A 57,671-nucleotide genomic window follows, 5' to 3' on the forward strand; every position below is an offset into this window, starting at 1 on the left:
CGCGTGACCGATTCGGACGGAGACAATTTACCAGATCGCGCCGAACTGCTGTCGGAGTATTCCGGGAAGGGTGAACATGGCAATCATGCCCTGATTGACACGGAGGACGGCGATCAGATTTATGCGGTTTCCGGAAACCAAACTCCATTGCCGTCTGCGGACAGCATCGTTCGTCGACGCAATCCATCGCGTCAGGAAGACTTGTTGCTGCCGCGACAGTGGGATCCGCGAGGCCACGCAGCCGGCGTGATGGCACCGGGTGGATGGATTACGCGATTTGATCCCGCACGCAAGACACACGATCTGTTCTGTGCGGGGTTTCGCAACGAATACGATGCCGCATTGAATGCCCACGGTGACTTGTTTACCTACGATGCCGACATGGAATGGGACCTTGGCCTGCCGTGGTATCGGCCGACTCGCATCTGCCACGCGGTCAGCGGAGGAGACTTCGGATGGCGAAGCGGTTCGGGCAAGTGGAAGGAATACTACGAAGACAGCCTACCACCACTGGTCAACATAGGACCGGGGTCGCCTACCGGAGTCGTCAGTGGTCGCGGAGCGAAGTTTCCTGCGAAGTACCAGCACGCCATCTTTGCGCTGGATTGGACATATGGTCGCATTCTGGCGATTCACTTAACTCCTGATGGAGCAAGCTACAACGCGGAGGCCGAAGATTTCGTCGCCGGACCAGCGTTGCCCGTAACGGATGCGGTCATGGGCGCCGATGGTGCACTTTACTTCGCAACGGGTGGTCGAGGAACAAAGTCGGAACTGATGCGAGTGGTCTACACGGGAAAGGCTTCGACGGCTCCGGCAATGCCCGCCGAGTTACCCGAAGCTGCGAAGACGCGCCGAGCATTGGAAACATTTCATGGCATCAGGAATTCTGAAGCCATCGAAACCGCATGGCCGCACCTTTCCAGCGACGATCGTTTTCTGCGTCATGCCGCGCGAGTCGCGATCGAATCACAGCCCGTCAATGAGTGGGCTGCGAAGGTGTTCTCCGAATCCAATCCGCAGGCACGCATCACGTCCGCAGTGGCGCTGGCTCGCATGGGCAATGAAGACCATCGCGAACGGTTGCTCGAATGCGCGAACGAACTTCCGTTTAGCGATCTCTCTGTTTCACAACAACTCGGTTTGCTGCGAGCCTACGCTCTGATACTGGAGCGACTGGGCAGCCCATCCAAAGCCCAGCGTGAGCAACTGATCGCAAAGCTCGATCCGCTCTTGCCATCATCGGACGCGGACGTCAATCACGAACTGCTGCGGCTACTGGTGTTCCTGCGGGCTCCCACTGCAGCCGCCAAGGGCATGCAGTTGATTGCTGATCGAGGCCCCGGCCAACCGGTTTCGTGGAGTGGCGTGGAAAAGCTGAATGCGCGCTACGGCAACACGTTGAAGCAAATCACAAAAAATCCGCCACCGACCGCTGCCATCGACATCGCTTTGACACTTCGCAGTCTTCGCAATGGATGGACGCCCGGACTTCGACGGCAGTACTTCGCGTTCCTCAACACGGCGGCGAAAGCCAGCGGCGGGGCCAGTTATCCCAGTTACCTGACCAACATTCGCGACGAAGCGCTCTCGACATGCAGCGACTCAGAACGTATCGCTCTGACCGATCTGACGGGCGAAAACTTCAACCCGGTTCCCGACTTTCCGATCGTTCCACCAACCGGCCCCGGTCAGGAATGGACTCTCGAAACTGCGATGGCTGCGGTCGACTCGGCGAACCCCAAGAAGCTGAATTTCAATCGGGGTCGCAGCCTGTTCCATGCCGTTAGTTGCGGAGCCTGCCATCGTTTCAGTGGTCTCGGCGGTGGTGTCGGGCCAGATCTGACAAGCGTGCCCAACAAATTCACAAGCAAATATCTGTTGGAGGCCATCATTGATCCCAGTAAGAACATCTCCGACCAGTATCAATCGTCGATGGTGTTGCTCGACAGTGGCAAAGTGGCGAACGGGTTGGTTGTCGACAAGGACGACGAAACAATCCTGGTCTATTCGTCCGATCCCAAATCAGAACCGACCATTGTGAAACGAGATGAGATCGAAGAAATCAGCGTGTCACAGACATCACAAATGCCCAAAGGTTTATTAAACCAGATGAGCCCTGATGAACTCCGAAACCTTGTTGCGTACATCATGTCCGGAGGCAACGAGAGCCACAAAGTTTATCGCGGCCGAGGCGGAAAGAAATAGCCACACCTTTCGGGTGTTTTGGTTCAGCGTGAAATGGAGTCGAGCGTGGTCTTTGCTAATTGGAAACGTGGAACTTAAGAGTCGGAAATGGTTGGAAGTACTTGGGGGACCAGTCCCCCAAACCCCCTGAGATTTTTCGCATTTTGCCAAAATCGAAGCGGACAAACGGGGACAGAGCACTTTGTCGGGGAATTCAGTAATCCTACCTTACTGGAATCATGGACATCGCGCGGATGCAGACCTCTGATTCAGGGATTGATCGGCTCTCTTGCCGCGTTGGGTGACCGTTTGGGAGTCAAAACGGCTGAGAGGGCGCACGCTTGCCGGGGCTGCTCTGGCGAGCAACTTGAACGTGCGGTGGCTTATGCGACTCCAGCAGAATGCTTAGCCGCTTGGGATCAGATCGCGGACACGGCGGGAGACTCGGAAACGCCGCTGTGTTTGACGACTGCGATGAGCGTCCACGTGAAACGGGTTTCCGGCAACTGTTTTGAAAAGCTTGCCGAAATCCGTCACCAGTTCGCACCACACCGACGACTCCAATCCCAATCGCTTCAGGATCGGAGCCAGTCCATCTGGCGTCCTGCCCGGTTTGCCGTCCGCGATCTGACGGGCCGTCCAGTCCAGTAGTTCCAAATATCGTTCTTTCGAGAACCACAAGAATCCTTTTTCACTGCAACGTGATCCCGATTTCGAAAGATTCGGGCCCGGTTGCTCGGCGGCTTCGTCAATCTCCACCGGTGAGAGGAACGAATCGTCGTGCTGCAGGCCGTCGTCGCTATCAACACTGGGTCCGCCGGTGATGGCTTCGACGCGTCGCTGCGCCGAGGTGTGATCGCTTTGTTCGATCGTCTCGGCCATGGCGGCGCGGATTGGATTCAAATCCACGTAAGTCGCACACGCCAAAACGGCTGCTTCGTCGATCAACTTGACCGCTTTGTAGCGATCCTGAAAGAACCGACCGACTTGCTCGTCCTCCAAGTTCGCACGCTGGGCGACTCGTTGGTTGAGCAATCGCATCCACCACGAGATATCACTCAGCCGGGAGCGAATCTTGGCAAGTTCGACCGGACATTTGCGGATGCCGTTGAGTTCGGACTCGGTCGGCGGCAACGGATTTCCGTTAGAATCTTTCCTGTGAGGACACAGCATCAGCCATCTGCGAGCGACTTCGGTGTCGTCCCACTGTTTGACCACATCGGGCCTGGAGCGAAGGACCAAATGATAGTGGTTGGAGAGAATCGCGAATGCGATCAGATCGATCCCGAAGCACTTGGCGAAGTGGGTCAAGTATTTTTCGATCCAAACCTTTCGATGGTCGAAATTCTTTCCTGAGACGGGATCGTCTCCGAACAAAAAGCACCGTCTGACGGTGCGAGAAATCACGTGAGCAATAGCAACTTCGTCAGGGTCAAAGACATCTGCGCGAGCAAGTCTAGCCATGGTATGCCCCCAAAGCGACGAGAAAGAGAAGAGGACTTCGTTTCTACCACCCCAGCCCCACCCATCAACCCCAATCAAAGTGCTCTGTCCCCGTTTGTCCAAAGTGCTCTGTCCCCGTTTGTCCTGTTGATTCCAAACCGTTCTAAGAAAGTAAGCTATCATGAACGGCGCCGTTGTCACGGGCTCAGGTGCTGGGATGATCGCAGCGATCAATTGGGAACCGGACCAAGCGAGATTGATTGTTGCGAGCCGCAGGCTGAGAACAGTTGGACGCTCTCGGCAGGCAATGCTTCCTATCCTAATGAGTCTACTTCAATGATGCGAATCGCCTTCCTCACCGTCGTCTTGCTGCTTACCTCGCCAGCTTATTCGCAGGTGCTGGACAAGCAGCAACTACTGGACAATCAATCGTGGTGGGACAATCGCGACTTTGACTGGTACAAGCAACAAATTCCCTTCTTCGAATGCCCCGATGCGGAGATCCAGACCACCTACTATTACCGCTGGGATTTGCTGACCAAACACCTGACCTATGGCTCGCCGAACAGCGGTTACTCATTTACAGAGTTCATTGACCGCCCCTTTTGGTCCGGGGCGTATGGGGCGATCGCGTGTCCGGCAGGTCATCAGCTCTATGAAACACGCTGGCTCAGGTCACCGCGAATCGCAAATGATTATACGAAGTACTGGTTCCGCACCCCGGGGGCTCAACCGCGGAACTATTCCACCTGGCTGGCGGATTCCGCCTGGGCGGTCGGCCGAGTTCACCCGAACAAGGAGCTGCTGATTGACCTGCTGCCGGACCTGATTGAGAACTACGAGGGCTGGGAAAAGCGGCAGTTTGTCCCGAATGTCGGCTTGTTCTGGCAGACCGGTCACGACGACGGCATGGAGTTCAACATCAATAGCCGCCAGACGCAGGATATCCTGCGCGGTGCGCCGAGCTATCGCCCGTCATTCAATGCCTACATGTACGCTGACGCACAAGCCATTTCTCGCATCGCAAAGCTGGCGGGTAAGTCGGATGTCGCGAAGCAATACTCGGACAAAGCGGCGGCGTTGAAAGCCAAGATGATCGAGTTGATGTGGGATCCAAAGCGGCAGTTCTTCTTTCCCTTGCTGAAGAACGACGAGCAGCGCGATGGTTTCACGATGAAAGCGCTCACGCGAACTTACGAAAGTGGCCAATACGCCGGCGATCCTCACGGACGAGAATTGATTGGCTACGTTCCGTGGCAGTTCGATATCGTCAAAGGCGAGCATCAGTACGACGTCGCCTGGAAAAAGTTGATGGATCGAGACGGCTTCTACGCCGACTTTGGACCGTCATTTGTCGAACGCAACGATCCGTTGTTCAAGGTCACCAACCACTGCTGCTGGTGGAGTGGCCAATCCTGGCCTTACGCGACCACGCAGACGTTGAAGGCACTGGCAAAGCTGCTGCAAAACGGCGGCAATACTCTGAACGCCGCCGACTACGTCGAGACACTCCACATTTATGCAAAGTCTCATCGCAAGAACGGCAAGCCCTATCTGGCCGAAGCGTTGCACCCGGACACCGGTTCGTTTGAAGGCTACGACGGCTACAACCATTCCGAACATTACTTGCACTCGGGTTATACCGATCTGGTGATTACCGGATTGATCGGGCTGGTTCCTCGTGACGATGACACGCTGGAGATTCGTCCTCTGGCTCCGCCCCAATGGGATTACTTTGCGCTCGATGATGTGCCGTACCGCGGCCATCGAGTTTCGATCGTTTGGGACAAGACAGGGACTCGGTACGACATGGGAATTGGGCTTCATGTGATGGTCGACGGGACGAAGGTCCACGAAGCCGATACCATCGGCCCGATCGTGATTCCGAGGGCCGTTCCCGGTGTTCGACCAGCGTCACAGAAGGGGCTAGTTCCGACGAACTTCGCGGTCAACAACGACGGCACCTACTATCCGCGCATCACGACGACCTACACTGCGGAAGGAACATTCGCATCGAAGCTGATCGACGGCAATTTCTGGTACCTGAAAGATCCGCCTAATCGCTGGTCATGCGAAGGGTCTCCCAACGCGAGCGATTCCATCGAAATCGACTTCGGCAAACCGCGAACGATTCATACGATTCGAGCGTTGCCATTGGATGATCGAGAGCTGGCGAACTCAAGCATCCGCGCCCCGAAAGAGATCCGGTTGCACTACTGGAAAGACAACACGTGGCATGCCATCACGGTCACGAAGGAGGTTCCGGCGCCGGAAGGACACCGACCTCATTCATTCCATTTTGAGCCACTGGAGTTTCAGAAGTTCAAGGTCACGCTAACGCACGCGGACGGTTTCAATTCCGGTCTCACGGAACTCGAAGCATGGGGCAAAGCAGTATTGCCACTTAGCCGTATTCCAGCTCGGGCCGGCAACCTTGCGTTCAATGATGGTGTCAGCGAATTCCCGAAAGCCACTTGCAGCCACCACGATGTCTATGGTGGCGTTCCCCAGTCGTCGATCGACGGGGTGACGAATTTTCAGCCCAGCCCCATGAATCGCTGGACAAGTTACGGATCCCCGAATCCGTCGGATTGGCTACAGATCGACTTTGGCAAGAAAGTCGAATTTCGCCGCGTCGAGATCGCGATCTACGATGACCGCGGCGGCGTTCAGGCTCCCCAATCCTATGAACTTCAGCGTTGGTTCGGCGGAAAGTGGACACCCATCTCGGGCGTAAAATATTCTCCTGAAAAACCAGTCGGCGGCCAATGGAATACGGTGACCTTTGCGCCGACGGAGAGCGAAAAACTCCGCATCGTGTTCGAGAACAACGGTGGTGCCCGCAGCGGAGTCACGGAAGTCACCATTTGGAACGACGAACAGTAGGCGTGCGAAGCGAGGGGAAGGAGGAATATGCTGCACCTCGCGTTCGTTTCTGTCGCTCCAACGCACATCAGGGTGGAATCTCTAAAAAAAACCCCGTCCCCTTTTCGAACCCTCATCGGCGCTCCGCAGCCAGCGAGTCACCGGCACGGGTATGCTCCTTTTCGCGTTCCATCAGTTTTGCACGCACTGCATTCCACTCGTCTCGACTGACAGATTGATTCTTCACTGTTCTTGCTCCTTGATAAAGTTAGTAAAGTGGCACGAAAGTCTACTGCGACTGAGACGTTTGACAGACAGGAAGAGCAAGAAAGCAGCACACAGCAGGATCATTGCCCAACGCAACGTCGCTGCCGTGGAAAGCGACAGACCTAGTCCGGTCCACAGGGCCACGTAGGCTGCCAGACAAGCCGGGCATTTCGGAGCGAACGCCAGCATTGCAGCCGGAACAATCCATGCCAAGAATTCTCGATTTCCAGCCTTCGAACAGTCTTGATTCCCATGTTTCGAAGTTGCACAGCAGTCGTTCATCGCTCCACCTCCGTCAGATTCGTTGTTTTCTGCCAATGAAACAGCGACTGATGGAGATGGAATCATTTGCATTTCACCTGTAGTCGAACGGCGGGACCTTGAATCGACAGGCATTTCCAAATTTCTTTTTTGACCGCGGAGGCCTCTGTCCATCATATTGTTCACGAGCATCAGACCGATCGCGGACATCGAGACTGGCATTCATCGAGCGAGTATCGCTTCCACTTCACGGCGAAAGATTTGTGCTTCGAGCCAGTTGTGCAAATGAATCCCCTTTGGCTTGGCGGCACTTTGATCAAGATACGTGAGTGCGTTCCCAAGCCATCGTGCTCCGCGACGTCATACACCTGCACGATGATATCGTCAATTCTAGCGATGATTTTCTGTCGAACGGTTTCCCACAAAGTTACAGCTGGCTGCTCAAATCGATCCGCCGGGTCGATTTGATGTTGTTGAGGAAAACTTCGTCGTGGGAGGCGATTAGAAGAGCACCGTCGTAGTCGTAGAGACCTCGTTCGATGGCGTCGATGGAATCGATGTCGAGGTGGTTGGTGGGTTCGTCGAGGATCAAAAACAATGGTGGCTCGGGGGCTCCGAGCACGCACGCGAGTCCGGCTCGCAGTATCTGGCCGCCGCTGAGTGTGCCCACGGTCTGAAGGGCGGCATCTGATTTGAATAAAAAACTGGCCAGCGTGCGACGACACAGGTTCTCATTTGATGTCGGGTTTCGCCGTTTGAAGTTTTCGAGGATGGAAAGCGTGGGGTCGAGGAAGCTTAATCGTTGGTCCAGGACCGCCATGTTGACGGGAACGGATACGGTTCCATGCAGTGGTGTTAGCTGACCTTCAAGCAGTCGAATGACGGTGGTCTTGCCGGACCCGTTGGGCCCCACAAGGGCGACTCGCTCGGGACCGATCAGTGAAAAAGAGAGGTTATGAATGATGGGCCTGTCAGAATCATAGCCAGCGGTAACGGCATCGAACGTTGCGACGATGCGACTGTTTGGGAGCCCGGTTGATTGGACTGTAATCGAAAGTTCATCCAGGATTTCAAGCCGTGCACGAGCTTGCTCGACGGTTTCTATCGCTTGAGCCCTTTGTCGCATGGTACGTCTTATGCGGTCGCCCTTGCTCGATTCGGCGCTGTTTTTTCTTGCACCCGACAGTATGCGTGGGATGTCACCTCGGGATTGAGTTCTGGCACCGGCGGCATCTCGACGCTGCTTTCGTTCTATCGTCGTTTGGGCATCTCGCTTGACCTTGACCGCGTATCTTTCCGCGTGCGCCAGATGATGTTGCGCGGCTTCCAGCTCGATCGCTTTTTGCTGGCGATAGTGACTCCAATTGCCTCCGTAGCGAGTAACGCCAATTGACGTCAGTTCGACAATCGCGTCCATCTGTTCCAACAGCTCTCGATCGTGGCTGGCAACAATCGCACCAGCTTTCCAGTTGGAGAGCAGATTGATCACCGCCTCGCGTCCGGCGCGATCCAGATTGTTCGTCGGCTCATCGAGCAGCAGGAAATCAGGAGCTTGGTACAGCACGACCGCGATGCATGCCCGGGTCCACTGACCTCCGGAGAGCTCGCAAAGTCGTGTGTCGGGGCGGACCTTCAGGCCAACTCGCCCCAGCGCCGCCGCTATCCGTTCTTCAAGCGTCCAGTCGGCATCCGCGAGCTCGTCAATATTTGCTTGACCCGCTTCGGCTCGACGCAAGATTTCAATCGCTTTGCTGGCGCCGAAAAGATCGGCGACGGTTTCGTCTGGTTCAACTTGCACTTTCTGTTGCAGCACGCCCAACATACCAGTGACGGCAACGCCACCCGTTGCAGGCGGCAGCTCACCACTGATGAGTTTTATCAGCGTCGACTTGCCGACGCCATTTCTTCCGACCAGTCCCATTCGCTCACGACTCACACTCAGATCAAGGTTGCGAAACAGATTGTGACCGTCCGGTGTGGACCAACTGATCCCGGTCAATGTGATTTGCGACATCGCTTCTACTCTTGAACAACTGTTAATAGCACGCTACAGTGCTTTTACAGCATCTCCGTCAATAATGCAACGGGACCGTGCTATTTTTCAGCAACAAGAAAATGAAACAGTATGCCATGACAAAACGAAAGGCACTTGGCCGACCGACGAAGGACGAAGCGGCGGCGATTGATGTTCGCGTCCTCGATGCGGCTCGCGCACTTTTTAGCCAAAAAGGGATTGCGAACAGCTCGATCGACGAGCTTGCCGGGACACTCGGTGTTTCTAAGCACACGATCTACCGTCGCTATGCCAGCAAGGCAAAATTGCTCGACGCGGTGGTCGAGCGAGATATCAATGCGTTTCGTGACGAGTTGAAATCGGCAGGTGCGAAAGCAACCGACGAACTTGAGGCGCTCCACCAAATGGCACTTCGGTACTTCAAGTTCGGTTCATCTCGCGATTACTCCGCGTTCTATCTTTTGGTCAGCGCCGAGGCTGTCATTTCAGCTGACCTACGCGAACGCTTAGCTGAATGGACGAAGTTTGCACTGCAACCGGTGCTGGAAGCGATTTCGTCGGCGCAGTCCGCTGGATATTTGTGCTCTGGCAGCACTGCATCGATCGGCGAAATACTCGTTGACCTATTGGAAGGTGCGAACAATCGAGTCCGTTTGCGAGATGCGACATTGAACAGCAGCCGAGCGGCGCGGAAACTGTTTGACGATCGTTGGCAAGTTTTCGTGAAGGCAATGGCGAGTGAATGAGGTTCGATGGTTATGTCGCAACGATGGCTGATTACGGGTAGTTCCAGAGGCATTGGGCGAGCACTTGCTGAGGGCGTGCTCAGCGCGGGGCATCGTCTCGTCGCCACGGCGCGTAAGGCTTCGCAACTTGCTGATCTCTTAAAGCAGTTCGGTGAACAAGTACGAACGGTAGATCTGGATGTGACCGCCCCGGTGGCCGCCGAGCAAGCATTGCGAGTCGCCGTCGATGAATTTGGCGGTCTCGATGTACTGGTGAACTGTGCCGGGTACGGTAACGTGAATTCGATTGAAGACACCGATCTTGGCGAGTTTCGTCGGCAGATTGAGACGAACCTGTTTGGATCCATCATCGTCACGAAGGCGGCCATTCCCATCATGCGTCAGCAGGGTTCGGGCCATATCATTCAGTTTTCCTCCGTGGGGGGACGCATCGGTGCTCCCGGACGGGCACCCTATTCCGCAGCGAAATGGGGCGTGGAAGGATTCTCCGAAGTGCTCGCGAGCGAGATGTCGCTCGTCGGAGTCAAAGTCACCATCATCGAACCCGGTGGGTTTCGGACAGACTTCGCAGGCTCCTCAACTTCATTGACTGCAGGTCGGCCCGAGTACGACGCCGTCGTAGGTGCTGCTGCGCGGATGCAGCGCGCGTACGACGGTCGGCAGCCTGGCGATCCGGTTCGTGCGGCACAGGTGATATTGAAAGTCGCCGCAATGGATCAGGCACCGCTGCGTTTACCGCTGGGCAACGACGCCGTGAACGCACTGGAGCAAGCCGATCTCGCAAGATTGGAAGAGCTTCGGCGCTGGCGTGAACTGAGCATTTCGACGGACTATCCGGAAGAATGACTCCGTTGGACGCTCAGAACAATGACAGCGACTTGAAACGCTTTAACGTTGAGGAACGCAATCCCTAAAAAACCCCCTTCCCTTTTTCGCAATCCTCATCAAATCCGCGAAAGTAGCCCCCCCCGAGGAGTCGGTCGGACGTTTGTGGCCAATGGGATTCCGCTCCACCTGCTGAGAATTCATTTGCTGTCACGATTCGATCATGACGGCGGGCTCCGTTTCTTGGTACATCTCTTGGATCACGAATCGGCATCCCTCCGTTGATTGCAAGCATCTGATCCGCCATGAAACTGTTTTTCAAACGATTGGCCGCCAAAAACTCAGTCGCCCAGTCCTCAGTCGCCCAGTCCTCAGTCGGCCAGTCCTCAGTCGGCCAGTCCTCAGTCGCCCCAACTGCTGCCGGTGATCGCATTCGCAGTCCGGCAATCGGATCAGGCACGCTGCGCGATGACGAGGCTTTGGCGTTGTCGCTGGACAATGTCAGCAAGAAGGCGTTTCTCACGGTGATCCGCAGCCGCGCTGACATCGGTGTGCATGCATTGCTTTCGCAACGAACAGTGATCGGACGCAACGAAAACTGCACCTTTGCGTTGCACGACTTGAAAGTCTCTGGATCACACGCCTTGATCACTCGCACCAGCGATGGCGATTTCATTCTCGAAGATCTGAAGTCGACCAACGGCACACGTGTGGGATCGCAGTTGGTCGTCGGGCAAACCGTGTTGCGAGACGGAGACAAGATATTCTTGGGAGAGACCGTGATTCGTTTTTCACTGGCCGACGAACTGGACATTCATTTTCACAACGAAGTGGCAACGTTGGTCGGGACGGATCCGTTGACGGGCCTACCATCAAAGCGGCGTTTTGACGAGTCGCTCGAGTTTGCGATTCAGAACGCGATCAGCGGGCGTACTTCGCTCGCCGTCTTGATGATGGACATGGACGGTGTCAAACAGATCAATGATGCGCACGGTCATGCATTTGGAGCTTTTGCGATCAAGGAAACGGGTCGGTTGATCGCCCGGGTGCTCGACTCCAACGGGCAAGCCTGTCGGTTCGGCGGCGACGAGTTCACCGCTTTCCTGGCCGGGTACACTTTGCCATCCGCCTGTGCCGTCGCCGAACGAATCAGGATGGCGGTCGAATCGGCTGGTTTGGAAAAAGACGGCATCCCGCTGCATCCCACCATCAGCATCGGCGTAGCGTGTCTTTCTGATGCCAGCACATCATCACTCGCTCTGGTCACCCGTGCGGACGAAGCTCTGTACCGAGCCAAAGCTCTAGGAAAAAATCGGGTCGTTTCATGAACGTCGGACTGCCCTTCAACCTGTCGCTCTCAATGAATCGATGGAGCGCGAGTTGCAAGGCAGTTACTCTCGACATATCCGCCATTATCCTTCGGCGGAAACGCAAAAGCAGTTAGGAAGCGACGATCCATTTGCTAGTGCGCCTGGTAATGGATTTGCCAGAAATCCTTTTGGGCAGGATTTCAGGCGGAATCCAATACGCTATCGAGTGATGAGGCGTTCCTGAGTAGCCGAAACTCTCTGCTGCCACCAAGCGTCGGGCTTCACCGCGACACAGGTTTCAAATCAAACGAAATATGACCGACATGGCAAAATTCAGTCTCGTCGGATTGTACAATCATAGCGATTCTACACTCCTTGACTTGACCTCCAAGATTGATCATGGCTGAACCAAATGGGGCACGAGAGCAAACTCAACCTGCTGAACAAACCATCAGTCCCTCGGAAACGTCCCTGAGCCAGGGGGCGACACACGGGGGCAAACCCGGCTCCAACTACCACGTGCGCGACCGGCCCGCGTTCATCGTTGGCGTCACCGGAAACATGGATTGCACCGAACGGGAACAGATCAAGGATCAGGTGAGATGGCTATTTCGCTTTCTGAGGCGAGGAACCACGGCTCACCCGTATGATGAAGTCGTCAAAGAACTCTTGTCCGGCCTGATCCCTTTGAGTTGTCCTCATCAAGACACCGAGCGTCAGCAGGCTCCTCACCATCAACACGATCACGAACCAATGGCGGATCCGAGTTCTGTCTATCGTGAGTTCTTTGACGAATGGCCGGGACTGGATGACATTCCCATCATCGTGCTCAGCTCTCTGGCACCAGGTGCTGATCAATTGGTCGCTCAAGTCGCCTTGGAACCGGAATTTCGTGACAACGGATTTACCCTCCGTTGTCCGCTCCCCTTTCCCGTAAATGTCTATCGCACCGCGTCCACCTTCGTCAGAAGCGATCCAACGAATCCCACACCTGAGCAAAGGGCTGCTGACAAAAAGCGGCAGCAGGACTTGAGGGACATCATTCCAAGCGACAACGACGAACGATGTTTTACCGTTGCCTTGAAATCCGACATGTCGCTTTCCACGAGTGAACTAGCCGCTAAACACACTCGCGACTCAGCCAATGCCCAACAACGACGCCTGCGGTATCAAGCTGCCGGCGAGTACATCGCCGCGTACAGTCATCTCATGATCGCGATTTGGGATCACCAATATGACTCCGACACGACGGCGGGCACCGCAGCGATCGTCAACGCTCGCCGCACCGGCCTGACACCCGACTTGCTGCCTTCGACATCTGCGTTGCCGCTACCGCCCGATGATCCGACATTCCACATTTTCTCTAAACGTGAAAAACGCAAGGAATGCAAGGTCGCATGCGCTCCGGATTGGTCAACCCGCTGGCTGTTCCCCAAGACTTGCCCCGAGCATTTCGGCGATCCGAATTCGTCCACCGGAAAGGCGTTGGCGGACAATAACGCCGACTGGCAGCAGCAAGGACTGTGCATCCTGACTCGATCTACGCAATTGTTGAGAGCTTTCTGTCGTCGCAAGAACGTTGACGCCATACGAGCAGAGGAGCACCTGAATGATTTTCTCACGCACGATGGCAAGTGCTATGTCAACGAGTTGCGGTCCAGTAGCAGCGGTCTGCTGAAAAGGATCCAACGTGTGGCAGATCTTCGTCGTCGCGCTACAAATTGCCAGTACGACGAATCAGCGAAATCAAAGGACATTCTCACCGCTCTGTTTTGGTTGACGCTGGCCGCCGCACTGATGATCGGTGCGTCTCACCACTGGCATCCTCAAAATGTTCAACACACAGCGACGCACCATCACGATAAAGATAAGAACGAGCCCACGATTCCGCAGGTGCCCCCAGAACCTGATCCGGACTCCGGAGCCGAGACGGAAATGGAGGTTTCTGCCAGCAATGTCACTGACGTTGAGTCAAATGATAACGAGCTCACAAATGACTCCGGGGACGACGAATCACAACGCGGCGTAGGTGCAGAACCACCGATCACCGACGTCAAACCGCCACAGGAAACGGCCACAGGGGAGAAACCCGCGGGAAACCTCGATGAGAATCCCACCGAGACCGCAGAGGACACTCCCATCGGATGGCAGGCATCACCTTGGCCGCTGATTGCGATGTTGTTTCGGGCTGTGACCGCAATATTGGGAATCGCGATCGCCTACTTCGCCCTCCGTTACTTTCATCGCTGTCGACCGCGTCAACACGGAGCCAGTGCGGAGGACCTACGCGCGATTGCCGAAGGCTCAAGGGTGCAAATGTTATGGCACATTGCCGGGGTCGGGCAGTCGGTTGCGGCCAATTATTTGCAACGACAACGAGGTGAACTGAGCTGGATTCGCAAAACGATTCGCTCCGTCGGAATGCCCTACGAAGATACTCGATGGCTATTCGATGAGCTGAACAATTCGTTGAAAATCAACCTGCTGAAATGCGTGCGATTCAATTGGTTGCGCGGACACGAACGCAATGCCCAATTCAACTATTTCAAGAGAACCACATCCGACTACGTGATGCATCTGCACTTCTGGCACAAGTTTGGCAGCCTGTTGGTGATTGCTGGATTGATCCTGTGCGTGATCTTTGTGGCAGCGGCGATTGTGGATACGTTTCACCACGATTCGCTTGATTTGCTCGCACAATGGTGCTGGAGTCACTACGTGTGTTGGTTGCTGGTGCCGCCGGTGATCGCGATAACGATCCTCGGCTGGCGAGTCTGGAATAAGGAGTGGAAGGACGCGTTGCCGCAAAACATCGAGCCTTTTTTCGAACGCTGCATCCCCACCAAGGAATCCACGAACTTTGCCCACCATCCAGAAAGTTTCAGTCGACAGATGCTGGTCAATTTCTGTTGCTTCCTGCCCTCTGCTGTGATCGTCGCCGCCGTTGCATTTTTGCTTTGCGTCTTGTTTTCGCGATGGGAGATGCTGCCCAATACCGAAGCTTGGTTGATCATCCTGTCCAGCAGTCTGTTGGTCGCGGGAGGCCTCTCCATGGCTTGGCCAGAACGTCGACTTTATCCGGAATCGATCTATCAATACGGTGCGATGGCCAACCTTTTCCAACTGGCTGCCAATCGCGTCGACCAGTTGTTCAAGGAGCTGGAGTCCGCGCATGAGATCGACCAGGACGAAGAACTGCAGCAGCGTCTGGCGAACGAACATGGATCCCAACTACCTACCGAAGAACGTGCGGATTTTAACCACAATGCCTATGTCGCAGAATTGCGAGCAGACGCTCAGAATCGAATTCAACAGCTCATCGCGGAAATCCAACAACTGTATTTTGAGCTGGGCAAAGAAGCGTTGGATGAGAATGCAGAATGGTTAATCCTGCACCGTGCACGACCGCTGGAACCCGTTTTGGCGGCGTGAGTTGATGTACGCCCACGTCGGAGTCTAGCCTTCAGGCGATCGAGCACTGAGATAGATTCAGGGAAAGGCGGCTTCAGACGATCGAGTACTGAGATGGATTCAGGAGTAGGCGGCTGAAGCCTGGACTCCAACGGGGATTTCGTGATCCCTGTACCTCGTTCCGAACGCGAACGCTGACTACCAATCGGTTATAGTCTTGCCATTGCGTTTCATATCCACACTGCGGGGAAAGGCTCTCGATGTCGCGGCGACTGTTTCTTTCCATGGGCTCGGACGAGTTCGAAAAGCCCGACGCTCGGTTTCCGGGATTTCGCTCCGCGATGGCGGCCTACTTGCGCCGCGCGGATTGTGCGGTCAAGGTGCAGGAGGAGTTTCGCCAAGCAGTGGAATGGGACACCGTCGAAAAACTGGCCGAGTACATCCAAGGCTGCGACGCCGTCGTCCATCTGCTGGGACAGCAGCCCGGATCGATCGCCAGTGAGTCTGCTCGGAAAGCCTTTCTCGCCAACTCGACGCTTTTAGGCGGAAAGGAATTTCTCGCCGACTATCCAGAGCTGCAAAAAACACTCGGCGATTGCTCCGACCTGACCTACACCCAGTGGGAAGCCTTTCTGTCGATTCACTACAGCGTGCCGCTGTTCATTTATGCGACCGACGACGCAGGCAAAACGCAGCCATCACACATCGAGCGACTGAAGTCCGCAGGAAAGCATGCCGAGTCGTTTCACAGCGATGTCGACTTGTTCGGAAAACTGATCGGTGACCTGCGAAGCATTCTGCCCGAGATCCCGGAACTCACTCAACGGATCGCGGTCTCAAAATTCTTGCAGCACGTTGCCGAAGTTTTCCTCGGTCGCGAAGCGGAACTCGAATTCCTGGACGGTGCGTGGGACAGGCGGATCAATGTGCTGAGCCTGATCGCCTGGGGCGGTGTGGGCAAGACGTCACTGATTTGCCAGTGGATTCAACGAAGCTTCATCGACCGCGATTGGAAAGACGACTCGGGGGCCCCGTCGTTGTGGCGGTACTTTGACTGGACGTTTTACGATCAAGGTACCGGTTCGCTGGACGACGAATCAGCCAACCGTACCGGCAACGTGGGCGATTTCTTTGAGCAGGCCCTCACGTTCTTCGGCGATCCCGACCCCAAACTCCCGGGCAAAGGAACGCGGCTCGCGGAGCTGGTGCGGCAGCAACACACGCTACTGATCTTGGACGGCATGGAACCGCTGCAGGCGCCGCCGAACTCCAATCAAGCCGGTCAGTTGCTCGATCCCGAATTGCACAATTTGCTGGTTGCGCTCGCGCAGCAGAATCCCGGCCTGTGCCTGATCTCCAGCCGACAGCATGTCCGTGATCTGGCCGGTTTGCGGGGTCGGGCGGCGGAGATCAAGGATTTGGAAGAGCTAACGACCGAAACCGCCATCCGTCTGCTCCGCAAGATGCAGATCACCGGCACGGAGGAGGAACTGCAGGAAGCCTGCAAAAAGTTCGATTGTCACGCGCTCAGCCTGACGCTGCTCGGTCGGTTCTTGTTCGATGCCCACGGCGGCGACATTTCCCGAATCGATCGCGTGAATCTGCACAAGGCCGATCGTCTCACGCGTCCAGAGCGACACCGCACGGCTTGGGGGGTGCTGGAGGCGTACGACGAATGGTTGCAAACACACGGGTCCGATCCAACTCTGCTAGCCGTGCTGCGTCTGGTCGGTCTGTTCGATCGCCCTGGGTCTGTCGAATGTTTGCGCGAACTGCGATCGGGTGACGTGATCGCTGGTTTGACCGAGCCGATTCACAACATGGACCAGGATGAGTGGAACGTGTTGCTCAAACGTCTGGAGCGATCCCATCTGATCCGTCTGCGTCCTTCGCAAACTCTATCAGGACAACACGACGTCGACGCCCATCCTTTGGTGCGTGAGTACTTTGCGGAGCAACTGCGAAAGGAATCGTCAGAGGCGTTTCAGACTGCTCACGGACGATTGTTTGACTACTTGTGCGAATCGACGGAGCATCAGCCTGATGGGATCGACGGTCTGCAACCGCTTTATCAAGCCGTAATGCATGGCTGCCTGGCTCAACGGCATGAAGAAGCGTTGTACGGCGTGTATGTCGAACGCATTCTTCGTGGCACTGGCCACTTTGGTAGCTACTATAGTTGTTACGCACTGGGTGCTCATGGGGACGATTTGCGAGCAATGGCGTCGTTCTTTTTGTCACCATGGGCCAGCGTAGATTCGACTCTTGACCTTGAAGCTCAAGGGTTCGTTTTCGCCGAGGCAGCGGAAAGGTTAAGGTTGCTGGGGCGATACCAGGAAGCACTCGATCCATTCACAATTAGTGAGCAGATTGCAGTCGAAACTAAATGCTGGGATGCTGCTGCAGTACGAGCGTCCAACCTCGGTATGTGCAGTTTGGCTTTGGGGCGAATTCCTGCCGCATTAGAATGCGTTCATCACGCTGTCGAGTACGCCGACAAAGGTAAAGATTCTTTCCTACGAGCAGACTTTAGAGCAAGTGTCGGGCACGCTCAACATATGGCGGGAGAGTTTGCTGAGGCGATCGAGTCATTCCGAACAGCGGAGACGCTGCATCTTGCGACTCAACCCAGCTATCCCCAGCTATACTCGTTTCAAGGCTACAACTACGGAAAGTTGCTCCTGGCACAGGCTGAACGCTTCGTATGGAGAATCATTCTCGGTTCGATTCAACGTGGATCAAGAGACGAATCCGATCAACAACTTCGAGGAATCGTCGCTGCGGAACTGCGAGAGTCAGCCGCTCGCGTTGCGAACTTGTTTCGATGGCGTGACAGCACCGACAATCCCCTCACGATAGGACTGGATTATCTTTACCGTGCATTGGTGAACCTCTATTCAGAAATCCATCGTTCAGTGACATCACTTCCGAGTCGGTCGATCTCGGATTCTCAGGCAGTTCGGGACCTCGAAGTTGCGAGTCGCGAGCTGAAAAAGAGTGGTCACATCGAAGCCGTTCTCGAGTGTTACATTGCAACGGGAATGTGCCAAGCACTTTCAGGTGCTCCCATATCGTCGATTGCGTTGCTGGCCGAAGCTGAACAGATCGCCACTCGTGGCCCGATGCCACTCTACTTGGCGGACATCCACCTCACACGAGCAAGACTCATTGGAAGTCCGAAGGTGGATGTTGAAGGTCTCAATGTGGACGTTCGGACCGAACTTGCCGAAGCCCGCCGCTTGATTGAAAAACACAAATACAACCGCCGGATGCCGGAGCTCCTGGATGCTGAAGCGGTGCTCCTTCACGGGGAAACGGACTCATGAAAACCTTCATCAGCTTTTCCACTGCTGACCAATCGCCCGCCGATCAGTTTGTTGATGAACTGAGATTGTTTTACATCGATGACTTCTTCTTTTCGTCTCGAACGATGGACGAAGGCTACTGGTTGTCGCAGATCGAAGCCGAAATCGAACAGGCGAAATGGTTCTTTGTCCTGATTTCCAAGAACTCCGTCGCGTCGAAGTGGGTGCGGCGCGAAGTCGAATTGGCGATGTCGCTGCCGCATTTGAAAGGCCGTGTCGTTCCCGTCCTCCTGGAAGACACTCCGGGATGGGAGGATTTACACGAGCACATCGGTCGCTTGCAGACGTTCAATCTTTATCGCAACCGCGAAGAGTCGATGACTCGCATCATCGAAGGCATCTTTCGCCGACCACGACATCGACATCCACCCTATCGCGTGGGCGATGTGATGATCCAAGTGTTGATTCTCGCTGGCGGAAACGGCAGGACACGCTATCGGGATGGTGATGTGCTGTGTGACGGCCCGACAGCCGACACATCGAATCGTAAGTTCCGCCTGCCCGATGATGTGGCTCAAAACGCTGACGAGCGCATCTCTGAAACGAAGGCCGCGATGGATGCCAAAGGCCGAATGTTCGTCAACAATCCGCAAGTTCGTTTGAAGGACTACAGCTACGGCGGTTCGAAGGAGTCGGGCGGTTTGTCAGACAAACCACTGCGTCTAACACTCGGATGGACGGAGTATTTTCACACTCGGCTGACCAATCAAGAGCGAGCCTTCATCTTGCCCGATGGTCAATCGATCGAGCTGAAATACGGTCGCGATCTGGCGGACCTTAGTGAGAGCGAATTGTCAAATCCGATTGCGACCAACATGAGTGTCGTCACCGCCGATGGCAAGATCTTCCTCGCGACACGGGGAAAGAAAGTCGCTTGGAATCCGGGTGAATTTCAACCCGCAGTCAGCGGAGATGGTCAGCCGGAGGATCTCGACGAAAACGGGGTTTACGATCCGTTTCACACCGCGATGCGTGAGGCACAGGAAGAATGCATCGGCGGTTACCCGGTCACACGTGACATGGTCACTTTCTTTGGGCTCGCTCGCACACGCGGAACGCAGTTTCCCTTTCTGTTCGGCGAAATCCGATTGCCCGTTGCCAGCACTGAACTGCCCCCACCGCTCAGCCCGTTCGAAGGCCATCCGTTTCCGATCGACTTCACGATCGACGGTGTCTGCGATTGGGTACGCAAGTATCACCTGGACCACTATCACGGTCGGCGCGGAGGCGTGATCGGCACAACGCTCTTTTCGCTACTCCAGTCGCTGCACTACGAATATCCCGACCAGTGGTCCGACGTCGCAAATCGGCTGCGCATTGCGTAGCGTAGCAGCTTGTTGATTTATTTGGTGTTACCGAAATACTGGTGAGCCGTTGGCCGTAAGGCCTCGGGCAATGCGTATGGCCCGGCCGCTCACGCGTCGCGGCTCACTAAATCAACAGGCTGTTAGGCCCCTGGTTGGAGTCTAGCCTTCAGGCGATCGAGTGCTTTAGGCGATCGGGGGCTCGTACAGTTCAGGTTTGATCGGCTGAAGCCTAGACTCCAACGGGGACAGACGACCTTGCTTTCCGAAATGACAACCTTTAGACAAATCTGGTGGTCGGCGTAAATCGTTGCTACAATGACACTTGAGATGTTTTCGCGGGTCGCTGAAATAATCTGCCCTCCTGAAGCATCTCAGTTGAGAATCCACCCCGTTTCCGCACCATTTGTGTTTCGGCAATGCGCCGATCCTGCCCCACCCGAGCGGAATTTGCAGCCTCCAGCGAAGCAAGAGCGATTCGCTGGTTCCGTTGCGTCCAAGAGTGACCGTCGACCGTCCCTTCTTTTTGAACGATCCATTATGCTGAACCGCAGAAATCTGTTTCAAGCAATGGCAGCCACCGCTGGCGTTACTTTGGGAACTTCGCTCCTGCCCGAGCACCTTTTGGCGTCACCGCTGACGGAATCGATACCGGGCAACACGACGCCCAAGCGGATCATCTTTTTTATGCAGAACCAAGGCTTCGACCCCAAGACGTGCATCCCAGCCGGATTGAAGAACAGCGGATCGCTGGCAAAGGTCAAGCTGCCTGAGCCGATCAGCCCTCTGGAACCCTACAAGGACCGACTGCACATCATCAACGGACTGCACGGCGTCCACACCAGTCCGTCGCATAGTGCTTTCTTTGGTGCCCTGGGTGGATACCGAGGCAGCGACGGTGTTCCACCCAGCGGTCCGACGATCGACTACGAGCTGAGCAACGTGCTGCCTCAGACGCTGCTGCCGCACTTATGTATCGGCATGGACTCGATCGAGAACATGACGACGAAGCCCACGATTGCGACGCTGTCCGCCAGCGGCGCGGGGCAACCGATCTTCATGCACTCCAATCCCAACCACCTCTACCAGATGCTCTACGGCGGCATCTCGACCGGCGACATTCGACGGCAGCACGAAGCACGATCGAGCATGATGAGCCAGATTGAAAAACTGGCGGCCGCCAAAGGTCAATCGCTGCCAAGCGGAGACCATCAACGTTACGGCCAGTATGTCCAAGGGTTCAAGGAAGCCAACGGGCTTCGGGACCGACTGGAGACGGTTGCCGATCACCTCAGGAAGTTTGCCCCCACGGTGGACGAGCGATACACGCAGCCAAAATTCGAAACGGACTGGCATGATGTCCTGCTGGATCTTGGCATCTCGGCACTCACCTCGGGAATCACCAACACGTTGACCATCGGTTCTGGTCGTGGCGAAATCTTCGGCGCATGGAAAGGTCTGGGCGTCGATCAGCAAGGACACAACCTCGGCCACATGGATCAGCCCGACAATCCGATCTGGATCAAGATCCGTCAATACAACAGCCGCATGCTGGTCAAGATCATGGAGTCGCTGGAAAGCATCCCGGAGGGCAGCGGCACCATGATGGATCACACACTGGTCGTCTACACCAGCAACAATGCCGACAAACAACACACCAACGGTGCCAACTGGCCCGTGATGTTGCTGGGCAACTTCGATGGCGCCTTCAAGACTGGGTGCTTCACCCAACTGGACGGCAAACGTCCCATCAATGCGTTCTACACCACTCTGCTCAGAGCGGCCGGTCAGAACTGTGATCGATTCAACATGGACGACAAGATGGCCAAAAAATTCGACAGCGATACCGGTCCGGTGAAGGAACTGTTGGTGTGAACAAGGCAACGTTTTTCATCCCGCTGGCATTCATTCTGTGTTTCGGTGTCGCGTCACAATCATCCGCGGAGACGTACATACCGGGGCAAAAGACCGGCAAAACATTCGCAAGCTTCGTCAAGCCGTTTCTAACGAGCCATTGTGTCGATTGTCACGGTGACTCGGATCCCGAAGGCGGGCTTTCGCTTCACGATCTCGGCCCCGTCGATGAAATCAACGCGGGGATTTGGAGAAGCGTTTGGGCGCAGGTTGCATTGAAAGAGATGCCGCCGGAGGACGCGGAGGAACTGGAGGTTGTGCCACGCCTGCAGTTGACCGATTGGATCGTCGACGAGCTGACCAGGGTGATGCAAGACAAAGGCGGATTCCGGGACCACTTGGACCCCAACAAAGGCAACTTCGTCGATCACGAATTGCTCTTTGGTCCGCTTCCTGAGGAAATCAAACTGGTGCCGACGTCCTCACCCGCTCGGATCTGGCGAGTGACACCGCAGGAACATATCACGCGGCTGAATGAGTTGATCAATAGCGAGCCCGAGTTCGACCCCGCCAAGCCAGGTCTGCGAACACGAGGCGATGTCGTCCCCACCAACCACGGCGGTGAACTGAAGCTCTACTTTGGCGTCGACCGCATCATCCAGTGGCAAGGCGGAACGGTCGCCTATGCCACCTCCGTAAAAAGCGTCCCAGCCGTGTTGTCGTCGGCACGCAACCATGGCCTGGAAAACTACCCGGATTTCTACACGGTCAACGGTGCCGAAGCGACCCAGATCATGGGCGTTGCCTCCGACATCATTCGCTACATGGCGTACGGCCCGCTCAGCATCGCACAGCCGTACCAAATCACAGACGATCCGAAGTCCATCGCAGACAAGATGAAAGGTGACTTACGTGGCTTGCCAACAAGTCTTGTCTACAGCACCAAAGTCGTTCGTCCGCTGACGCCGGTGTACGACCTGATGAGCCAAGAAGGTTTTGATAACGATCGCCTGCGCGCCGCGGTGGATTATCTCTTTGAAGCGTTGACGTTCCGACCGCCGAATCAGAACGAGTCAGACGGCTACCTGACCATTGTCAAACAGTCCATCGACAAACTCGGCAAAGAGGACGGTGCAGTTCTTGGCCTGTCCGCCATCTTTCTCGATCGCGACGCCCTGTTCCGTCCGGAATTGGTCAAAAATGGCAAGCCGGATGAGCATGGCCGCGTCATGATGAAAGATTGGGAACTGGGATTGGCCGTCAATCATGCGCTGCGTTACATCAAACCTGATGAAACATTGCGGCAAGCCATCATCGGTGGCCGCATGCAAACACGGGACGATGTCAGACGGGAAGTGGAGCGGATGCTGGCCGATGACAGTATCCGCAAACCGCGTGTGCTACGCTTCTTCCGAGACTTCTTTGACTACGACCTTGGCGGCTATATCTGCAAGGACAATCGGGCATTGGCGGAAACGGGCGTCAGCAATCGGGGTACGGATCACTACCGCGCGATGTTCGATGCAACGGCGAGTACCGATCGGCTGATCGAGCTGATCCTGCAAGAAGACACAGACGTCTTGAAGCAACTGCTGACCACCGACAAGGTCGTGGCCACTCCGAGCGACAAGGTTTACTTTGGCAAGCAGCGAACCGCAGAGGAAAAGGCCGCGGCACAGCGGGAGGCAAAGAAACAGGCAGCCGAGAAAGCGGAGAGGGAAACAGCGGAGTTGGCTGCAGCGAAACAGGAACTCGCCGAACTGCAGGCGTTTATCGAAGCGAACTCGGGGGAGGAGAAGTCGAAACGCAAGGAGTTGGCGGAAAAGAAGCGGGCGGTCGCTGCCGCCGAGAAAAAGCTGGATGCCGCCACCAAAGGAAAGCGAGGCGGCAATGAAAACTTCAGTGTTGCCACGGCCGACCTCAATGGGCCGCCCATTTTTGCTCGCGTCAGTCATCGCAGCTTCGGTGCCGGATCAATGAAGCCCGAGCGAATTCTGGCCACAGCGCCGGCGGACCAGCGGTTGGGCATTTTGACCCATCCCAGTTGGCTCGTTTCGCATTCTGATGCGATGGACAATCATGCCATTCGACGTGGACGTTGGATACGCGAACGTTTACTCGGTGGCGGAATTCCCGATGTCCCGATCACGGTGGACGCCATGCTGCCCGACGAGCCAAAGAACACGCTTCGGGAACGCATGCGAGTGACAAGAGAAACGTATTGCTGGACGTGCCACCAAAAAATGGACCCATTGGGACTGCCCTTTGAAATGTTCAACCACGCAGGATTGTTTCGTGAGACGGAACTTGGCAAGCCGGTCGACACCTCAGGCGAAGTCATCAACTCGGGCGATTCCAGACTTGATGGTGAAGTCGACAACGCAATCGATTTGATCAAGCGGCTCGCCGAAAGCGAGCGTGTTGAACAAGTTTTCGTCCGACACGCTTTCCGTTTCTGGATGGGGCGCAACGAAACGCTTAACGATGCCCCGGCCTTGCAAGCCGCCTACCGAGCCTACAAGGACAACGGCGGTAGCATGAACGCGTTGATCACATCACTGCTCACGTCCGATGCATTCCTGTATCGGACGGAGCAGGACTGAGAGCGATCGAGTCCCTGCGATCGCATGAAGTGATCATTCGGACTCGAACTAGTTCTCGTCGCTGCACCGTTTCTCGACTTCCTACTGTTCTGGGTATTGACCCAGGGGATGGCAATTTTTCGAGTGTCCGTTCTTGGCGGCGTATTTCTTGGGACAATACTTCTGCGCGATCGTTCCCCGGTACGGTGTTCTCGCGGCCAGGATTGGAATCGTGGCGCCGCTCGCTGCCATTGTTGAGATGAGAGAATGCGGAAGTTCGCCCAACGGAAGGTTTTAACGACACCGCCCTAAACGAAGCCAATGATGTCTGAACTAAGGAAGATTCTACCACCGGAGGGCAGCTTGGACAAACGAAAGCGGTGTGCCGAAGGCCTAACGCAAAAACCATGTTAGGCGACCGTAACGCTACCGGCCACGCCAATATCCGGGACGGCGCTTTGCATGGGCCACTGCAATGACAACGATACGATCATCGTTAACGCGAAAAACGATTTGAAACGGAAACTTGATGACACTACAGGATTGGTGTCGATCGTCAATGCTGACGAACCGCTTGGGATCGTCCATGATTGACGCAACCGCTACATCAACTGCCACCAAAAAGTTGCGTGCAGCTCTCGAACTTCGTTCGGCGTACCATTCGGCGGACTCGGAAAGTTCAATTGTCGCATCAGGGTGAAAATCAACCTGCATCGCCAATACCGTGTTTCTCAAACAATCGGGCGCGAATCGTTGACCAGCTTTCTGTTTCGACAGTTCCAGCGTCAATCTCATTGCTGCGGCGATCGATCTCAGCAAGCCACTCAGGTGAAAGACGTGGTGGATGGTCGTCGGGAACCGACGAGGCCAAGTCGTCGATCAGTCGAAGACGATCGTCAATTGGCAGTTGCGTAGCGCTTGCAAGAATGTCTTGGTATTGAGACATAGCTAGGTCGCCTAACGGGTTTTGGGGCGACACCCCCTATCAATAGTGGGGTGTCGGGGAGGATTTGATTGCTTTTAGATTAGCGGGTTTTGGGGCTTGGGGAAAGATTTGTTGTCAGGTGGCAGCTGGTAGATGGGCCTGTATGGAGATTGAGAGGCCTCTCTTGATGGCAACGCACAGCGTGAGAAGTCGACCGCTGTGGGGATGGCCGACGGGGGCTGCGGGGGGAAAGAAGCTTGATTGCTTGCGACGAGACTCAGGCGATCTCGAAGGCGGCTGGGCTACTCGCGTGGATAGCGACTCAAGACGTGGGCGGTGATGCGGGCGGAAAGCATCTCATAGAAGCCCGCTTCGTGGACGCGATCGGACTGGGCTTTGGGTAGTTTTGCGAGTTCCGGTTTCCACTGCTCGATCGGTGGCAGTTGGATTGTGACGTATACCAGGGCGAGATTGGGCTGTTCAAATTTGGGGTGTGGGGCTGTGGCGCTCCGCAAGTTTCTGTCACGTCCCTCGGGTCCCTCGGGCGTAGCTGAAAGGGAACAGTTGCGAAGCACGGCACAAGGCGTCTGGCTTGTGCTTGGGCGGATGGTGGTGTTCGTTTTCGACTTGGAAAGTCGAACGACAATCATCGCTCGACTTCCCAAGTCGATAGCGTGCCCCGCCACGCGTTTTGCCGTTCCCAATCATTGACTCGCGCAGACAGGCCTCCTCCTCGCATTCGCCTCAGCGGCTAACCGCGACCTCCCCCAAGTTCCTTGGGGGAGGTGACAGTGGACAAGAAACAGCTCAAAGAAAAACGTCGAAACATCAAGTCAACGCCAAATTTTGATCAGCCCAGTGGTCGAGTCCATGCGATCGCGCTGGCGCGATCATTTGGACTCTACTAGTTTGAGTTCCAGCTCAATGCTTTCGCCGGCAACAACCTGGATTTCCTTCGGCTCCAATACCAATGCCTCGGGTTTCTTTCCGTTGCGACGCTTGGGACGTTCAAAGCTGACGTCGCCAGGACCCGCCTGAACGAACTCATGCTTCAGGCGATGGGTTCCCGTAGCAGCGCCGGGCTGGCCGGGCAAATAGTACGCCGTGAACTTTCCTTCTGCGTCGGTCCTTGCCAAGGACGGGCGACCTTCGATCGGAATCAGCTCGATGCTGACATTCGGTACAGGTTTTCCGTCGGATAGCACCACACCAGTGACTTGTCCCAGCGAAGGACCACCAGGACCGCAGCCGACAAAGGTGGTCAGCGCAGTCGCCAAAGCGACCGAAGTGAAGACAGCTTTTTCTTTCGTCATGATCAATACTCCTTGTCTATGACCCAGTGGTCGGCGCGGCCGTTCAAGGCCGGAAAAACGTTTACAAAGTCGACGCTGTCGGTGATGAATCGAACCGAGCCATCTCCATAGAGAAACTGAACACCACCGACATGCTGAGATCGAAAACCATTGTGCAAGGTCGTTTCCCACTCTTGCGTGTAGTTTCCTGAATAGAGGCTGTTGTTGGGAAAGCGTGGGACCGTCACATTGGCCGTTTGCCCCCACCAAGGCGCGGCCCCCCATTCAAAGAACATTCTGTTGGACGACCACATGCCGCCGTTGCCGCGACCGGGGCGTGCGTCATACCGCTTGCGATCAAAGTCGTACATGTAGGCGCCGTGTTCTCCCACGGCAATCGTGTTGCTCAAACCATCCAGCACACTTGCGAAGGTACGTCTGGTGAACCTGTTGTTCCGCATGGAAAAAAAGCCGTCATCCTGAAGCCATCCGTATCCGGTCCATGTCGCGGTCCCGTTGTAGTAACGATCCCAGTTGAATTCTGTGTCTCCAGGGTCGTAGTAGTATCCGACAGAACCAACGTAATCCGGGATCTGAACGCTGTACGTCGCGGGAGCGTTGGAATCCCAAGCGCGCGTCGCATTGCTGGCGTTCTGGATTCGCTCCTTCGGCATTGCACTTGATGGACAATAGTAAGAAGGCACACGGGATTCCGACATGACTTTCCAATTCTTGTTTGGCAGTCCGGATGCGTTGGTGTCGCTGAAGTCAGTCCCGGAGTAGTCGAGCTTTTCAGCAACCGCAGTTTGTTCCAACTGAGGCAAGATCGTTACCAGCCAAGAAGGACACGCTGGCGGAGTCGGGCCACTCGTCGATGTCGTATCGGGTGAACCCAGGTTGCCCGGTATTTGACGGAACGCATCGTGGTAGTTGTGAACCGCAATGCCGATTTGTTTCAAGTTGTTCGAGCACGACATGCGTCGCGCGGCTTCTCGCGCAGCCTGTACCGCGGGCAGCAGCAAGCCGACCAAGATACCAATGATTGCGATCACAACGAGCAGTTCCACGAGTGTGAAAGCGCGCTCGCCTGCGTAACGCTTTCTCGTGTCGGAAATCGAAGGGACGGATCCTCTCGAAGAAGTGGACATCAAGCTTTCCTGTTGATGGGGTGAGTCTTTCTCGTCGCCAACCGAACCGGCGACCTGGATGCCGGCTAAGCGAATGCGGTGCCAAAACACATGGCTGTGAAATGAGCGTTGACGCAGAGAAACTTGCGTCGATGCTTCATTGGGGAAAGATCAAGCACCAACGTTTATGGCAGCGAACGTCCGCTCCACCCTTAAGCTCGAGTGAACTTGAGTTCGAATGAAAAAAGATTTGCGTTCCAGCGATCGCTGATCCGTTTGATTCGCCTATCGCCTGTACGAGTGTGCACAAAAAACAGGCAAGCATTTCCTGTCCACTGACACGTCACTCACTGACACGACACTCAACGAACCTGGGGAGATGACAGTGACAAGAAACGGATCGCCGACATCATTTGCCCTGTCGCCCTGGGCTTTCATACTCGGCCCTTTCGGGACACGGGGCCAACAGATCTAGGCGGATGGCGAGTCAGGTCGCCGCAGGCTCGCGACTGCGGCAATCATGGTGCCTTTAGCAGGCTAGAAGGGTTTTACGTGGGGTTCCTCGCTGCTTGCCGTTGCTAGTTCTGCTTTGCTGTGTAATATTTCCGGCTTGAAACGCCAATGCTGACGAATTTCTGCGGGCACGGAAGCGAATTCTTGATTGAAAGTCGCTTCTGATTTGAGTCTGCTCTTGCTAACAACGCTTGTTGTTCGCGATAGAGCCACTCGCTCGCTGTTCTTCAGTCCTGCACACTGCCCGCTTCGGTACCATCCCTTGCGGGCTTTGGCTCAAAATGACTTTGTGAAAATAATCACAAAGTCATGAAGGGCTTCGCAGTGGGCGGCAATGCATTCCGTGCCGGTCGCACGGTTGAATTGAGATTCGTGCGGACGGGCAGGCCGTGGATGAGCGGTTTTGCGAACGAATAGACAACGCGAGGCGAGTGATTCATCGAAATGATTACGATCAAAGAAGGCTTGGACCTGCCGATTTTGGGGAACCCTGAGCAACATGTTCAGGTTGCCAAGCCCGTCACGCGAGTGGCCTTGCTCGGCGATGACTACATCGGCATGAAGCCCACGATGTTGGTTCAGGTGGGTGATCGCGTGAAGCTTGGGCAGCCGTTGTTCACGGACAAGAAAACCGAGGGCGTGATTTTTACGTCGCCCGCTGCTGGAATGGTTGCCGAGATCAATCGTGGTGCCAAGCGAAAATTCGAGTCGATCGTGATCGACGTCGATCAGAATCCGGGCGATGACGATGTGGTGGTTTTCGATCAAGCCGCAGGAGCTGACCCGCTGGCACTTGGCCGCGAGGGGGTTCAAAACGTGCTGGTCGAAAGTGGTCTTTGGACAGCGATTCGCACGCGGCCCTACGGTCGTGTCCCGGCACTAGGCTCGGTCCCTCACTCGATCTTTGTCCAAGCGATCGACACGAATCCGCTGGCGGCGGACCCTGTCGTCGCGATGGCTGATCGCAAGGATCAGTTCACACTCGGCCTGAGTTGTTTGACTCAGCTCACCGATGGCAAAGTCCACGTGTGCAAGGCTGCTGGTGCTGAGATCCCTGGCTCGGGTGTCGCTGGTGTGACGGTCACTGAGTTTGCCGGCCCTCATCCCGCTGGATTACCCGGCACACACATTCACATGCTGGATCCGGTTGGACCTGGCAAGGTGGTTTGGTACATCAACTATCAAGACGTGATCGCAATCGGAGCATTGCTCAGCAGTGGCAAGCTCGATGTGCGACGCGTGATTTCGCTCGCCGGTCCGGTGGTCAAGCAACCGCGTTTGCTGGAGACTCGCCTGGGCGCGGATGTTTCTCATTTGGTGGACGGCGAGATCGATGGTGATGTCAAAGTGCGTCAGATTTCCGGTTCTGTGTTGCACGGCCGAACCGCGGCCGGTTTCCATACTTACTTGGGACGCTACCACAATCAAATTTCGGTTCTGGCGGAAGGCGACGAGCGAGAGTTCCTGGGCTGGCAGAAACCCGGCTTTGACAAGTTCTCCGTAACACGTGTGTTCGCTTCGGCGATGTTGCCCAACGCCAAGTTTGCTTTCACGACCAGCACCGGCGGCAGCGAGCGTGCGATGGTTCCACTGGGAACTTATGAGAAAGTCATGCCGCTGGATATCTTGCCGACTCAACTGCTGCGGTCGTTGATCGTTCGCGACACTGACCAAGCCCAAATGCTGGGTGTTTTGGAATTGGAAGAAGAAGATTTGGGACTGTGCACCTTCGTCTGTCCCGGAAAGTACGAATACGGATCATTGCTGCGTGAAAACCTGACAACGATCGAGCGTGAAGGTTAAATCGAGCGTGAAGGATAAACGGAACGGACCATTTTTTCCCTGCGAAAGCTCATCGAAAGGCTCTCCCAGAAAGCTTAAATCATGAAACTACTTCGAAACGCGTTGGACAAAGTCCATCCCTTGTTCAGCAAGGGTGGCATTTTGGAAAAGGCGTATCCCATGTACGAAGCGTTGGACACGTTTTTGTACACGCCCGGGGAAGTCGCCCACGGCACCACCCACGTCCGAGACAACATCGACCTGAAACGGATGATGATCACGGTGGTGATGGCGCTCGTTCCGGTCACGCTCTTTGGAATGTGGAACGTGGGCTATCAAGCCAACACGGCCATCGCCCAAGCGGCGTCGGTAGGCATGGGATACACCGGCGATTGGCACTACACGATTCACCACTTCATGGGTTTTACCAACGACCCAGGAAACATTGCCGATTGCTTTACCCTTGGCCTGATCCACTTCCTGCCGATTTACATCGTCTGCATGTTTGTCGGAGGTCACGTCGAGCTGGTCTTTAGTGTGCTGCGAGGCCACGAGATCAACGAAGGATTCCTGGTCACGGGGCTATTGTTTCCGCTGACGTTGCCTCCCTCGATCCCACTTTGGCAAGTCGCCGTGGGGATCACGTTCGGGGTGATTGTCGCGAAAGAGGTCTTCGGAGGCACGGGACGAAACTTCCTGAACGTCGCTCTAACCAGTCGAGCTTTCCTGTACTTCTCCCACGCCGGTGAAATCAGCGGCGACAAAGTGTGGACGGCAGCGGACGGTTTCAGCGGTGCGACCGCTTTAGGTCAAATGGCCAGCCCACCGAACCCGGATGCGGTTGCCGCCGATGGCATCACCGCCGCACTGACTTCGGTCAACTATTCGCTCGGTGCCGGCGACCAACCTGCTCGCTGGACCGACAGCATCACTTGGATGGATGCCTTCCTGGGCAATGTCCAGGGTTGCATCGGAGAGACGAGCACATTGCTGTGCATCGTGGGCGCGGCCATCTTGATCATGACCGGGATCGGTTCCTGGAGGATCATGGCCGCTGTGATCGGCGGCGTGATTGGGACATCAATCTTCCTCAACCTCGTCAACGTCGGCACCAACCCGATGATGGGATTGCCGTTTTACTGGCACTTGGTCATCGGTGGCTTGGCGTTCGGATTGGTTTTCATGGCGACAGACCCGGTCAGCGCTTCGATGACAGAGACGGGAAAATGGTGGTACGGCGGGTTGATCGGATTCATGACCGTGCTGATCCGCTGCCTCAATCCCGCGTTCCCCGAAGGCATCATGTTGGCGATCTTGTTCGGCAACGTGTTCGCACCACTGATTGATTACTTCGTCGTCTATTTCAACGTTCGCCGGAGGATGGCACGCTATGCAACAACGTGATTCCCTGGGCTACACCATCATGGTCGCCGCCGTTCTGTGCGTCGTGTGCAGTCTGTTTGTGAGTGCGGCCGCGGTGGGCTTGAAGAGCAAGCAAGAAGCCAACAAGGTCTTGGACCGCAAGAAAAACATTTTGGACGCCGCTGGACTTTCCACCGGTGAATTTGGAAAGGTCGCCAACGAACTGTCCGTCGAACAGATTGATCTGCTGTACAAACGCGTCAGTGAAGGTCTGGTGGACCTGCAAACCGGTGAGTACGTCACCGACAGAAACGTGGCAGAATATGATCCCCGTGAAGCAGTCAACAAAAAGGAAACCAGCATCGAACTGATCAATCCTGAGTTCGATCCAGGCGTCAAGAAACGTGAGACGATCGCCAAAGTCTACTTCGTCACGCCTCCCGATGCTGACAAGTTTGACCAGATTGTGCTGCCGGTCTACGGCAAAGGGCTCTGGTCGACGCTGTACGGTTACCTGGCTCTCAAGAGTGACTTCAACACCATTCAGGGCCTGACGTTTTACGAGCATGCCGAGACGCCCGGACTGGGCGGCGAGGTCGACAACCCAAAATGGAAAGAGCTCTGGGAAGGTAAGAAACTCTACGGTGAAGACGGCAAACCGAAGGTGGAGGTCGTCAAAGGCTCTGCACCCAGCGGCAACAGTTACGCCGTCGATGGACTCTCCGGAGCAACCATCACCAGTCGTGGCGTCACTAACCTGATCCGATACTGGGCGAGCGATGACGGATACGGTCCGTTTCTGGACAAACTGGCCGAGAACCCTGTAGGACCACCAGCCCAAGAGGCAGGAGAGTAAACATGGCAGACGCAAAAATCAAAGACGTCTTGGTCGATCCTTTGATCGACAACAACCCCATCGCTTTGCAGATCCTCGGGATCTGCTCCGCGTTGGCTGTGACGACCAAAATGGAAACGTCACTCGTGATGGCGATTGCCGTGCTGGCCGTGACCGCCTGCAGCAACTTTGCCGTCAGTGCCATTCGACAATACATCCCGTCAAGCATTCGGATCATCGTTCAGATGACCGTCATTGCTTCGCTCGTCATCGTCGTCGACCAGATTCTCAAAGCGTATTTGTTCGACATCAGCAAGCAACTCAGCGTGTTCGTCGGACTGATCATCACCAACTGTATCGTGATGGGACGTGCCGAAGGATTCGCGATGAAGAATGGCCCCGTGGTCAGCTTCTTTGACGGGGTCGGAAATGGACTCGGATACGGTCTCGTGCTGGTATTCGTCGCCTTTTTCCGTGAGCTGTTCGGTAGCGGCAAAGTGATGGGTCACACCGTCATGGAGCTGACTCGTGACGGCGGATGGTACAACCCAAATAACTTGATGCTCCTGCCTCCCAGCGCGTTCTTCCTGATCGGATTCATGATCTGGATCATCCGCGCTGCGAAGCCTGAACAGATTGAGGAGGCCTAGAGAGATGAGCGAGATCATTGAAACCCACTTCAGCATTTTCCTCAAAGCCGTCTTTGTAGAGAATCTTGCGCTCGCATTCTTTCTCGGAATGTGCACGTTCTTGGCATTGAGCAAGAACGTCAAGATCGCTCTCGGACTCGGCTTGGCGGTGATTGTTATCGAAGCCATCACGGTTCCGGCGAACCAGCTCGTCTACGATTTGCTGCTGAAAAAAGGAGCCCTCGAGTGGGTGAACTCCAGCGGGATGGTTTCCGTCGAAACGAGAGACTTCTCACAAGTTGACCTATCGTTCTTGGGATTCATCAGTTTCATCGGTCTGATCGCCGCGATGGTGCAGATCCTTGAGATGGTGCTCGATAAGTTCTTCCCGCCGCTCTACAACGCGTTGGGAATCTTCTTGCCGCTGATCACCGTGAACTGCGCCATCTTGGGTGCATCACTTTTCATGCAAGAACGCAACTACACCTTCGGGGAATCTTGCACTTACGGACTCGGTTGCGGTATCGGTTGGGCCTTGGCAATCGCCGCGTTGGCCGGCATTCGCGAAAAGATGAAATACAGCGATGTTCCGCCACCCCTTCGTGGTTTAGGTATCACGTTCATTACGGTTGGACTGATGGCTCTGGCCTTCATGTCCTTCAGCGGAATCCAACTGTAGCGGCAGTCATAGCGACAATGGGTTGCAGCAGGCAGGAGTTGCTTGCTGCATCTGAAAGACAAAACTTAAACACTTAATTTCACTCGACAGCGAGTCATCGACTGATGGAAATTTTCCTCGGCGTATTCATGTTCACGGTAGTGGTGGTTGCACTGGTGCTCGTGATTCTTGCCGCCAAGAAAGGCTTGGTCGCCTCTGGGCCGGTCAAGATCATGATCAACAACCAGAAAGAAATCGAAGTCCCGGCAGGCGGCAAGCTGCTTGGTGCTTTGGCCGACGCCGGCGTATTCGTCTCCAGTGCCTGCGGTGGCGGCGGAACATGCGCCCAGTGCAAGGTGCACGTCCAATCCGGTGGTGGAGAGATCCTGGCGACCGAAAAGAACCACATCACAAAGAAGCACGCTGCTGAAGGCGAACGGCTCAGTTGCCAAGTCGCTGTCAAGCAAGACATGGTCGTCGAAGTGCCACCGGAAGCTTTCGATACCAAGAAGTGGGAGTGCACGGTCCGAAGCAATCATAATGTTGCCACGTTCATCAAAGAATTCGTGCTGGAACTCCCCGAAGGCGAAGAAGTTGACTTCCGAGCAGGCGGCTACATCCAAATCGAATGTGACCCACACGTCATTCACTACAAAGATTTTGACATTGAAGAAGAGTACCACGAGGACTGGGACAAGTACAACATTTGGAAGTATGTCTCTGACGTCAAGGAACCCGTCGTTCGAGCGTACTCGATGGCAAACTATCCCGGCGAAAAGGGCATCATCATGCTCAACATCCGGGTCGCCACGCCACCGCCTCGAAACGACACCGTGCCTCCGGGCAAGATGAGCAGTTGGATCTTTAGCCTCAAACCAGGCGACAAAGCAACCATCAGCGGCCCCTACGGTGAGTTCTTTATCAAAGACACCGACGCTGAAATGGTTTACATCGGCGGTGGTGCCGGCATGGCTCCCCTGCGAAGTCACATCTTTGAGCTATTCAAGCGTCGCAAAACCAATCGCAAAGTCAGTTACTGGTACGGCGGACGTAGCTTGCGGGAACTGTTCTACATAGATCACTTCCGGGATATTGAAAAAGACTTTCCGAATTTCCAATTCAACATCGCGCTTTCCGATCCGTTGCCCGAAGACAACTGGGACGGTTACAAAGGGTTCATCCACCAAGTCCTGCTCGACAACTACCTCAGCACGCACCCAGCTCCCGAGGACATCGAGTACTACATCTGTGGACCGCCGATGATGAACCAAGCTGTCTTCCGTATGCTGGATGATCTCGGTGTTGAGCCAGAAAACATCGCGTACGACGATTTCGGCGGCTGATTTTTTCCAGCATCTCCACGCCCAAGCCTGTCTGCAGACAATGAATTCGCACATGCACAGCCGAACCGCCCGCATTCTCAGCCGGTGGTTCGGCTGCGTTCTTTTCTACACCCTCGCACTTGGTGCCCTCAACGGATCATCGGTTGCGGCACAAGAAGCGACTCAGCCTGAGACTCCGGCAGAAACTCAAACCACAGCGCCCGAAAGTCAGTTGCGAGAGTTTCGCGGCGCGACCATGGGCACCAGCTACATGGTCAAGATCTTCGGGCACGCGGACGTACCCGACGATGAGATTCGCTTTTCCGTCGACGCGGAACTGAGACGCGTCAACGACCAGATGTCGACCTATCTGCGGTCCTCCGAGATCAGCAAGTTCAACGTCTCAGACTCGACCGACTGGTTTCCAGTCAGCCAAGACTTCGCCGACGTCGTTGATTTTGCTCAAGCGGTTTCTGCCAAGACCGATGGTGCTTTTGATGTCACCGTTGGCCCATTGGTCAACGCCTGGAGTTTCGGTCCCGCCGAGCGCACGGGCACACCCCCGACGTCTGATGAAATCGCATCGCTGATGAAATCGATCGGCTACCAGAAACTGTCTGTCCGCTTGGATCCACCCGCGTTGAAGAAAAACATTGCATCGCTCCAAGTCGACCTGTCGGCGATCGCGAAAGGACACGGCGTGGACCGTGTGGCAAGAATTCTGGAGGAGAAAGGCATCCATGATTTCTTTGTTGAGATCGGTGGGGAAGTTCGTACCAGTGGCTCTAAGGACGCAGACGTATGGCAAGTCGGCATCCAGCTACCCGACAGCGTTCGCGAAACACCGATGCTGGCTCATGCGATGAGCACCGACGAGGGCGCTGATGAATCGATGGCCACATCTGGAGACTACCGAAACTATTACGAAGTCGATGGAAAACGGATTTCACACACGATCGATCCTCGGACCGGACAGCCCATCGAACATTCCCTGGCATCGGTGACCGTGATTGCTGATAGTTGCATGGCCGCTGATGCTTGGGCGACCGCGTTGAACGTAGTCGGGCAACAGTCCGGCATGAAGCTTGCCAAACAGGAGGGACTGAGCACGCTGCTCATCGCTCGTACAGAGAACGGATTTGAAATGACCGGAACCGGGTCACTAGCTCAGTACGTTCCTCAGGTCCAATCAGATTCGGGTTCGGGGTCTCCGCAGCAGCCCCCGCAACAAACCATGCTGCAAAGCATTCTGCCGATCGCCGCGTTGACCTTTGTCGTCTTCAGCATCGTATTGATCGCAATGGCCGTGGGCGTGCTGTTCGGTGGCAAGTCCATCAGCGGTTCGTGTGGCGGACTGGCCAACAAGACCGATGAGAATGGCGCGACCAGTTGTTCCTTGTGCAGCAATCCATCGGACGCCTGCAAAGAACTGCGCGAAAAGATGCAGTCCAAATCCGAGGCCTCAAACACATAGCCGCGTCGCTCCGAGACGCGAGAGCGACTCGTTCAAAGTGTTTTGGCGAGTGGGTCTAAAAAGCAAACAGCGCAAGTCAACGTTCGCAACAGGCAAAACGCTCGACAGGACACGCTATCGACTTGGAAAGTCGAGCGACAATTGTCGTTCGACTTTCCAAGTCGAAAACGAACACCACCATCCGCCCCCACACACACGATACGCATTGTGCCGACTTGCGCATCAGTCTGACCTGCATCTAGTGATCCGTTACAGCAAATTCTTAGGGTAGCGAAACTCGTCAAGAGTTTCGGCAGTAGTTGCAGATCACCGAAAGTCACGCACGACTCTCGCTACGGCCTCAACACAGCATTAAGTAGTAACAGACCACTGGCGGATGATTCACGCTGGCTCACGATAGTCATCGCAACACGTATGCGTGGAACGACTTGCGAAAATTGGCGCGAAAACAGACTGCGCATATCAGCCGCCACGCGATAGCGTCCGGTTCTTACGCCTTTCTTCGGGAACCGGACGCTATCGCGTTGCGGCTGATGAATAGTCCGGGCTAGGTTCCGTTTCTACCTGAGGGTTGTCCCTCGTTTCAGCTGCGCTTGCCGCTGATTCATCTCACGGCGGGTTCTGCGTCCTACCGTTACGCAACAGAACTTCGCTTGATTGCGCTCCCATAGCGCAACGGCCGATCCGCAAAGAGAATGAATACACGGGCTGACCAGAATGAGTAAAGAAAAAAACGGCGACAACAAGCTACGCAACTTCCTCTACGAAAACTCGATTTTTCTAGTCTTGGGTTCAGTCGTCGCGCTGATATGGGCCAATCTGGATGCCTCCTGGGGACACACCTCCTACAGTCACTTCGTCCACTTTGATCTCCACGCGTTGATTGGGGGCGGGCACGACTCAACCGACGGGCACCATGGCGGCTTTACCGTCCATTTCCTCGTCAATGACATTCTGATGGCACTGTTTTTTGCCATCGCGGCCAAGGAGGTTTGGGAAGCGATCTTGCCGGGCGGATCACTTTCCAACCTTCGCAAAGCCGCGACTCCACTGATCGGAACGTTGGGAGGAGTGATCGGCCCGGCAGCGATTTACCTGATCGGGGCACTGGCGTTCGGCCAGTTTCGAGAGCTGGGCGACGGATGGGCGATTCCCTGTGCAACAGACATTGCATTCAGTTACCTGATTGCGAAGCTCATTTTCGGTACGGGGCACCCCGCAATTTCATTCTTACTGTTGTTGGCAATCGCTGATGACGCGATCGGCCTAGCGATCCTTGCCGTTTTCTATCCGATGGCTGAAACTCAATTTGTCTGGTTACTGCTAACCGCAGTAGCCGTCGGTATCGGATTGACGATGAAGCGATATGACGTGAAGAGTTTCTGGTGGTACCTGATGATCCCCGGCGTGATGAGTTGGTTCTCCTTTTACATGGCAGGGATCCACGCCGCATTGGGGCTCGTGCCGATCATTCCAACACTTCCTCACGCCCTCAAAGACACGGGACTGTTTGCCGATGATGAAGGTCACAGTGACGCACTGAATGAATTTGAGCATTGGTGGAAGAATCCTGTCGAGTTGATTCTCGGCTTGTTCGCGTTGGTCAATGCAGGCGTCGTCCTGTCATCATTTGGAACGGGAACATGGCTGGTCACGATGGGACTCTTCCTGGGCAAGCCGCTTGGGATCACGCTCTTCACTTTGGCTGCGATGAAGTTCTTAAGTTTGGAACTCCCCAGCGGCATGAATGTCCGACACGTCATCGTCATGGGATGTGTTGCAAGCCTTGGATTCACAGTCGCTCTGTTTGTCTCAACGGCCGCCTTCCCAACGCCAGGCCCCATTCAAGACTCAGTCAAAATGGGAGCTCTGCTCAGCTTCTTGGCTCCAATCACTGCATTCGGCTCCGCGATCTTGCTGGGAATTCGCCCAGTGGTCTTCGGTCCGAAAAAGGCCAAGAGCGCTTTCGGGCAATCCAAAGTCGGCGCAACGCACTGATCTCCCAATTGCAAAACTCGCAAGTGCACATGCACTTGCGTTCGATCACCATTCAATCCGAAAGAAACATGCTCAACTCAATCAATCAACCCCGAATTCGAGAGTCCATCGATACACGTCAAAAAGCATTGGCGGTTAACCTGGACCCACGCTATTACGGCACGTTTGCTGAAATTGGGGCCGGCCAGGAGGTCGTCCGTTGGTTCTTTCGCGTCGGCGGTGGTGCCGGAACGATTGCAAAAAGCATGTCGGCCTACGACATGGCCGTCAGCGATGCCATCTACGGCAAAGCATCCCGCTATGTGTGCCGTGAGCGATTGGAGGCGATGCTCGACTATGAGCACAAACTGAATCTCGACCGTCTTCGTGACGTTCGCGGCGACACCACCGCATTCTTTGCATTCGCGGACACCGTTTCGGCACGTAATTTCCGTGGAACCAACGAATGTCATGGGTGGATGGGAATCAAATTCCAGACGCACCCACGCGATCAAGACAGCCAGATCATATTGCATGTACGGATGCTGGATGTCGAAGCCGCGTTGCAACAGGAAGCCCTTGGAATTGTCGGCGTCAACTTGGTCCACGGCGCATTTGCACTTCATCACGAACCTGAGGAGCTGATCGCATCCCTGTTGGACGGTCTTTCCACCTCTCGAATCGAAATCGACATGATCGAGTTCTCGGGAATTGCGTTCCGCAATGTGGATAGTCGATTGATGAGTCTCAAACTCGTCGAACTGGGGCTTTCGGGCGCCGCCATGTTCGCAAGCGATGGAACCGTACTGCAGCCCTCTGAGTTCTTTTACAAAAAACCCATCTTGGTGGAACGAGGAAGCTTTCGTCCAGTCTGCAAAGTCAATATGGATATGCTGCGCTGCGCTAACGATGCGTTCTCAGAGGTGCCGGGCAACGCAGGAAAGCAGATCGTCCAAGTCATGGAATTGACCATGAGCAATCTTAGGACAGACGGAAAAATCGATCTTCGTGACTTTTTGGCCCGCGCCGACGTCCTGTCCGCCTGTGGCATGCCGGTTCTGATCTCGGACTATTTCGAATACTATCGGCTCGCAGACTATCTGTCGCGTTACACCAATCAGAACATCGCGATCACGATGGGCGCAGGCAGTCTGGTTCAACTCTTTGATGAAAAGTACTACGCCGAACTGGAAGGCGGAATTCTAGAGGCCTTTGGCAGGCTCTTTAAAAACGGACTGAGAATTTACTGTTATCCACTGCTGGATCGAGAATCCGGGGAGCTTGTCACAGTCGACAACCTAGCAATCGATCCCAAATTGCAACAGCTCTACGGCTACTTGCAGGACCGTGGCGTGATCAATGGACTCTGCGGGATCGACGAATCCTGCCTTGAAATCTTTTCTCGTGACGTATTGCAGAGGATCAAGGAGGGTGACAGGAGATGGGAAACGATGGTTCCTGATGCCGTCGCCGAGATCATCAAAACAAAACGCTATTTCGGATATCGGCCTCAGGAGGACGGCGCCAACCCCATGGTACCTCAGGGAATCGGTCTAGGCAGTTCGGCGTCTAGCTCTGCCATGCTCACCTCCTGACGATCACTCAGTCCTCTCCTACTTCCATACTCCCATACGCTGTTAGATGTCTGACGAACAAACCCTGCTCTCAAAACGACGTTCAAACACACATCCTGCTGGGACTGCGACGGTTGAAACCGCTCTCTGCATCGGTGCAATCATAGTCATTGCGCTGATCGGATATCGGCACTTTGGCCTTGCGATGAACCAGCAATTCTCCAGCATCGGCTCCCAGATGCAGAGTGACTCAGTTGCAGGTGTATCGAGTGCGACAAAGGAGTCACTGCCCCGAGGTCAAAGACAAACGCACTTCATCGTCGATCCGATCTACGAAAACTTGGCATTATGCGCCCTGTTTGTGGCACTTGTTTCGATGACGCTGCTGCAATTCCGCCGGTTGATAGCCAAGAAACGGGATGAAGAAACGGAGAAGCGTGTCGCACCATCGGTATTGGTGCAACGAACACCGGCCTTGCAAAAGGTGCTCGCCAAACGAAATGAAATTCTGACGCGATTGGAAGGTACGTGGGAGGCCGTCCTGCAGGGCCACGCGATGGTCGAGACGTACATGTCTCGTGACATCTTTTCCGTTGATCCCGATACTCCCAAGGAAGTCGCGTTGGAGAAGCTGAAAGAGCAGGGATTCCGTCGGTGCATGGTCACCGACGCCGAGGGCCACTTGAAAGGCGTTGTCAGTCTCAAAGACATCGCGTGCAAACCGGGGGAGAAAGTATCCGATGTGATGACGAACAAACCTCGTGTCGCAACTCCAACGATGGAAGTCCACATTGCCTTGACAGTCTTGTTGGAGAATCGGATTTCTTGTCTACCTGTTGTCAAGAATGGGTTGCTGGTGGGTGTTGTTTCGACCTCCGACCTGCTGATGGTCTTGCAATGTCTACTTCTGGAAATCAGTTTGCATCGCAGCGACGTCTCTGGTACGTCGAATGATCGCCCTGCTCCACCAGTTGCTCCAAACACTCCCCAACTATCCACATCCGCATAGTAGGGATGTCCCCCATTTGATCGCTTCAGAGCAGTTTCGAACCGTTTTCACTAGTGGTGTCCTAGATTTCGGCAATGTGACAACAAACCGGGCAAAAGAGTTCGTCGCAACATGATAACGGCATCAAACCAGCGATAAGTTTTACAAACATGAACCAATACGTCCAAGAAATCCTTCAAAACGATCGAATTCCGTCACCACCCTCCGTCGCCATCCGATTGCTTGACTTGGTGTCGCAGCCGGACGTCAACGTTGACGAGCTGACCAAGGTGCTCAGTGCTGATCCGCGTCTGTCCGCCAGATTGATTGCTTATTGCAACTCACCCATGGTGGGGTCAAAGCGAAAGATCGCAAGTGTCCCACAAGCAGTGATGGTGCTTGGCCTACGCACGCTTCGACTTCTGTCGTTATCTTTCTCGTTGATGGACACTCAAAGCAAGTCAGATTTTGACTTCGATGATTTCTGGCGATCGTCGCTGGCCACTGCCGTTGCAGCAAAATGTCTCGGACGTCGCAGTGGACAAAGCGGCGACGAAGAGTTCTTGCTGGGACTCGTATTGAATATCGGTATGGTCGGAATGGGAGTGACATCCCCACAAAAACTAACTGAATTGCTTGCCGACGGTAAAGCGATGTCCGAGATCACGATCGAAATGGAAAACTCAGTCTTCGGGACCAATCGCTTCGAAGTCGGCGGAAAACTTCTTGAGAAATGGAACTTCCCATCCGCCATGGCTCAAACGATCGGTGATTTCAATCCAGAACAACTGAATCCAGAATCAACCCGACTTGCCCTCGGCCAAACGCTTGCCGCACTGCTCTTGTCGACGGATGTCAGTGAAGCCCAGTTGGCCCAGGCAAAAACTGACGCGCTGACGCTCGCCCAAATCGACGATGTCGGATTCCGTGAGCTTTTTGACGAGATGGTCGCACAATGGACCGGTTACGAGAGCCTGTTCAATTTCGACTCGATCGCATACGGCTCTCTACAAGAGTTGGAGGAGCGTGCCAAAGACTCGATGATGAAGATCTCGCTTGGTATGGACTCCGAAATTCAGCGGATGACCATTGAGAGAAAAGAGTTGGAGGAAAGGGTGATGATCGACGTTCTAACAAATCTCAAGAATCGTGCAGCGTACAATATCGAAGTCTCGGCGGCGTTCGAGCATCACCGTCGAAATCAGATGTCCATCGGAGTCGTCGTGATCGATATCGATCACTTCAAATCTGTCAACGATACCTACGGCCACGCTGCTGGTGATGACGTATTGAGGGCCGTCGGCAGATGTCTGGCCACCAACTGTCGAAAAGGCGACTCCGTGTACCGATACGGCGGGGAAGAGTTTGTCGCCGTCATTCACAACTGCGAATTTAATTCGATCAAAGCCGTTGCCAATCGATTCCTCACCGCGATTCAAGATCTGCAGATCGAAACCGACGTACATAGTTTGAAAATCACCGCAAGCTCGGGCGCATGCTGGGCGGACAAAGCCAATGTCCAATCGGTAGAGACGCTCTTCAATCATGCAGACAAGCTTCTGTACAAGGCAAAGGTCAACGGTCGCAATCAAATGTTCATCGACGATGTAACCACTCTGTCGGCGGCGACCTAGCCCGGATTATTCACGCGACTCAATACGGTCATCGCAATACGTTTGCACGAAACGACTTGCGCGGATTGGCACGAAAACAGTCTGCGCATATCAGCCGCCACGCGATAGCGTCCGGTTCTTGCACCTATACTCGGGAACCGGACGCTATCGCGTGCCGGCTGATGAATAATCCGCGCCTAGTGCCAAGATCGCGAGTTGAGCTTTGATACCAGCACGGAGCGCAAGCGAGTGATTCACGGCGTTTTGTTCACTCGCTTGCGCCTCGTGCTGGTATTTGCATCGATTCCAATCAAGGTCAATTCAAAATCGCAGCATTAGGAAAAAAGCGTTTCTCAGTCGTCTGCAGATCGTGACGAGATCAGGCACTCTTGCCGACTCGATTGACGATATTAAGAATCTCCGCCACCGCATGGTACAGCGAGAATGGGATGGCGGATCCGACATCGGTGTTCGCATAGAGAAACCGTGCGACCGGCTTTCGCTCGATCACCGCAACACCGTTTTGCTTCGCCACTTCAATGATCTTCTTGGCGAGGAAATCAGCACCTTTGGCAACAACGATGGGTGTTTCCATGGTCTCCCGGTCGTAACTGATGGCCACGGCATAGTGCGTCGGGTTGGTGATCACCACCGTTGCCTTGGGAACGTCCGCCAGCATGCGTTTGCGACTCATCTCTGCTTGAATCCGGCGAACCCGAGCTTTCATCAGCGGATCACCTTCCTGATCCTTGTTCTCGTCCTTGATGTCTTGGCGGCTCATCATGATTTCCTGCAGATGTTTCCACTTTTGATATCCAAGATCGATGATTCCGACGGCAAGCAGCAGCGCAGCGACTCCAGTCGCCGCATAGAGCAACACTTCGGCCATCACGCAAATCATTTCGCGAAAGCTACCGTAGCTTGACAACGCAATCATGGTCATCTTTGATCTCGCGATCCAAAGAATGATCACCAGGATCATCGTCGCCTTCAGAATGGAAAGAGCGCCGCGGACCAGCGACTTACTCGAAAAAATGCGGCCAAACCCTGCGGTTACGCTCAACTTGCCCCAGTTCAGGCCCAACGGCTTGAGGCTAAGGTTGAACTGAGTCTGCATCAACCCGCATAACAGCGCAACGACACCAATCGGAACGACAAAACCCAGGCAAGCCAAACCCACGATCTTGGAGTCCGTGATCACCCCAGCCACCATCAATCGTGGCTCGACGATCACGGCTTCAAAATCGCTAAGGCGATGCGCCATGGACGCCATCAGGGTCTCAAAGAACGAGCGTCCAAAACCCCAAATCAAGGCAACAGCCGTCGCCATCATGATTCCGGCCATCAACTCTGAGCTGAAACCAATCTGACCCTCCTCACGCGATTTTAGCAATCGGTGCGGTGTGGCGTTTTCTGTTTTCTGATCCCGATCTTGCGTGTCAGCCATGGAACAGTTGCATCAGTAGATCTTCGATATTCTCACGCACACGTCCCATGTGCGTGTTCGCTGCGGCCAGAAACACGGGACAAAAGACGGCCAAGCAGAGAACGCCCAGCCCTGATCGCATGGACATGCCGACCGAAAACAAGTTCAGTGCCGGTGCGGCGCGGTTGAGCGCTGCCAGGATGAGTGTCATCAGCATCGAGAGTATCAGTACCGGACCGGCAATCAGCAGCCCTTCACCACAGACATTGCTCAGCAGCGATACTAATGACTCTGTCGGTATCGCGTTGAGCCCTGTATCGGTTGAAAGACGATTGAATGAAACATGCAGGACCAAAATAATGAAATGGTGAACGTTGCCGACGAAGAAAAGGAGGACGGCAAACGTTTCAAACAGTCGCGAAACCAACGTCGATCCGTCTTGGCTGCCAGGATCGCTGATCGACGCGAGCGAAAGCCCTAGTTCTTGCCCCACGTAAGAGCCGGCAACCTTGGCAGGCCAGAAAAAGAGGCCCATCGCGATCGCTAAGGCAACTCCGATGCTTGCTTCTTTGAAAGTGAGAAACGAAAGACTCCAGACGCTCAAGCTATCGACACCATCTGCGGGCAAGCTGTGCACCTCCACCTCGCCGATCCAAAAGATCGCCAATGCAGCCGACAAACCAACCTTCACGAGATTGGGGAGCTGTTTCTGGCTGAACAAGGGAAAGAACGCGATAAACGCCGAGACCCGCGCCAGCACCAGCATGAACGCTACGAGAGTTTCGGGGGCAATCATCTAAGGAATTCGATCATGTTTGCGAATACATTGAGCGTGTAGTTTTGCAGCGTGGTCAGATACCAATTGGCCATCAGCATCATCACAAATGCTACCGCGACAATCCGCGGCGCAAACGACAACGTCTGTTCTTGAACGCTCGTGACCGTCTGGCCGATGCTTACGACCAAGCCGATCACGAGACTGACACCAACAACCGGGGCGCACAACAGCAGTGCCATCAAGAAGAAATCTTGTCCCAGAGCGACAACGTCTACCAGTTCCATCGTGTTCTCCTATTTCTTGCTCGGTCGGCTGGAAAGCGAATCAATGAGTTGATCGACAAGCACCGGGTCGCTCATTGCGCCCAGGATCTTGGATTTTTGCCGATCGGGCATCTTGTCAAGTAGTGACGCCGCAAACTCAAGCTTGCCGTTGTTTGCAAATTCCTTGAGGTAGTCGGCTGCCTGTTCCGCTTCCAGACCGGCAAACCAGCTCTTGACGTCGTTGACTTTGTTGTCCAGATCCTCCTGCTTGGACTGTGGGTCCTCACCCGCAGCCTTCTCCATCGCTTTCAATTCAGCTCTCTTATCTTCCAAGTCAGCCAACTGAGACTCGATGGTGCCACTCAAACGCTGCAACAGCTCCACCTTCGCGTCAATGCCTTCGCTGAATGCCCGAAGCTCCTCCTGCTCTGTCTGTAGGTCGTTGAGCAGTAAGGCGACTCGATTCTCGTCTTTCGCGACCCGCTGTTCTCGCTGAACCAACTGCTGTTCCATTCGCCGAATGGAATCACTCATCTGCACGACAGCTTCCACCGAGACCGCTTCCTCGGGCCGAAACGAAACCGGTACAGCTTGAACATCCAACTTGCTTTCGTCCTCGGTTGTCGCTGCTGCTGGATCACCGTCGACCAGCTTGGTTTCATCGACATCTGACTTCTTTAGCAGATAGTTTGAAACACCCAGTGAGAGGCCAAACAGACCGATGCATGTGATGGCTGCCGCAATGATGGTTTTCATAGATCAGTTTCCCTTGCGTGCTTGCAAATACCGGTCATCCGCCTCAGCCGATTGTATGCGTTCGTGTGCGATGTCAATGTCCACGCGCAGTCGATCGATGAAGGTCTCCAAGCCACGAACTTTGGACTTTTGCTGGATCACTCTCGCCAACACTTCGTCACGAACCTCAATAGCTTTATCGACATCCTGTCCGATCGCAGCGAGGCGTTCTTGCAGTTGTACCCCGAAACACATCAGTTGCTGCAGCTCGGTGATGGAGGGTTGAGTGTGCAACAGCGTCAGGTCACGAATCTGCTTCTCCAGAGAGTCCTGTTCGCTGCGAATGCGTTGCAGGGCAGATTCTGCAAACGAAAGCTCGGCCGATGTAGCATCGAGCGTATTCTGTTCGAGGGAACGAAGCCGCTGTACCTGCCTGAGTTTCTCGCGTAGTGCACTCACTGGACGGCTCCGATAAATTGATTCAGAGCCGAGAGTTGTTGGATGGTTGTGGTGAAGTCACTTGCGTTGTTGAGCGGTTGTTGCAGAAAGCGATTGACTGCAGGAATCTTTTCTACGGCTTGATCCGATGCAGGGACAATGCCTCTCTTGTAGGCACCGATCTGGATGAGATCGTTGACGTCTCGAAAGCGAGCCATGATTTTTCGAGCGTTGGTGACATGGTTTTGATGCTCTTTGGATGTCACTTCGTTGAACAATCGGCTAACACTTGCCAACACATCGATCGCCGGATAGTGGTTTTGGTGAGCGAGATCTCGACTCAACACGATATGGCCATCCAGGATTGATCGCGCGGAATCCGCAACTGGATCATTCATGTCGTCACCGTCAACGAGAACCGTCAAAAGTCCCGTGATGGTGCCTTTGTCACTCGCCCCGAGTTGCTCTAGCAATTGGGCCATCTTCTGAAAAACGCTGGGGGTGTATCCACGTGATGTAGGTGGTTCACCCAACAGGAGCCCCAGTTCTCGTTGTGCATGTGACAGACGTGTCAAACTGTCGAGCATCAAGAGAACGTTCTTACCTTGCTCTCGAAACCATCCTGCGATCACGATAGCTGCTTCGCTGGCACGGATTCTGGCGAGCGGTGGTTCGTCCGAGGTCGATACGATCACGATCGATTTTGCCAATCCTGCAGGTCCTAAACTCTGCTCGATAAAAGGGCGAACCTCTCGTCCCCGCTCACCTATGAGTGCGACGACATTGATATCAGACTCGGCCTGCTTTGCGATCTCGCCCAGAAGCGTGCTTTTTCCAACCCCGCTGCCAGCGAACAGACCGACACGCTGACCTTTTCCCATCGTCAACATCCCGTCGATCGCGCGAATACCCGTCGAAAATGGTTCCACGATGTTTGGACGAGTCAGCGGATCCGGTGACTTGAGCTCCATCGTCGTTCTCGGAATCCCGGTGAGTGGCGGACCACCATCGATCGGCATTCCAAAAGCGTTGACGACTCGTCCCAACATGCCCATACCGACGGGGAACCGCATTCGAGAGCCGGTTGAGACGATCAGATCGTTGCGTCGAAAATGCTGACCGGCCTCGAACGGCATGACCTGAACTAAGTCATCGCTAAAGCCAATCACCTCCGCCAGGACACGACGATCACCTTGAGATTCAATTTGGAGGAGATCGCCAATCCCCGCATCGATCCTCGCGCATATCCGGCCTTCGACGCTCACCAGACGTCCGCAAGTCCGAATCCACTGTGACGCAGGAGGTGTTTGGATCATGGAGAGCCTACGGAGTTGATTTCAAAGACCTCGTGCAGATAGCTGTCAAGCTCTAGCAGAAGCCCGCTGTGATCGGTTTCAACACGCACATCGCCTGCCCCGACGGATTTGTCCGCCAAAACGCTTACCCGCGTTATTTCTTCGTCCCGCACCCAGTCTTGAACAGCGCTTAGGCAGTCAGGAGACACATACACCGTCGCATCAATCTTGGGTGGCAGCGCGTCAACACCCCTCTTGACGTACTGGGTGACACGTTGCTCGATCAGCTCGTCGCTTCCATTGAGTACCGAACGTGCAACCTGAACAGCGGTTTCTAACACTGATTCGTTGAGGGAAATGAGCCTGCTCGCGATCAGTCTTTCCAATTGACTGATTCTTTCGAGGGAAGTCTGCAGTGACTGGAGGACCTCATCGGTTGAAATTGGCTCTGGTGTTTTCTCCACATGCGACACATGGATCTGGAAGCCATCTCGTGAGGTAACGTTCCTGAGCACACGATCCAATGGGATGGAAAAGTGATTCATCTTTATGCCATCTCCACCGCGCCGGACTCCACCAGTTCGATCAGAATCTTTACGACTTCGGAACGACCGGAATCAATCTCATCTTGCTTTGCATTGGCTTTGTATTGCATTTCCTCTTGCAATGCCTCTTTGGCACGCTTGGACATGTTCCCCAAAACGTGATTGAGCAAGTCTTCTTCGACGTTTTGCAAAGCAACCACCAAGACATCGGTTTGACATTGCCCAAGCAATTTTTGCAGATCTCGCGCCTCCAATTTTTTGAGGTCATCGAATCGATACAACAACCCTTTGACTTGTTCCGCTAATTCTTCGTCGCTCTTGGCCAGTTCTTCCAGCATGGGCCCTTGTAGTGATCGGGGCATGGATCGCATCAAGCGTGCCATCTTTTCCGCCGAGTCTTCTTCCGAACGCCGCTCCTTGACATCCAACGCCAACTCCAAGGCCTTTTCGAGCACACATTGTGTGACGCGCGAACTTGTAGAGTCCTGGTTGGCCAGTTGCAAGAAAATCAAAGGACGAAGCGTCTCTGGCAGAAACTCGATCGTCTTCGCCGCATGTTCATCCGCCAGTCGCCGTACCACAATCGCAATCACTTGTGGTCGTTCATTTCTAAGCCCATGGGCGAGCTGGTACGGGTGCACATGATTGAGGTCAACGATCAGGTTTCCGGTCAACTTTGGTGCGTCAAAACGCTTGTTCAGTTCCACCTCGACGTCGAACTGGTCCTCCGACAACTGCAAAATAGCTGGCGCGTCATCATCATCCTCAAGGGAATCATCCTCGGCGTCGCCGCCTTTCAATCCAGAACGCCCGGAAGCCTGCAACGCCATCTGAAAGTAGCTAGAGAAGTCGTCCAGTACGAGGTCGATCTCCTCCTGACTGGGTGGGTATTGCTGAAAGTCGGTGATGGCATTCTCCAAGTTGGCCAATGCATCACCCGAGAGCCCGGCCTTGGCAGACGCAGCGGCTTCGTCGCCCAACAGGTTGACCAGCAAGGCCAGTCGTTCCGAACGCGTTAACATGGTCATCGTCATCTCCCAGCGTTAAGCGGCCTTCCGCTGGGGATTGGACTCTTCTTTCTCGGCGCCCGACCACGCCTTTACGATTCTCTCAAACACCTCCGGATTTTCTTTCACGAGTTGAGATAGCTGGCTAACATTCTCTAAACGTTCGCGATCCAACTGTGGTTGGGCAACATCGGCCCCCGACTCTGTGATCGGACGAATACGTTTGAGCAGCAGGAATCCCATGACAAACGCAAAAACCGCTGCAATTGCGAGGGATGCTTTCTCAACCAGTGATGTCAGGTTCTGCCAATCGAATGGCGCAAGGGCGATTTCGGTGTCTGGACTTGAGGAAGGAAACGGCAGCAATTCCACGGAGATCGCGTCTGTGTCTTCCCGAAAACCGACGGCATTCTTGACAATCGACGTGACCTTTTGATCCAGTCCCGCCAACAGCGTACCGTCCTCTGATTTTAAGCCAGGCGCACCTGAGTTTACGATCACGCTGACGGTCATCAGATTCCGTGTTGGCGTTACGTTTGCTTGCGTCTCTTCGGTTTTGGGGACTAGGTAGCTCGTCTTGATGTTTTCAGTTTTGCTTAGGACGCTTGCAGAGCCTTTGCGTCGCGACTGCAGGTTTGACGCAACGCCCGCAGCACCCGTCGGCGGCTCTTCGGAATTGGTGGTCGACTCCGAAATCAGGTCTTCCTGTGAGGCAACCTTTCCGTCAGGATCGTACTTGGTGATGGTCGTTGAGCCATTTGTGAAGGTGTAGTCCAAGCTCACTTGAACACTTGCGTTTCCGTGCCCGAGGAAATGAAAGAGTTGCTCCTCGGCCTTCCTGGCCAGCTTGCTTTCCGCTTCTGCGATGTACTCGACTTGATTGCTGATCTGCTTGGTTCCCTCGTCAGGAATCGTATAGTTTCGTCCATCCTTGTCAGTGATCTGCACTGCCTCGGGTCGCAAGTCCTCCACGGCGAAAGCAACAAAGGAAGCGATCGACTCGGCTTGCTGTTCACTCAGTCGTTCACCGTTGCGGAGCGTCAGCAGAACGCTGGCGGTAGGCGTAGACGTTCGGCGTTCAAAGGGTCCCTTCTCTGGGAGGTTGAGATGGACGTCGGCGTTTTCGACGACATTCATCTTCTTGATGGTGGCGGCAAGTTGGTTTTGCTTTTGGATGCGAGCGAGATTACGACGTTCGGTGGGGCTGCCAAATGCGCCTCCGAGGCTGCCGCTCATCATGTCATCGGCAGTAGCAACTCCCGTCCCTCTTGCCAACAGCTTTGCCTTTGCGTAATCCCTTTTGTCAACCAGCAAGTTGCCCCCGGCGCCAGACAGTTGGTATTCGATTCCTGCTTTATCCAATGCATCAATGACTCGATCAACCTTTTCGCCCTCTGATTCGCTTACCAGAACGACGTAACTGGGTTGGACGGACCAATAGCCAACACCCGCGATCGCGATGGCGCAGATCCCCGCCAGCAACAGAATCCCCACCCGCCCGGCAGGTGAGTTTTCCTGCCAGATGTTGAGGACGGCGTCGATGAATGGTTTGAGGGTTTTCACAGTTGGATTCAGTGGGATCGATGGAGTAGCGTTGGCGGTTTAGCACAAGCGTTACTGTTTAGAACTGCATTCGCATCAGTTCGTTGTAGGACTCAATGAGCTGGTTGCGGACTTCCATGAACAGTTGAAAGGACATCTCTGATTTCACAACCTGCATCACCACTTGTTGAACGTCATCGTTCTTACCGGTAACGAGGTCATTGATTGCTGCGTCGGAGCTAATCTGGTCGTCATTGACCTTTGAAAGCAGGTCACCAAAGCTGACATCGCCGGTGTTTGCGGGTTTGGCAGACGCTGGCGATGAGGGAGGGGCGACATTGGCACTACCGTTGATGTGAGGAAGCGGTGCCGGAGACATCATCGTCCTCCTTGCAGCAGTGTCAGGGTCTTCTCCACCATTTCCTTGAACAAGCTGATTGCCCGCGTGTTCGCTTCATAGGATCGACTCGCAGTGATCAGATCCACCATTTCCTCAGGAATCTTGACATTGGAGAGTCTGACGAAGCCGTCAGCATTGGCATGGGGATGCCCCGGATTGTACACCTCGGGAAAATCCGTCATGTCGCCTTCGATCCCCACGACCTGCACGCCGTGATAGCCCTCCTTGGAATTCGCTGTGCCGATTTCATCCATGGCAGCGGAAAAGACCACCGCTTGGCGACGATAGGGGTCGCCCGTTTCCGTCATCGTTGTGCCGGCGTTTGCAATATTGTTCGCCGTGATCTCCATTCGCATCCGCTCTGCTGCCAAGCCGGATGCACTGATATCGATCGCTGAAAATGGCCCAGACATGGTTCAACGCCTCCTTGCATGAACACCCACAGACACGCTAACCCGAAATGGCACGTCGCATGGTATCCAGCTTTGACGCCATCAAATGCGAATAGGTTTGGAACACCAATGCGTTCTTCTTAAGCTCCGAGACTTCCCGCTCCAGATCGACGTTGTTGCCGTCAACGCGTTCGGCAAGCCCGGAAACCGTTTCCGTGCTAACGTTGTCAATGACTGAATCCTGCGCATTTCTTGATTCAAGTTGCCGCATGAGCTCGTCGTAATTGACCTGCTGAGTCTTGTAGCCCGGCGTATTGACGTTCGCAATATTCTGGCTGACGGCACGATGGTTTGCATCGACGCCTTTGAGGGCACTGCCTAGCAGGTTCACTTGTGAAAAAATTCCGGACATGCATGTTGTATCGGCTGCGTCGACGTTGTGCTTGAGTGGCCCGATGTCGTGTTGACCTCGCAAAAGACGAGGAAACGCCCTCAGACACGCGAGGGTTTTCCCTCATTGCGGTCCTGATGAATCTGAATTGCGGAGCCTTTGATCAGTGGAACCTAGAGTCGAATAAGCCGCGTTGTATCGCGGCAAGCACGCAATCATGACTAGCCGCCTCCGTAGGGAGTCGCAACACGGGCAGGGAACAATGGACATCGCAACCATTCTTGGGCTGATCCTCGGGTTCGGACTCATTCTTGTTTCCATCGCTATGGGCGGTGGTGGCCTGGGTCCGTTCATCGACATCCCCAGTGGAATGATCGTGTTCGGAGGAGCCATTGCCGCCTCGCTGATCAACTTCCCGCTCAAGAACAACCTTGGTGCGTTCGGCGTGATCATGAAATGCTTTCTTTTTAAGCTCCCTGATGCCGCCGACACCATCGCTCAATTCAAACAGTTTGCTGAGATCGTCCGCAAGGATGGACTGCTGGCACTGGAAGACAAAGTCTCTGAGATCAAAGACGACTACATGCGTCGAGGCATGGAGGCGTTGATCGGCGGTGCATCTGCCGAGGAGATCTCCGAACTGCTTGAAACCGAATTGGCGTACATTCAGACGCGACACGTCAACGGAAAGAAAATCATCGATTCTTGTGGTGCAGCCGCACCTGCATTCGGGATGATCGGAACCTTGATCGGTCTTGTTCAGATGTTGCGTGCCTTGGATGACCCAAGCAAGATCGGGGGCGGTATGGCAACCGCTTTGCTAACAACCTTGTACGGAGCATTGGTCGCGAATGTGGTTTGTATTCCATTGGCGGGCAAGCTGGAAACTCGCAGCATGGAGGAGACCATGATCCGTGAGCTGATGATTAAAGGCATCACATTGCTGGGCGAAGGCGCGACACCACGTGCCGTCGGTGAACAACTGCTCACGTTCCTGGCTCCAAAGACTCGTAGCTCGATCGAACCAAAGGCTGCGTGATGAAGAAGGAAGTCAAGTCAGATCCGCCAGAAGATATCCCAGCATGGTTCATGACCTACAGCGATGTCATCACGCTGTTGATGACGTTCTTTATCTTGCTGCTGACGTTCTCCACAACGGAGAAGGAGCGATTTGAAAAGATCACCGCAAGCTTCTCCGGCAACTCAGGCGCCACCGGTGTCGCAGGACATGCCCACGAGGGACTAGACCGCGACTGCTGGTCCACTCGTGTTCGCCCGCGGGCCGCCCGGATCGCAATGGAAGGCTCTGAGATTCCCGGTGAGATCACAGAAACTTCCGAGGCCGCCGTCGGCCGAGGACTGGAGACGGTGGACGAGGAACAGGCGAAAAAGGACGTGATGAAGTCCTACGCCTTTCAAGCAAACTTGCCGCAACTCGTTAACGAACATAATCAACTCACCAGCCGTGGAATTCAGATCGCCGCCAAGTTGTCCAAGCAACTCAAATCGTTGCCCGTTCACTGCGCAATCGAAATCTCCAACAAGTCAATCGCTGAGCGTGCCATCGCGTTTGCCGATCATCTCTACCACGTCGAGATGGTGCGGCCAGGCCAGATCGGCGTCGGGATGGTTGATGACATTGATTCGACAGCGGTGCGTTTCGTGATCGAAAGGTACGAGTCGTAAGATGGGAAAGAGAAAACCACCTGAGCCGAGTACTCCTAGCAAGGCGTACCTCGTTTCCTTTGGAGACACGATGACCGCCCTTCTGGCATTCTTCATCGTTCTCAATTCTCTGGCGAAGGAGCAGACGGGCGCAAACATGTACTCCGGCACCGGATCCTTTGTCAAAGCGTTCTCCAACTCGGGACTTCCGGGCGGACTTCCGGGAAACAGATCCCGCAACATGATCCAACAGGAGCAGCAGAAACCGATCTATGCCCTGAGCGAGAACCTCGAGAAAAATCTAGACAAAACAGGTCCAGACGATACGGACAAAAAGGATCAGATCAAAGACCGTGACAAAGAAAACTTTCAAAAGTTCCTGACGGACATCGAGAAACAGTTTGGACTGAAAAATCGCCCCGAGCTAATCAACCAAATCGTTTTTGACTCCTTCGAGCCGAACGACCGTGGGACGGGCGGCTTGAGCAAACATGCCATTGAACTGCTCTCCGAAGCGATCACCAAGCTGCGTCGGTCCAACTCCAACATCGAAATCATTCTGTGGGCAAATATGCCGAGTCCCGCAAGCCTCGCGAATCGACTCGATCAATCGGTTTCTATTCGGCGCGAGGTGGAGCAAATGTTCTGGCTGACCGCTGGTGAGAAAAGTCGGATCCGATACCGTGTCAAACCTTGGCTATTCGCTGACGCCAAGCGACCCATCGTCTCCATCATTTTCTCGCGATTGGGTGACACACCATTGGCATTGGTCCCGTAGCAAAATGGACACTTCCTCCAAACGAAACAAATCAGCTGTGTTTCGTTTGACCTAGGTTGAAATATCGAGTTTCACTCCTGTCACGATCCGTGTGAAGATCTCTCTTTGCACACTGTCATCCTTTTAGAGCCTTCCCCCGTGAGCACAATTGATTTCGACTTTCAAATCCCCCCTTTCTCGGCAACGGCGTCGCAGATTCTAGCGGAAATCAACTCGCCCGATGTCCAAGTCTCTCAGCTCATCAAACTGATTGAGTGCGAACCAACGATCGGCAGCCAGGTACTTCGTATGGCGAACAGTCCGGTCTACGGATGTCGTCGCGAAATCTCAACGATCGGACATGCCATTGTGATCTTGGGGTTCAGAACGGTCGCACAGCAAGCGATTGCCGCCGCTACGGGAGTCGTCTTCAACTCAGCGAATGACGAATGTGGTGACGCGCGGCGACAGACCTATCGCGAATCGCTTTCCGTCGCGACCACGGGACGGGTGCTTTCTCATCATCTCAGAATCGCGAATCCAGACGAAGCGTTCCTGTCCGGCGTGATGCACGATATCGGAAAGCTGGTTCTCTTTCAGCACGCGGGCAGTACCTATACGGAAATGCTCAGTGAGCATCCAGATGGCAGAACCTCCGACCGCGAAATCGCACACTTTGGTGTATCACATCCGGGCCTGGGGAAAGCTTGCGGTCTGAAATGGGGGCTCCCCTACACGATCAACAAAGCCATTGAGACCCACCATGACTCAGTCTGCGAGCTGGATAGCCCGCTTTCGCAAGTGGTGGTCATGGCCAACTACGTCGCACGACGTTGGCAGATCGGTTTTGGCTTAGAGGCTGAGATCCCCGTTCACGCTGACATCGAAGAACGAATCGGTGATGTCGACGCGGCGTCCATTCGCGATGAAATAGCAGATCAGTTCGCCGCCGTCGAAGAAATTTGTCTCGGTCAGGCCTCCTAATGAACAGCACCAGCATCACGCGTCGGCTCTCGTTGTTCGTCGCCTTTCTGCTTGTCGCGGCGACATTCGGATTTGTCGTGATCGAAGGCTGGCCGGTGGCCGACTCGGTTTATATGACAGTCATCACCTTGTCGACTGTCGGCTTCGGCGAAGTCCAAGAACTGACGCCCAAAGGGCGAATGTACACTTCGGTGCTGATTGCCATCTCGTCAGTTCTGATGGCTGGTTGGACAGCCGGTATCACTAGTTTTTTAGTCAGTGGACAGCTCACAGGGCGTTTTCAACGTCAAAGGGATCGAAAAATGATTAGTCGAATGCAAGATCATGTCGTGGTGTGTGGTGGTGGAATCACTGCGCTGACTGTGATCGCAAAGCTTGTTGGCGAGGGAAAACAAGTGGTTGCGATCGCAAGTGCCACTTCCGAAATCGAAGCAATCCGACAGATTTCGCCGGAGATCCCCGTGGTCGAGGAAGACGCCAAGTCTGAGTTGGCGATGATGGACGCTAACATTCTGCACGCAAAGTATTTGGTCGCCGCGACGGAATCAGACTACGACAACCTGCTTGTCGTGATCACCGGCAAGGGGATGGGCACGAATATCCGCGTGATCAGTTTTGCACACAGCACTGAATTGGCGAGCCGTATGTTCAAGACGGGTGCCGACGATGTTGTCTGTCCACTCGTGATCGGCGGAGAACACGTCGCAAGCTTGATCAGTGACGAGTCGCACACGGCGAACAAAAAAACCGTGCCAGCGTTCTAAACGCTGGCACGGTAGCATAGCTCATTGACCGTTAACCTTTACTCGCTTGCACCGCGGCAGAAGTTCAGCGATGCAGGCCCTTTACTAACGGATGATGTTGGTCAGTTCTTCAAGGATATCAGCCGCTACCGTGATCGTCCTGGCGTTTGCCGAGAAACCTCGCTGGGCAACAATTAACTGCGTGAATTCTTCGGCGATATCGACATTGGAACCTTCCAACTGGCCGCCCAGGACGCTGCCGCGTCCGCCGGTGGCTCCCTCGCCCATTGACGCTTGGCCACTGTTGGACGACTGCTCGAAATAGTTGCCGCCGATCGGCGTCAATGCTTCTGAATTCAAAAAGCTCGCCATCGCGAGTTGAGCAAGCACGACAGACTTTCCGTTGGTCGCCAATCCGCTCAATTCACCGCCGGCAGTGATCGCTAAAGAAGCAATCGCCCCTGGCGGAGAGCCATCTTGGCGTTGTGTCAACGTGAACCCTGATGCCATGTGATCGAGTTGCTGAAAGTCCAATGCAATCGTCTGAGGATTGTCTATGTCAGTGAAGTTGATCTCAATGTCGGCATCTCCAACTCCACCTGCACCCACCAATGCGTAGGTTCCATCATCGTTGAAGGTCAGATTCATTACCGAATCGTCGATCATCACACCGGACTCGGGATTGATTCCAGCAGTGATGTTCCACGAGTTTGAATCTGTCTTGAGGAATTCAAAGGTGACTCGGTGACTCTCACCGCGCACGTCGTACACCTCCATCGACAGTTCATAAGTATCGCCCGCGCGGCCCTCCGTCGTGGCAATGAATGAGTTTCCTGCAAAGTTGGTTCCACCGACGTTGCCGGCCGCGTCGCGGATGATCACGCTCAGATAGGCTTCACCTGTGTCGTCTGCCGTGATGGCCAATGTGCCATCAGGGTTTAACGCCGCGGTGGCTCCCGTGAGCAAAGTGTTCAACTCATTGACTAGGTCTCCCATGGTCGCTCCATTCGCATTGAACAGACTGGAAAACGGCGTCCCGTCGGGATTGGTTCCGTTGATTTCCAATTGATCACCCGCACCATAGTTGACCGTATTGAGATCCAGGTCATCCAATAGCGTGGTCAGGATCGCCGGGCCACCACCTGTTTCAAAGGCAGAGTTCGAGGAGAGAACTTCAGCCGCAGGAGGCCGCGAGCTGGAGGGCAGGTTTCCAAGAAACGATAGATTTTGAGTCGGTTCACCGGGGACATTTGCGCCGATCGGAATTTGAATCGACTTGTCATTTGGAACCTGAAACCCGACCTCCGTTGGGGTCGGCTCGCCGACGGTGCCGATCCGCTGCACCAGGAACCCAGTCGCAGGATCGACCAGTCGCCCACTCGCGTCCACCGTAAACGATCCAGCTCGCGTGTAGACGTTTTCACCTGACGGCTGCGCGAGTGTAAAGAACCCGTCACCCTCGATGGCAAAGTCAAGTAATTCGCCTGTCGACTGCAGCGTTCCTTGCGTGAATCGACGGGAGATTTGCGCCATTTGAACCCCCGATCCGATCGACATCGGGTTGATCCCCCCACTTGTATCGGTCGGACCTGACGCGCTACGCGTGTTGACGTACATCAAGTCACTGAAGGTCGTTGTCTGGGCCTTGAACCCAATCGTATTCATGTTCGCAATGTTGTTGGAAACAACATCTAGTTTCTGTTGATGGGTTCGAAGCCCCGTGATTCCTGTCATCAGTGCGCGCGACATGGTAAACTCGCTGAGTATGGAGTGGATGAATGAATTTGGTTGGGAACTGAATCAAG

48 protein-coding genes (1 of these 48 only partly in view) are annotated in these 57,671 nt (G+C 54.7%); 26 read left to right on the forward strand and 22 right to left on the reverse strand.

The window, feature by feature from the left end; genetic code table 11:
• Positions 1–2,208: the 3' portion of a family 16 glycoside hydrolase gene (locus Pla52nx_RS19840; protein WP_146520584.1), read on the forward strand. 1,077 nt of this gene lie to the left of the window's left edge; only the last 2,208 of its 3,285 coding nucleotides appear in the window; its start codon lies off the left edge, out of view; its stop codon occupies positions 2,206–2,208.
• A gap of 384 nt (positions 2,209–2,592) precedes the next feature.
• Here Pla52nx_RS19840 and Pla52nx_RS19845 read toward each other — a convergent pair whose 3' ends face one another.
• Positions 2,593–3,651 carry a hypothetical protein gene (locus Pla52nx_RS19845; RefSeq protein WP_146520583.1) on the reverse strand — a complete coding sequence of 353 codons (1,059 nt, stop codon included), beginning with the start codon at positions 3,649–3,651 and terminating at the stop codon, positions 2,593–2,595.
• A 315-nt stretch (positions 3,652–3,966) separates the two neighbouring features.
• Here Pla52nx_RS19845 and Pla52nx_RS19850 point away from each other — a divergent pair, with 315 nt between their 5' ends.
• The gene (locus Pla52nx_RS19850; protein WP_197454663.1) at positions 3,967–6,516 is read left to right on the forward strand and encodes a discoidin domain-containing protein; all 2,550 of its coding nucleotides are present in this window, start codon (positions 3,967–3,969) and stop codon (positions 6,514–6,516) included.
• Positions 6,517–6,628: 112 nt separating this feature from the next.
• Here Pla52nx_RS19850 and Pla52nx_RS19855 read toward each other — a convergent pair whose 3' ends face one another.
• The 3 genes from Pla52nx_RS19855 to Pla52nx_RS19865 all read right to left on the reverse strand — a co-directional run bounded on the left by Pla52nx_RS19855 (position 6,629) and on the right by Pla52nx_RS19865 (position 9,037).
• Positions 6,629–6,742, reverse strand: a complete 114-nt coding sequence (locus Pla52nx_RS19855) for a DUF899 family protein (protein WP_146520581.1) — start codon at positions 6,740–6,742, stop codon at positions 6,629–6,631.
• On the reverse strand, positions 6,739–7,110 hold the full coding sequence (locus Pla52nx_RS19860) for a hypothetical protein (protein ID WP_342190208.1): 372 nt from the start codon (positions 7,108–7,110) through the stop codon (positions 6,739–6,741). The genes Pla52nx_RS19855 and Pla52nx_RS19860 overlap by 4 nt, the downstream gene beginning before the upstream one ends.
• Before the next feature lie 340 nt (positions 7,111–7,450).
• Positions 7,451–9,037 (reverse strand): ABC-F family ATP-binding cassette domain-containing protein, encoded by a 1,587-nt coding sequence (locus tag Pla52nx_RS19865; protein WP_146520580.1) that lies wholly within the window; start codon positions 9,035–9,037, stop codon positions 7,451–7,453.
• A 116-nt stretch (positions 9,038–9,153) separates the two neighbouring features.
• On the opposite strand from Pla52nx_RS19865, the gene Pla52nx_RS19870 reads away from it, so the two are divergent.
• From Pla52nx_RS19870 to Pla52nx_RS19905, 8 genes are all read left to right on the forward strand, one after another.
• Positions 9,154–9,783 (forward strand): TetR/AcrR family transcriptional regulator, encoded by a 630-nt coding sequence (locus Pla52nx_RS19870; RefSeq protein WP_197454661.1) that lies wholly within the window; start codon positions 9,154–9,156, stop codon positions 9,781–9,783.
• Positions 9,784–9,789: 6 nt separating this feature from the next.
• On the forward strand, positions 9,790–10,629 hold the full coding sequence (locus Pla52nx_RS19875; RefSeq protein ID WP_197454660.1) for an SDR family NAD(P)-dependent oxidoreductase: 840 nt from the start codon (positions 9,790–9,792) through the stop codon (positions 10,627–10,629).
• Between the two features lie 284 nt (positions 10,630–10,913).
• The gene (locus Pla52nx_RS19880; protein WP_146520577.1) at positions 10,914–11,936 is read left to right on the forward strand and encodes a diguanylate cyclase; all 1,023 of its coding nucleotides are present in this window, start codon (positions 10,914–10,916) and stop codon (positions 11,934–11,936) included.
• Between the two features lie 381 nt (positions 11,937–12,317).
• A complete protein-coding gene (locus Pla52nx_RS19885; RefSeq protein ID WP_146520576.1) occupies positions 12,318–15,350 on the forward strand; it encodes a hypothetical protein in 3,033 nt (1,010 codons plus the stop codon).
• 239 nt (positions 15,351–15,589) lie between these two features.
• Complete coding sequence (locus tag Pla52nx_RS19890; protein ID WP_146520575.1) at positions 15,590–18,655, forward strand: tetratricopeptide repeat protein; 3,066 nt, start codon at positions 15,590–15,592, stop codon at positions 18,653–18,655.
• Positions 18,652–20,019 (forward strand): toll/interleukin-1 receptor domain-containing protein, encoded by a 1,368-nt coding sequence (locus tag Pla52nx_RS19895; protein WP_146520574.1) that lies wholly within the window; start codon positions 18,652–18,654, stop codon positions 20,017–20,019. The genes Pla52nx_RS19890 and Pla52nx_RS19895 overlap by 4 nt, the downstream gene beginning before the upstream one ends.
• A gap of 519 nt (positions 20,020–20,538) precedes the next feature.
• Entirely contained in the window at positions 20,539–21,873 is a 1,335-nt protein-coding gene (locus tag Pla52nx_RS19900) for a DUF1552 domain-containing protein (RefSeq protein WP_146520573.1), read from the forward strand.
• Positions 21,874–21,908: 35 nt separating this feature from the next.
• Positions 21,909–24,455: a DUF1588 domain-containing protein gene (locus tag Pla52nx_RS19905; RefSeq protein ID WP_146521239.1), complete on the forward strand. Its 2,547-nt coding sequence runs from the start codon at positions 21,909–21,911 to the stop codon at positions 24,453–24,455.
• A gap of 405 nt (positions 24,456–24,860) precedes the next feature.
• Here Pla52nx_RS19905 and Pla52nx_RS32990 read toward each other — a convergent pair whose 3' ends face one another.
• The 5 genes from Pla52nx_RS32990 to Pla52nx_RS19925 form a co-directional block, all read right to left on the reverse strand.
• Entirely contained in the window at positions 24,861–25,229 is a 369-nt protein-coding gene (locus Pla52nx_RS32990) for a type II toxin-antitoxin system RelE/ParE family toxin (RefSeq protein ID WP_146520571.1), read from the reverse strand.
• Positions 25,138–25,380 (reverse strand): addiction module protein, encoded by a 243-nt coding sequence (locus tag Pla52nx_RS19910; protein ID WP_146520570.1) that lies wholly within the window; start codon positions 25,378–25,380, stop codon positions 25,138–25,140. The genes Pla52nx_RS32990 and Pla52nx_RS19910 overlap by 92 nt, the downstream gene beginning before the upstream one ends.
• 281 nt (positions 25,381–25,661) lie before the next feature.
• Positions 25,662–25,874 (reverse strand): hypothetical protein, encoded by a 213-nt coding sequence (locus Pla52nx_RS19915; RefSeq protein WP_146520569.1) that lies wholly within the window; start codon positions 25,872–25,874, stop codon positions 25,662–25,664.
• 375 nt (positions 25,875–26,249) lie between these two features.
• Positions 26,250–26,672 carry a carboxypeptidase-like regulatory domain-containing protein gene (locus Pla52nx_RS19920; protein ID WP_146520568.1) on the reverse strand — a complete coding sequence of 141 codons (423 nt, stop codon included), beginning with the start codon at positions 26,670–26,672 and terminating at the stop codon, positions 26,250–26,252.
• Between the two features lie 2 nt (positions 26,673–26,674).
• Positions 26,675–27,799 (reverse strand): DUF1559 domain-containing protein, encoded by a 1,125-nt coding sequence (locus Pla52nx_RS19925; RefSeq protein WP_146520567.1) that lies wholly within the window; start codon positions 27,797–27,799, stop codon positions 26,675–26,677.
• A gap of 936 nt (positions 27,800–28,735) precedes the next feature.
• Between Pla52nx_RS19925 and Pla52nx_RS19930 the strand changes: the two genes are divergently transcribed.
• From Pla52nx_RS19930 to Pla52nx_RS19980, 11 genes are all read left to right on the forward strand, one after another.
• A complete protein-coding gene (locus Pla52nx_RS19930; protein WP_146520566.1) occupies positions 28,736–30,094 on the forward strand; it encodes a Na(+)-translocating NADH-quinone reductase subunit A in 1,359 nt (452 codons plus the stop codon).
• 81 nt (positions 30,095–30,175) lie between these two features.
• On the forward strand, positions 30,176–31,477 hold the full coding sequence (locus tag Pla52nx_RS19935; RefSeq protein ID WP_146520565.1) for an NADH:ubiquinone reductase (Na(+)-transporting) subunit B: 1,302 nt from the start codon (positions 30,176–30,178) through the stop codon (positions 31,475–31,477).
• Positions 31,464–32,291 carry a Na(+)-translocating NADH-quinone reductase subunit C gene (locus Pla52nx_RS19940; RefSeq protein ID WP_146520564.1) on the forward strand — a complete coding sequence of 276 codons (828 nt, stop codon included), beginning with the start codon at positions 31,464–31,466 and terminating at the stop codon, positions 32,289–32,291. The genes Pla52nx_RS19935 and Pla52nx_RS19940 overlap by 14 nt, the downstream gene beginning before the upstream one ends.
• 2 nt (positions 32,292–32,293) lie before the next feature.
• Positions 32,294–32,920 (forward strand): NADH:ubiquinone reductase (Na(+)-transporting) subunit D, encoded by a 627-nt coding sequence (locus Pla52nx_RS19945; RefSeq protein ID WP_146520563.1) that lies wholly within the window; start codon positions 32,294–32,296, stop codon positions 32,918–32,920.
• Between the two features lie 4 nt (positions 32,921–32,924).
• A complete protein-coding gene (gene nqrE, locus Pla52nx_RS19950; protein ID WP_390620388.1) occupies positions 32,925–33,578 on the forward strand; it encodes an NADH:ubiquinone reductase (Na(+)-transporting) subunit E in 654 nt (217 codons plus the stop codon).
• 104 nt (positions 33,579–33,682) lie between these two features.
• Entirely contained in the window at positions 33,683–34,900 is a 1,218-nt protein-coding gene (nqrF, locus tag Pla52nx_RS19955; protein WP_146520562.1) for an NADH:ubiquinone reductase (Na(+)-transporting) subunit F, read from the forward strand.
• Between the two features lie 52 nt (positions 34,901–34,952).
• Positions 34,953–36,353 (forward strand): FAD:protein FMN transferase, encoded by a 1,401-nt coding sequence (locus tag Pla52nx_RS19960; protein ID WP_231742033.1) that lies wholly within the window; start codon positions 34,953–34,955, stop codon positions 36,351–36,353.
• 717 nt (positions 36,354–37,070) lie between these two features.
• Positions 37,071–38,351: a Na+/H+ antiporter NhaA gene (locus Pla52nx_RS19965; RefSeq protein ID WP_146520561.1), complete on the forward strand. Its 1,281-nt coding sequence runs from the start codon at positions 37,071–37,073 to the stop codon at positions 38,349–38,351.
• 68 nt (positions 38,352–38,419) lie between these two features.
• Positions 38,420–39,925 (forward strand): TonB-dependent receptor, encoded by a 1,506-nt coding sequence (locus Pla52nx_RS19970; RefSeq protein ID WP_231742032.1) that lies wholly within the window; start codon positions 38,420–38,422, stop codon positions 39,923–39,925.
• Between the two features lie 184 nt (positions 39,926–40,109).
• Positions 40,110–40,913 carry a CBS domain-containing protein gene (locus Pla52nx_RS19975; protein WP_231742031.1) on the forward strand — a complete coding sequence of 268 codons (804 nt, stop codon included), beginning with the start codon at positions 40,110–40,112 and terminating at the stop codon, positions 40,911–40,913.
• A 149-nt stretch (positions 40,914–41,062) separates the two neighbouring features.
• Positions 41,063–42,526, forward strand: coding sequence for a sensor domain-containing diguanylate cyclase (locus Pla52nx_RS19980; RefSeq protein ID WP_146520559.1), 1,464 nt, complete (start codon positions 41,063–41,065; stop codon positions 42,524–42,526).
• A 358-nt stretch (positions 42,527–42,884) separates the two neighbouring features.
• Here Pla52nx_RS19980 and Pla52nx_RS19985 read toward each other — a convergent pair whose 3' ends face one another.
• The 12 genes from Pla52nx_RS19985 to flgB are packed head-to-tail and all read right to left on the reverse strand — an operon-like array spanning position 42,885 to position 51,738.
• Complete coding sequence (locus Pla52nx_RS19985; RefSeq protein WP_146520558.1) at positions 42,885–43,952, reverse strand: EscU/YscU/HrcU family type III secretion system export apparatus switch protein; 1,068 nt, start codon at positions 43,950–43,952, stop codon at positions 42,885–42,887.
• The gene (locus tag Pla52nx_RS19990) at positions 43,945–44,727 is read right to left on the reverse strand and encodes a flagellar biosynthetic protein FliR (protein WP_146520557.1); all 783 of its coding nucleotides are present in this window, start codon (positions 44,725–44,727) and stop codon (positions 43,945–43,947) included. The genes Pla52nx_RS19985 and Pla52nx_RS19990 overlap by 8 nt, the downstream gene beginning before the upstream one ends.
• Positions 44,724–44,993 carry a flagellar biosynthetic protein FliQ gene (locus Pla52nx_RS19995; RefSeq protein WP_146520556.1) on the reverse strand — a complete coding sequence of 90 codons (270 nt, stop codon included), beginning with the start codon at positions 44,991–44,993 and terminating at the stop codon, positions 44,724–44,726. Before Pla52nx_RS19995 ends, Pla52nx_RS19990 begins: the two co-directional genes overlap by 4 nt.
• Positions 44,994–45,002: 9 nt before the next feature.
• The gene (locus Pla52nx_RS20000; RefSeq protein WP_146520555.1) at positions 45,003–45,728 is read right to left on the reverse strand and encodes a hypothetical protein; all 726 of its coding nucleotides are present in this window, start codon (positions 45,726–45,728) and stop codon (positions 45,003–45,005) included.
• 3 nt (positions 45,729–45,731) lie between these two features.
• A complete protein-coding gene (locus Pla52nx_RS20005) occupies positions 45,732–46,166 on the reverse strand; it encodes a hypothetical protein (RefSeq protein ID WP_146520554.1) in 435 nt (144 codons plus the stop codon).
• Complete coding sequence (locus Pla52nx_RS20010; RefSeq protein WP_146520553.1) at positions 46,163–47,461, reverse strand: FliI/YscN family ATPase; 1,299 nt, start codon at positions 47,459–47,461, stop codon at positions 46,163–46,165. Before Pla52nx_RS20010 ends, Pla52nx_RS20005 begins: the two co-directional genes overlap by 4 nt.
• The gene (locus Pla52nx_RS20015; protein WP_146520552.1) at positions 47,458–47,985 is read right to left on the reverse strand and encodes a FliH/SctL family protein; all 528 of its coding nucleotides are present in this window, start codon (positions 47,983–47,985) and stop codon (positions 47,458–47,460) included. Before Pla52nx_RS20015 ends, Pla52nx_RS20010 begins: the two co-directional genes overlap by 4 nt.
• Positions 47,986–47,987: 2 nt before the next feature.
• Positions 47,988–49,013 carry a FliG C-terminal domain-containing protein gene (locus tag Pla52nx_RS20020; RefSeq protein WP_197454658.1) on the reverse strand — a complete coding sequence of 342 codons (1,026 nt, stop codon included), beginning with the start codon at positions 49,011–49,013 and terminating at the stop codon, positions 47,988–47,990.
• Between the two features lie 15 nt (positions 49,014–49,028).
• Positions 49,029–50,555 carry a flagellar basal-body MS-ring/collar protein FliF gene (gene fliF, locus Pla52nx_RS20025; protein WP_197454657.1) on the reverse strand — a complete coding sequence of 509 codons (1,527 nt, stop codon included), beginning with the start codon at positions 50,553–50,555 and terminating at the stop codon, positions 49,029–49,031.
• Between the two features lie 58 nt (positions 50,556–50,613).
• Positions 50,614–50,913, reverse strand: coding sequence for a flagellar hook-basal body complex protein FliE (gene fliE / locus Pla52nx_RS20030; RefSeq protein WP_231742030.1), 300 nt, complete (start codon positions 50,911–50,913; stop codon positions 50,614–50,616).
• Positions 50,913–51,347 (reverse strand): flagellar basal body rod protein FlgC, encoded by a 435-nt coding sequence (flgC, locus tag Pla52nx_RS20035; RefSeq protein ID WP_146520548.1) that lies wholly within the window; start codon positions 51,345–51,347, stop codon positions 50,913–50,915. The genes fliE and flgC overlap by 1 nt, the downstream gene beginning before the upstream one ends.
• 37 nt (positions 51,348–51,384) lie before the next feature.
• Positions 51,385–51,738 (reverse strand): flagellar basal body rod protein FlgB, encoded by a 354-nt coding sequence (gene flgB / locus Pla52nx_RS20040; protein ID WP_146520547.1) that lies wholly within the window; start codon positions 51,736–51,738, stop codon positions 51,385–51,387.
• A gap of 241 nt (positions 51,739–51,979) precedes the next feature.
• Between flgB and Pla52nx_RS20045 the strand changes: the two genes are divergently transcribed.
• From Pla52nx_RS20045 to Pla52nx_RS20065, 5 genes are all read left to right on the forward strand, one after another.
• Positions 51,980–52,756, forward strand: a complete 777-nt coding sequence (locus Pla52nx_RS20045) for a motility protein A (protein WP_197454656.1) — start codon at positions 51,980–51,982, stop codon at positions 52,754–52,756.
• Complete coding sequence (locus tag Pla52nx_RS20050; protein WP_146520545.1) at positions 52,756–53,403, forward strand: flagellar motor protein MotB; 648 nt, start codon at positions 52,756–52,758, stop codon at positions 53,401–53,403. The genes Pla52nx_RS20045 and Pla52nx_RS20050 overlap by 1 nt, the downstream gene beginning before the upstream one ends.
• A 1-nt stretch (position 53,404) precedes the next feature.
• Positions 53,405–54,160 carry a flagellar motor protein MotB gene (locus Pla52nx_RS20055; RefSeq protein ID WP_146520544.1) on the forward strand — a complete coding sequence of 252 codons (756 nt, stop codon included), beginning with the start codon at positions 53,405–53,407 and terminating at the stop codon, positions 54,158–54,160.
• A gap of 138 nt (positions 54,161–54,298) precedes the next feature.
• Positions 54,299–55,123 (forward strand): HDOD domain-containing protein, encoded by an 825-nt coding sequence (locus Pla52nx_RS20060; RefSeq protein WP_197454655.1) that lies wholly within the window; start codon positions 54,299–54,301, stop codon positions 55,121–55,123.
• Positions 55,123–55,887 carry a potassium channel family protein gene (locus Pla52nx_RS20065; RefSeq protein ID WP_146520542.1) on the forward strand — a complete coding sequence of 255 codons (765 nt, stop codon included), beginning with the start codon at positions 55,123–55,125 and terminating at the stop codon, positions 55,885–55,887. Before Pla52nx_RS20060 ends, Pla52nx_RS20065 begins: the two co-directional genes overlap by 1 nt.
• A gap of 84 nt (positions 55,888–55,971) precedes the next feature.
• Here Pla52nx_RS20065 and Pla52nx_RS20070 read toward each other — a convergent pair whose 3' ends face one another.
• On the reverse strand, positions 55,972–57,615 hold the full coding sequence (locus Pla52nx_RS20070) for a flagellar hook protein FlgE (RefSeq protein WP_146520541.1): 1,644 nt from the start codon (positions 57,613–57,615) through the stop codon (positions 55,972–55,974).
• Positions 57,616–57,671: the final 56 nt, after the last annotated feature.

The organism is Stieleria varia (assembly GCF_038443385.1).
In the GTDB taxonomy this organism is placed as follows: Bacteria; Planctomycetota; Planctomycetia; order Pirellulales; family Pirellulaceae; genus Stieleria; species Stieleria varia.

What these genes read in the sequence shown, in the direction of transcription:
- Pla52nx_RS20000 (WP_146520555.1), bottom strand. Translation starts at nt 45,728, where the DNA reads ATGAAAACCATCATTGCGGCAGCCATCACATGCATCGGTCTGTTTGGC.
- Pla52nx_RS19900 (WP_146520573.1), top strand. Translation starts at nt 20,539, where the DNA reads ATGCTGAACCGCAGAAATCTGTTTCAAGCAATGGCAGCCACCGCTGGC.
- Pla52nx_RS19850 (WP_197454663.1), top strand. Translation starts at nt 3,967, where the DNA reads ATGATGCGAATCGCCTTCCTCACCGTCGTCTTGCTGCTTACCTCGCCA.
- nqrF (WP_146520562.1), top strand. Translation starts at nt 33,683, where the DNA reads ATGGAAATTTTCCTCGGCGTATTCATGTTCACGGTAGTGGTGGTTGCA.
- Pla52nx_RS20070 (WP_146520541.1), bottom strand. Translation starts at nt 57,615, where the DNA reads ATGTCGCGCGCACTGATGACAGGAATCACGGGGCTTCGAACCCATCAA.
- nqrE (WP_390620388.1), top strand. Translation starts at nt 32,925, where the DNA reads ATGAGCGAGATCATTGAAACCCACTTCAGCATTTTCCTCAAAGCCGTC.
- Pla52nx_RS19960 (WP_231742033.1), top strand. Translation starts at nt 34,953, where the DNA reads ATGCACAGCCGAACCGCCCGCATTCTCAGCCGGTGGTTCGGCTGCGTT.
- Pla52nx_RS19880 (WP_146520577.1), top strand. Translation starts at nt 10,914, where the DNA reads ATGAAACTGTTTTTCAAACGATTGGCCGCCAAAAACTCAGTCGCCCAG.
- flgC (WP_146520548.1), bottom strand. Translation starts at nt 51,347, where the DNA reads ATGTCTGGGCCATTTTCAGCGATCGATATCAGTGCATCCGGCTTGGCA.
- Pla52nx_RS19965 (WP_146520561.1), top strand. Translation starts at nt 37,071, where the DNA reads ATGAGTAAAGAAAAAAACGGCGACAACAAGCTACGCAACTTCCTCTAC.
- Pla52nx_RS20055 (WP_146520544.1), top strand. Translation starts at nt 53,405, where the DNA reads ATGGGAAAGAGAAAACCACCTGAGCCGAGTACTCCTAGCAAGGCGTAC.
- Pla52nx_RS19940 (WP_146520564.1), top strand. Translation starts at nt 31,464, where the DNA reads ATGCAACAACGTGATTCCCTGGGCTACACCATCATGGTCGCCGCCGTT.
- Pla52nx_RS20050 (WP_146520545.1), top strand. Translation starts at nt 52,756, where the DNA reads ATGAAGAAGGAAGTCAAGTCAGATCCGCCAGAAGATATCCCAGCATGG.
- Pla52nx_RS19865 (WP_146520580.1), bottom strand. Translation starts at nt 9,037, where the DNA reads ATGTCGCAAATCACATTGACCGGGATCAGTTGGTCCACACCGGACGGT.
- flgB (WP_146520547.1), bottom strand. Translation starts at nt 51,738, where the DNA reads ATGTCCGGAATTTTTTCACAAGTGAACCTGCTAGGCAGTGCCCTCAAA.
- Pla52nx_RS19885 (WP_146520576.1), top strand. Translation starts at nt 12,318, where the DNA reads ATGGCTGAACCAAATGGGGCACGAGAGCAAACTCAACCTGCTGAACAA.
- Pla52nx_RS19890 (WP_146520575.1), top strand. Translation starts at nt 15,590, where the DNA reads ATGTCGCGGCGACTGTTTCTTTCCATGGGCTCGGACGAGTTCGAAAAG.
- fliE (WP_231742030.1), bottom strand. Translation starts at nt 50,913, where the DNA reads ATGTCTCCGGCACCGCTTCCTCACATCAACGGTAGTGCCAATGTCGCC.
- Pla52nx_RS20020 (WP_197454658.1), bottom strand. Translation starts at nt 49,013, where the DNA reads ATGACCATGTTAACGCGTTCGGAACGACTGGCCTTGCTGGTCAACCTG.
- Pla52nx_RS20045 (WP_197454656.1), top strand. Translation starts at nt 51,980, where the DNA reads ATGGACATCGCAACCATTCTTGGGCTGATCCTCGGGTTCGGACTCATT.
- Pla52nx_RS19945 (WP_146520563.1), top strand. Translation starts at nt 32,294, where the DNA reads ATGGCAGACGCAAAAATCAAAGACGTCTTGGTCGATCCTTTGATCGAC.
- Pla52nx_RS32990 (WP_146520571.1), bottom strand. Translation starts at nt 25,229, where the DNA reads ATGAGATTGACGCTGGAACTGTCGAAACAGAAAGCTGGTCAACGATTC.
- Pla52nx_RS19975 (WP_231742031.1), top strand. Translation starts at nt 40,110, where the DNA reads ATGAACCAGCAATTCTCCAGCATCGGCTCCCAGATGCAGAGTGACTCA.
- Pla52nx_RS20015 (WP_146520552.1), bottom strand. Translation starts at nt 47,985, where the DNA reads ATGAATCACTTTTCCATCCCATTGGATCGTGTGCTCAGGAACGTTACC.
- Pla52nx_RS19980 (WP_146520559.1), top strand. Translation starts at nt 41,063, where the DNA reads ATGAACCAATACGTCCAAGAAATCCTTCAAAACGATCGAATTCCGTCA.
- Pla52nx_RS20065 (WP_146520542.1), top strand. Translation starts at nt 55,123, where the DNA reads ATGAACAGCACCAGCATCACGCGTCGGCTCTCGTTGTTCGTCGCCTTT.
- Pla52nx_RS19930 (WP_146520566.1), top strand. Translation starts at nt 28,736, where the DNA reads ATGATTACGATCAAAGAAGGCTTGGACCTGCCGATTTTGGGGAACCCT.
- Pla52nx_RS19910 (WP_146520570.1), bottom strand. Translation starts at nt 25,380, where the DNA reads ATGTCTCAATACCAAGACATTCTTGCAAGCGCTACGCAACTGCCAATT.
- Pla52nx_RS19895 (WP_146520574.1), top strand. Translation starts at nt 18,652, where the DNA reads ATGAAAACCTTCATCAGCTTTTCCACTGCTGACCAATCGCCCGCCGAT.
- Pla52nx_RS20010 (WP_146520553.1), bottom strand. Translation starts at nt 47,461, where the DNA reads ATGATCCAAACACCTCCTGCGTCACAGTGGATTCGGACTTGCGGACGT.
- Pla52nx_RS19995 (WP_146520556.1), bottom strand. Translation starts at nt 44,993, where the DNA reads ATGGAACTGGTAGACGTTGTCGCTCTGGGACAAGATTTCTTCTTGATG.
- Pla52nx_RS19985 (WP_146520558.1), bottom strand. Translation starts at nt 43,952, where the DNA reads ATGGCTGACACGCAAGATCGGGATCAGAAAACAGAAAACGCCACACCG.
- Pla52nx_RS19925 (WP_146520567.1), bottom strand. Translation starts at nt 27,799, where the DNA reads ATGTCCACTTCTTCGAGAGGATCCGTCCCTTCGATTTCCGACACGAGA.
- Pla52nx_RS19875 (WP_197454660.1), top strand. Translation starts at nt 9,790, where the DNA reads ATGGTTATGTCGCAACGATGGCTGATTACGGGTAGTTCCAGAGGCATT.
- Pla52nx_RS19870 (WP_197454661.1), top strand. Translation starts at nt 9,154, where the DNA reads ATGACAAAACGAAAGGCACTTGGCCGACCGACGAAGGACGAAGCGGCG.
- Pla52nx_RS19845 (WP_146520583.1), bottom strand. Translation starts at nt 3,651, where the DNA reads ATGGCTAGACTTGCTCGCGCAGATGTCTTTGACCCTGACGAAGTTGCT.
- Pla52nx_RS19920 (WP_146520568.1), bottom strand. Translation starts at nt 26,672, where the DNA reads ATGACGAAAGAAAAAGCTGTCTTCACTTCGGTCGCTTTGGCGACTGCG.
- Pla52nx_RS19935 (WP_146520565.1), top strand. Translation starts at nt 30,176, where the DNA reads ATGAAACTACTTCGAAACGCGTTGGACAAAGTCCATCCCTTGTTCAGC.
- Pla52nx_RS19970 (WP_231742032.1), top strand. Translation starts at nt 38,420, where the DNA reads ATGCTCAACTCAATCAATCAACCCCGAATTCGAGAGTCCATCGATACA.
- Pla52nx_RS19860 (WP_342190208.1), bottom strand. Translation starts at nt 7,110, where the DNA reads ATGATTCCATCTCCATCAGTCGCTGTTTCATTGGCAGAAAACAACGAA.
- Pla52nx_RS19990 (WP_146520557.1), bottom strand. Translation starts at nt 44,727, where the DNA reads ATGATTGCCCCCGAAACTCTCGTAGCGTTCATGCTGGTGCTGGCGCGG.